Genomic DNA, 44,730 nt, shown 5'->3' with positions numbered 1-44,730 from the left:
GTTTATTTTCGCTTTTCTCTGTCAGGATTTCCTGAGAAACCCTTCTGACCCGGCGGCTAGCGTGCCGTTGTTCCGTGTCAGTGGAGGCGCATTATAGGGAGTTCTGACGAGACGGCAAGTATAAATTCGAAAAAATTATTCAACCGCTCAATATTCATACAAACCATGTGCCAGATGGTAATATTCGCCTGGTTTTTAAACAAAAACGAGCCCCTGAGGGCCCGTTTTTGTTTTTATGTGACTTACTGCACAGCCACAATTCGGTCGTCTTTGACTTTCAGCTGGATAGTTTTCCCAGGAATCAGCTCCCCAGAAAGGATTTGCTGCGCCAATGGGTTTTCAATCTGCTGCTGAATAGCCCGTTTCAACGGCCGTGCACCGTAAACCGGGTCATAGCCGTTGGCACTCAGCAGCGCCAGCGCATCATCTTCTATATGTACATCGTATCCACGCTCTTCGAGACGCTGGTAAAGACGCTGCAGCTGGATCTTCGCAATCGAGGCGATGTGTTTTTCACCCAGAGGATGGAAGACCACCACTTCATCAATACGGTTGATGAACTCTGGACGGAAGCTGTGGCTAACCACATCCAGCACCAGATCTTTCATGTGACCATAATCCAGCTCGCCGAAACGTTCCTGAATCAAGTCCGAACCCAGGTTCGAAGTCATGATCACCACGGTATTGCGGAAATCGACCGTTCTCCCCTGCCCGTCCGTCAGTCGTCCATCGTCCAGCACCTGAAGGAGAATGTTGAACACATCAGGATGCGCTTTCTCTACTTCATCCAGCAGAATGACTGAATAAGGGCGACGGCGGACCGCTTCGGTCAGATAGCCACCTTCTTCATAGCCAACATATCCTGGAGGCGCACCGACCAGGCGCGAGACGGAGTGTTTCTCCATAAACTCGGACATATCGATACGAACCATCGCATCGTCGCTATCGAACATGAAGTTAGCCAGCGCTTTGCAAAGCTCGGTTTTACCGACACCCGTTGGCCCGAGGAACAGGAACGAACCAATCGGACGATTCGGATCGGATAAACCAGCCCGACTACGGCGAATAGCATTGGAAACGGCTTCTACCGCTTCGTTCTGGCCAATTACCCGGCTATGCAACTCCTGCTCCATGCGCAGCAGCTTGTCGCGCTCACCTTCCAGCATTCTCGCCACCGGGATTCCAGTCCAGCGCGCCAGCACATCGGCAATCTCTACGTCGGTAACGCGGTTACGCAGCAGACGCATGGTTTTGCCTTCAGACTGCTCGGCAATCGTCAGTTGTTTTTCCAGCTCCGGAATTTTGCCGTACTGCAATTCAGACATCCGCGCTAAATCACCCACACGGCGAGCCTGTTCAATCGCAATCTTCGCCTGTTCAAGTTCAGACTTAATGGTCTGCGTTCCGGACAGAGACGCTTTTTCCGCTTTCCACTCTTCTTCCAGTTCTGAATACTGACGTTCTTTATCGTCTAGTTCTTCATTGAGCATATCCAGACGTTTCAGGCTGGCTTCGTCAGACTCTTTCTTCAAGGCCTGCTGTTCCAGCTTGAGCTGGATGATGCGGCGTTCAAGTCGGTCAAGCTCTTCCGGTTTGGAGTCAATCTCCATACGGATGCTGGAAGCAGCTTCATCGATAAGGTCGATGGCTTTATCCGGCAACTGTCGGTCGGCAATATAGCGGTGCGACAATGTCGCCGCTGCCACAATCGCCGGGTCTGTGATTTGCACGTGGTGGTGCAATTCATAACGCTCTTTCAGGCCGCGTAAAATCGCGATAGTGTCTTCTACTGTCGGTTCAGCCACGAACACTTTCTGGAATCGACGCTCAAGCGCAGCGTCCTTCTCTATATATTGACGATATTCATCAAGCGTAGTGGCCCCGACGCAGTGCAGTTCACCACGCGCCAATGCGGGTTTCAGCATGTTCCCGGCATCCATTGCGCCGTCAGCTTTACCGGCACCAACCATGGTATGCAGCTCATCAATAAACAGGATGACGTTGCCTTCCTGTTTTGAGAGATCGTTCAGTACGCCTTTCAGACGCTCTTCGAACTCACCACGGTATTTCGCCCCGGCCACCAGCGCGCCCATATCCAGCGCCAGTACCCGGCGGCCTTTCAGCCCTTCCGGTACTTCGCCGTTAACAATACGCTGAGCCAGCCCTTCGACGATCGCGGTTTTACCCACGCCAGGCTCACCGATCAGAACCGGGTTGTTTTTGGTACGACGCTGCAATACCTGAATAGTACGGCGGATCTCTTCGTCACGGCCGATGACCGGATCAAGTTTGCCCTGTTCGGCTCGCTCGGTGAGATCAAGGGTATATTTCTTTAATGCCTGACGCTGATCTTCAGCCCCTTGGTCATTCACGTTTTCACCTCCACGCATTTGTGCAATCGCCTGCGTCACATTGGCGGTTGTTGCTCCGGCGGTTTTTAACAGGTCGGCAAGCGTGCCACGTGATTCAAGCGCCGCCAGAACAAACAGCTCTGACGAGATAAAGTTGTCATTTCGTTTTTGCGCCAGCTTATCGCAAAGATTCAGCACCCGGACCAGATCCTGAGACGGCTGAACGTCACCACCGGTGCCTTCCACCTGCGGTAAACGGCTCAATGCCTGATCGATGGCCGTGCGTAACTGCCCGGCATTAATGCCAGCTGAAGTTAATAAAGGACGTACCGAACCGCCTTCCTGACTCAGAAGTGCGCTCATAAGATGAAGAGGTTCGATGAATTGGTTGTCGTGCCCTAATGCAAGAGATTGGGCATCGGCGAGTGCAAGCTGGAATTTATTGGTAAGACGATCCAGACGCATAATTCCTCCCATAACAGGTCAATTTTGCTACTGGAGATTAAATGAGGTCATCCCTCAATTATTCAAGGTTAAAGACCTGGACTATGTGAAAAATATATCAGCCTTCTGGATCGTCTTGATTCTTTAGGTTATATCAGCCAAATGAAACTTGCCATACGACCGGTGGTCCGATCGCGTCGATAAGAGAAAAAATCATCCTTTTCGCTTAGCGTACAGCGTTCACCGCCGAACACCTGAGTCACGCCGAGATTTGCCAGACGCTGACGGGCTAACTGATAGATATCGGCGAAATATTTCTCGCCAGCAGGGCGGAAAGCGCTATCAGCTTTCGCATCTTTATCCATGAATGCTTCACGGACTTCCGGACCCACTTCAAATGCCTGCGGACCAATTGCAGGGCCAAGCCAGGCGAGAATGTTTTCCGGCTTATCCTGAAATTGTGCGACGGTTTGTTCAAGCACGCCATCACATAATCCACGCCATCCCGCATGGGCGGCAGCCACTTCAGTACCCGCCTGATTACAAAACAGCACCGGAAGACAGTCGGCAGTCATCACCGCACAGACCAGACCCGCCTTATTGCTGTATGACGCGTCGGCCCGTTTGGAACCGTACTCGCCGCCGGTCAGCGTTAGTACTGCATTACCGTGGACCTGCTCAAGCCAGACCGGACGCGAAGGAAACGCGGCCGCTTCGTAGAAGCGACGACGGTTCTCTTCAACGTGCTCCGGATTATCGCCACAGTGGGCACCGAGATTAAGAGAATCCCGGGGTGACGCACTCACGCCACCCACTCGCGTTGAGCTACATGCTCCGACGCCCGCAGGCATCGGCCACTGTGGAACAATAATCTTGGTCATAACCAGGCGACGTCGTCCTTGTGTTCTTCAAAATCAGCGCGCATAGCGGCAATGAGATCAACCATATCCTGTGGAATTGGCGCATGCCATTCCATCTCGATGCCAGTAATCGGGTGGTAGAGACGAAGCATGGTTGCGTGCAGCGCTTGACGATCGAATTTACGCAGTTCGGTGATGAAGGCTTCTGATGCCCCTTTAGGTGGACGCGGACGGCCGCCATAAAGCTGATCACCCACCAGCGGATGGGTGATGTGCGACATGTGCACACGAATCTGGTGCGTACGCCCCGTTTCCAGACGCAGACGCAGACGCGTGTGAATACGGAAATGCTCCATGATGCGGTAATGCGTCACCGCCGGTTTACCCATTGGGTGAACGGACATGTGGGTACGCTTGGTCGGATGGCGGCTAATCGGTTCTTCCACCGTTCCGCCCGACGTCATGTGGCCAATTGCGACGGCCTCATATTCACGGGTAATTTCACGCAGCTGCAGCGATTCTACCAGACGCGTTTGCGCCGGAACGGTTTTCGCAACGACCATCAGACCGGTGGTGTCCTTATCCAGACGATGGACAATACCCGCACGTGGAACGTCGACAATCGGCGGATAGTAGTACAGCAGCGCATTAAGGATAGTCCCATCTGGGTTACCCGCGCCCGGATGCACGACCAGACCGCGCGGCTTGTTGATAACAAGAATGTCGTCATCTTCATAGACAATGGTCAGCGGGATATCCTGTGGCTCGAACCGCGCTTCTTCTTCGATTTCAGCGTTGATGGCGACATGTTCCCCCCCCAACACTTTCTCCTTCGGCGTGCTACAAATGACGCCGTTAACCAGCACTCGTTGGTCAAGAATCCATTCTTTTATACGTGAACGTGAATAATCCGGGAACATTTCGGCCAAAGCCTGATCTAAGCGTTGACCGAGTTGTTTTTCGGATACCGTTGCGGTGAGTTGTACTTGTTGTGCCATAAACAGCTTCTTCGTTTAACGTTGGGTTTTACGGCTTCGCCGTATAATATAGTGTGCTATTGTAGCTGGTCTTAATCGGGAGCAGGAATGATAATCTCCCGCATAAACATTCTGAGGAAAGTCAAAACGTCATGACGCGCATGAAATACCTGGTGGCCCTTGCCACACTCAGCCTGGCTTTGGCGGGTTGTTCCGGTTCAAAGGAAGAGGTGCCTGATAGCCCGCCAAATGAAATCTACGCGACTGCTCAACAAAAGTTGCAGGACGGTAACTGGAAACAGGCGATAACGCAACTGGAAGCGTTGGATAACCGCTATCCATTCGGCCCGTATTCTCAGCAGGTTCAGCTCGACCTGATTTATGCGTACTACAAAAACGCCGATCTGCCGTTGGCTCAGGCTGCCATCGACCGCTTCATGCGTCTTAACCCGACTCACCCGAATATCGACTACGTCATCTATATGCGTGGCCTGACCAACATGGCTCTGGATGACAGCGCCCTGCAGGGCTTCTTTGGCGTTGACCGCTCTGACCGCGATCCGCAGCACGCCCGTGACGCATTCAATGACTTCTCCAAGCTGGTCCGGGGTTATCCGCAGAGCCAGTACGTGTCCGACGGCTACAAGCGCATGGTATTCCTGAAAGACCGTCTGGCGAAGTATGAACTGTCGGTTGTTGATTACTATACCGATCGTGGTGCATGGGTCGCCGTTGTGAACCGCGTTCAAGGCATGCTCCGCGATTTCCCGGACACGCAGGCTACTCGCGATGCGCTGCCGAAGATGGAAAAAGCCTACCGCGAAATGCAGATGAACGCGCAGGCCGACAAAGTGGCTAAAATCATTGCCGCCAATGGCGACAAGACCAGCAGCTGATTGCCCTGATAACGAAAAAGGCAGCCCAGAAGGCTGCCTTTTTTTTATGCAATTCGCGAGAACGCTGAACCGGTTTAGCTCGCAGTCATCCCATCAACTATGGCCCTCTTTTCCTCATTCCTCAAGTATTAAATCCCCTGTTCCTGTCCTGTCTCACAAATTACGCTGACTGACAAAAAGTGACAAAATAACGTGATACACATCACACATTTTGACATTGAGAACGGTATGCTGGAATCACCAAGACGGGAAAGACAAGAGGTAAAATTTATGACAATGAACATTACCAGTAAACAAATGGATATTACTCCGGCCATCCGCCAGCACGTCGCAGACCGTCTCACCAAACTTGAAAAATGGCAAACTCATCTAATTAACCCCCATATTGTTCTGTCTAAGGAACCGCAGGGCTTTGTTGCCGATGCAACCATGAACACGCCGAATGGCCACTTGGTTGCCAGCGCACGTCATGAAGATATGTACACTGCCATTAATGAATTGATCAACAAGCTGGAAAGGCAGCTCAATAAAGTGCAACACAAAGGGGAAGCACGTCGCGCCAACGCATCGGTGAAAGACGTCAACTTCGTTGAACAAGAGTAATCCTTATCAACTGTGTTAATCCAACGCGCCTCCGGGCGCGTTTTTTGTGCCCGGTTGTTTTAGCGGTTGACAGCATGAAAACAGTACGGTTACTTTAACTGAGTGCTTCTAAGGAAACCCTGATGAAAATTGTCCCGTTCTTCTTCGCATTCTTTTTTACCTTCCCCTGATTGGGAGGCGTTTCGTCGTGTGATAAAGAATGCGAAGACGAACAATAAGGCCTCCCACAATGGGGGGCCTTTTTTATTGATAACAAGAAAGGCGACATTATGACTGCGGAAAACCCGTTACTGGCTCTGCGCGATAAGATAAGCGCACTGGATGAAAAGTTGCTCTCGCTGCTGGCCGAGCGTCGTGGGCTGGCTGTTGAAGTAGGTAAAGCGAAACTGTTATCTCATCGCCCGGTACGCGACATCGACCGAGAGCGCGATCTGCTCGAACGCCTGATTACTCTGGGCCAGACCCATCATCTCGATGCGCACTACATCACACGTCTGTTCCAGCTGATTATCGAGGATTCAGTCCTGACTCAGCAGGCGCTGCTTCAACAACATTTGAACAAAATTAACCCACACTCAGCGCGCATCGCATTCCTCGGACCGAAAGGATCGTATTCCCACCTCGCTGCACGTCAGTACGCTGCCCGTCATTTTGAGGAATTTATCGAAAGCGGCTGCGCGAAATTCTCCGACATCTTCAATCAGGTCGAAACCGGACAAGCTGACTACGCTGTGGTACCGATTGAAAACACTAGCTCAGGTGCGATCAACGACGTCTACGATCTGCTGCAACACACCAGCCTGTCGATTGTGGGCGAGATGACTATCCCTATCGATCATTGCGTGCTGGTTTCCGGCTCGACCAGTCTCGACCAAATCGAAACCGTATACAGCCATCCACAGCCTTTCCAGCAGTGCAGCCAGTTCCTGAATCGCTATCCTCACTGGAAAATTGAGTACACCGAAAGCACGTCAGCAGCGATGGAAAAAGTGGTCGAAGCCAATTCTCCACACGTGGCCGCGCTCGGCAGCGAGGCGGGTGGCGGTCTTTATGGATTACAGGTGCTGGAACGCAACCTGGCAAACCAGACACAGAACATTACCCGCTTCGTGGTCCTGGCCCGTAAAGCCATCAACGTCTCCGATCAAGTGCCAGCCAAAACAACGCTGCTGATAGCCACCGGGCAACAGGCCGGTGCACTCGTCGAAGCGCTGCTGGTATTACGTAATCATAATGTGATCATGACCAAGCTGGAGTCGCGTCCGATTTATGGCAATCCGTGGGAAGAGATGTTTTATCTGGATGTGCAGGCCAACCTGGAAGCCAATGCAATGCAACGCGCGTTGAAGGAGCTGGGTGAAATCACCCGCTCCATGAAAGTGCTGGGCTGTTATCCGAGCGAAACGGTAGTGCCGGTTGACCCTGCTTAACCTTCGATAAACGGCAATTTCTTCATCCCTGCGACGGCAACCGGCAGGGTGAAGATTGCGCCAGAGAGCGGATATTGACGAACCTCTTCGGCGCTCATGTTTTCTCGGGTGGTGGTGATAAACAACGTTTTCATCTCCGGGCCACCAAAGCACACCATCGTTGGGCAACGAACCGGCAAGCGATACTCTTCCAGTTTCTGTCCATCGGGTGAAAAACGCGCCACCCGCCAGCCATCGAACAGCGCACTCCAGTAGCCCCCTTCTTCATCTATCGCGGCGCCATCCGGAATGCCCTCGCCCGCACTGAAATGATGGAAAGGCTCACGCTTGCCAGGCTCTCCTTGCTCATCCAAAGGCGTACGATAGATAATGCTATTCGGGGTATCCGAGGTGTACATCCATTTTTTATCCGCGCTAAAAGCCAGCCCGTTGGCACCGTGAATATCACACTGAATAACTTTCGGTTTGAGTTTATTGTCTATCCGCACCAGCAGAGCGCCGTTGTAATCACCCGGTCCCCAGAACGTGCCTGCGTAAAAACGGCCATCACGATCGGTTCCGCCGTCGTTAAAACGAGCCAACTGTGGATTGCTCGGGTTATCGCAAATTTTATGCACCAGTAGCCCACGGCTGTCGCTTAACCAGATAGCGCTTCGCAGGGCGACGATAAACCCGCCCTTTTCCCGAAGTGAAAAACACCCCACCTCTTCTGGAAACTGCAATACCTGATGTTCGCCACTCTTGATATCGTAACGATGAATTTCATACTCCAGGATGTCGGCCCAATAGAGTGCCTGCTCGGCCTCGCTCCAGGTTGGGCATTCCGGCAAATGGCCGGTGTAATCAAACAGTACATCAGGTTGAGCCATGTTCGTTTCCCTATAAAAAAAGCCAGCGGGTTTCCCCTCTGGCTTTTGAGTATAAACCCAAAATTAATCGAGTTGCAGGAAGGCGGCAAGCCTGCGAATCTCCAAGAGCTTACTCAGGTAAGTAACTGGGGTGAGCAGATGCAGCCAACGCACATACAGCATGAAGTATGATGGGTTTAAACCGTTTTTTATTGCCGACTGTCGTTCGCCTGCCGTAACAGCGTCCGGCTTTCGCTCTGGAAGCGCTGAGCGTAATCGCCGAACCAGTGTTCAACCTTACGGAAGCTGTCGATAAAGGCTTGTTTGTTACCTTGATCCAGCAGTTCAATCGCCTCGCCAAATCGTTTGTAGTAACGTTTGATCAACGCAATATTGCTCTGCGAAGACATGATGATGTCCGCATATAACTGAGGATCCTGAGCAAACAGACGCCCGACCATCGCCAGTTCCAGGCGGTAAATCGGTGACGACAGCGCCAGCAACTGTTCCAGCTGGACATTCTCTTCCGCCAGATGCAGCCCGTATGCAAAGGTCGCGAAGTGGCGCAGTGCCTGGATGAACGCCATATTCTGGTCGTGTTCCACCGCGCTGATGCGGTGCAAACGTGCGCCCCAGACCTGAATCTGTTCCAGGAACCATTGGTACGCTTCCGGCTGACGACCATCGCAGTACACCACAACCTGTTTCGCCAGGCTACCGCTGTCCGGGCCGAACATCGGGTGTAATCCCAGTACCGGACCATTGTGTGCCGCCAGCATTGCCTGCAGCGGAACGGCTTTCACCGACGCCAGATCGACCAGAATACAGTCCGCAGGTAAGGCTGGCAGCTTCTCGATTATCTCCGCCGTGGAGTGAATCGGTACACTGACGATAACCATTCCCGCATCGGAGAGCATCTCTTGCGCGCGCGCCCAGTCGTTCTTTTCGAGGATCCGCACCTGATAACCTGACAAGGTCAGCATTTTCTCAAACAAACGCCCCATCTGACCGCCACCGCCGACGATAACCACCGGACGCAGTTGCGGACAAAGCGTTTTAAAGCCTTTGTCATTTTCGCTGGAATAGGATTCGCGCATCACCCGACGCAGAACATCTTCGATAAGATCGGGCGGAACCCCTAACGTAGCGGCCTCCTGACGGCGCGATGCCAGCATCGACGCCTCGCGCTCAGGAACGTAAATCGGCAAGCCGTACTTACTTTTGACTTCGCCGACTTCAGCCACCAACTCCAGACGGCGCGCCAGTAATTCCAGCAGCGCCTTATCTACTTCATCTATTTGATCGCGTAGCGCGGTCAGTTCAGCAACCATAAATTCCTCTTACGCCAGACGAGCCGCCAGCTGGCCACGTAAATCTTTATCAAGCTCGCGCAGCAGCGCATCCGTCGCTTCCCAGCTGATGCAGGCATCGGTCACCGACACGCCGTATTTCATATCGCAACGCGGCTGCTCGGAAGACTGATTACCTTCATGAATGTTACTTTCAATCATCAGACCAATAATGGAACGGTTACCATCTTTAATCTGTGCAACCACGGATTCTGCCACGGCAGGCTGACGGCGGTAGTCTTTGTTGGAGTTACCATGACTGCAATCTACCATCAGCGCAGGCTTCAGTCCCGCCTGTTCCATCTCTTTTTCACACTGAGCGACGTCTGCCGGGCTGTAGTTTGGTGCTTTACCGCCACGCAGGATCACATGCCCATCCGGGTTGCCCTGAGTTTGCAGCAGGCAAACCTGTCCAGCCTGGTTGATACCGACAAAGCGGTGTGGCATCGCCGCCGCACGCATGGCGTTGATTGCCGTCGCGAGGCTGCCGTCGGTGCCGTTTTTAAAGCCAACCGGCATTGACAGACCGGATGCCATTTCGCGGTGAGTCTGTGATTCTGTAGTACGCGCACCGATAGCGGACCAGCTGAACAGATCGCCAAGGTACTGCGGGCTATTCGGGTCGAGCGCTTCAGTTGCCAGCGGCAGGCCCATGCTAACCAGTTCCACCAGCAGACGCCGCGCAATTTTCAAACCGCCTTCAACATCAAACGAGCCATCCATGTGCGGATCGTTGATCAACCCTTTCCAGCCGACGGTGGTACGAGGTTTTTCAAAGTAGACACGCATCACCAGGTAGAGGCTATCGCTGACCTCTGCGGCAAGGGTTTTAAATCGACGAGCATATTCAATCGCAGCTTCCGGATCGTGGATAGAGCATGGCCCACAAACCACCAGCAGACGCGGATCGCGCCCGGCAATGATATCGGAAATGGTCTGACGGGACTGGGCTATCTGGCCTTCCTGTTCAACGGTCAGCGGGAATTCCGCTTTCAGGACTTCAGGAGTGATCAGAACGTGTTCGTCGGCGATATGTACGTTGTTCAGCGCGTCTTTTTGCATGATGGCGATCCTGTATAGCTCGTTTGCGATAAAAGGGTTTCCTCAGCGAGGTTGAGCTTACGATACCACACACGGTAAAGATTTCAATCCACAATCCGTAAATTTTACTTTACACTAGGCATATTTGGCGCATTTATTCTGCCTTTTACTGTAAATAAATTATTCCACTCGCGATATGCAGTGACTCCGCTATGCTGAAAGCACTGATATGGAGGAGCCTATGAAGCCAGTCTTGTGTGCGCTTTTGCTTTTATTATTGAACGGATGCCAGATTGATCCCTACACCCATTCCCCTCAATGGACCAGCACCGATTGGTACGGCGAAGGTATTGATGATGGCCGAAGCGGCGTGACCGCCCGAAGTGATAGTCAGCTGGCGAGCGATCAGAACGATCCCAAAGTCGATCGTAAAGCGTACCTGAAGGGTTATGCTCTGGGTCTGAAAGATATCTGCACGCCACATCTGCTTTTTGGCTGGGGTGTTTCCGGCAAGATTTACCCTGAAGGATGCGATAGCCTGGATAACGCCGCGGCGCTACGGGAAGCCTGGCAAAAAGGAATGAATGAAGGAGCGCAATCCAACAGGTTAAATTGATGTTTGTGTGTAGCTGGCACAGCGCTTTATTCCGGTAACGGACACAGATCCAGACTATGGCCGCGCACCTGGTCGCCACTGGCTTAACACCTCCCCGCATGGATGGTCACGCGGATAATTATGGCGAAGAGGATTACAGCGAAGCGCTGATGACGCACCGCGTAACGATCGTCATCAGCGCGCCCTGACTGTTAGTCTGCTGACTGAACCATCGTACCTGTGCTGGCCATGCGCCAGCGCAATACATCCACAGCAACAAACAGCAGTAAACTCACGCCTAATACAGGCATCGCCACGCCCAACAACACGGCCAGCGCAGATACCATCAACTGCCCTACTCGTGGCAAATCAAACCAGCTTTGGGTAAGTGTGCTCAGCGGATTGTATTTCGCAGGCGTTGGACGGCGAGACCACCACAACCGATAACCCACTACGATCATCACACACAGCGCCACGCCAAAGGCGATCAGCAGGATCTGATTCAGCACACCAAACAGCAGTCCCATGTGGAAATCCACGCCCCAGCGCGTTAGCTTTGCCATCAGCGGAAAATCAGCAAAACGTATGCGATCGACGACCTGCATTTTTGCAGCGTCGATCGCCACAGCATCGACCTGAGTCGGCCAGCCACGATCGATCTCGGTCACCGTCCACGCCTTGTCTTCGCTTTTCGCCGGACGGATTTCGACTTTGCTAGCATCAATACCCGATTGCTGTGCCAGATGGAGTACGTCATCAAACAGCACAGCGTCTGGGGCCATCATTGCCATCGTCATTCCGCCATGATGCTCAGCGTGCGAGTCTGGCATCATCATTTGGCCATTCAAGTGGGTATTCACCTGCGGCGTTAGCCAGTTAAACGCCGAGCGCAGCTTATCGACGTTACCACCCGCCCACTGTGACCAGGTTAAGCCTGTCGCTGAGAACAGCAACATACCACCAAGCAGGATCCAGCCCAACATGACATGCACCCGACGATTACTCTGCACGCGGTTACGGATGCGTCTTTTCGGACGGGTAAAAAACCACAGCGCAATTCCGCCGCAGGACGCCAGCCACATCCACGATGCTGCCAACTCGCTGTAAAGCCGTCCGACGTCACCCAGCAGCAGCGAGCGATGAGCGTAATCAATCCACTGACGCAGGGGCAAAATGCCGCTGGTGCCGTAAACCGTCATATCACCTTTCACCGCCAGCGTTACGGGGTCGATAAACATCGCCCGGCTTTCAGATTCCCCCAAAGATGGATCGCTAAACATCACGCGAGTGGTTTCACCGGGCGTCAGCGACGGACGCACGGCATACAGCACCAGGTCCTGGCCCATCGCTTTTTCTGCCACGGCGATTTGTTCGGCCAGAGAGTGCGGCGCTCCACCTTTTTCTGCGGTCAGGGCGTCGCGATACAGCACGTTTTCGAGCTGCGGTGTCGCAACGTACAGCGTGCCGGTCAGTGCCGCCACGAAGATGAACGGTCCAACAAACAAACCGATAGAGAAATGAAGGCGACGCAGCAGGTTGACCCATGCGGCGCGCGGGGTGCAGGTTGTCATACTTTTCCTTTTAAAAAGCAAATAAAGAGTGTGGCGTTTGGCGCCCATTCTTATGTTGTTAGCAGGTAAAAGCAGACAGACTCGGCGGCGCGCGGGTAGGAGGGTAAAGCCACGGGGAAAAATGCCAGACCTGCGCACGGAGTCGCGGCAGTCGTAAACGTAGGCGTAACAATAATGCACAGACCAGCAGCACCAGGGCCAGGATAAGCCCCGGCACGTGCGCCAACAACACACAGTAGCCGCAGGCCTCAGCGTGATCGACCGGCATCGTGCCCGAATGGTGTCCATCATGATACTCGCTCAGCATCGACATCTCGTGATGCATCCCGGGCATCGCACTCATCGGGTCTTTTTGCAGTGAAACGGAAATTAGCGGCGCCACAATAATCAACGCAATAGCAAACAGCGCGAACCAGGCCGCGACGCATTTACCGTTACTGCGATGAAATGTGTTATCTACCATCTGTCCTCCGACGCGGGGACATTGTAAATGATTTGCAGCGGGAAGGTTAACATTCGAGAGGAATGACCATAAAAAAGGGCCAGCCTTGCGGCCAGCCCTTTTTAACTTGGATGTCGCTTAAACGAATCTTAGTTAAGACGCTCTTTGATACGAGCAGACTTACCAGTACGCTCACGCAGGTAGTACAGTTTAGCTTTACGAACGGCACCACGACGTTTAACAGCAATGCTGTCAACAACTGGAGAGTGAGTCTGGAAGACACGCTCAACGCCTTCGCCGTTGGAAATTTTGCGAACAGTGAATGCAGAGTGCAGACCGCGGTTACGGATAGCGATAACCACGCCCTCGAATGCCTGCAGACGTTTTTTGGAACCTTCAACAACCCATACTTTCACTTCCACGGAATCACCCGGACGGAAAGAAGGTACGTCCTGCTTCATCTGCTCTTGTTCAATTTGCTTAATAATGTTGCTCATAATTTAATCTCTTATCCTGGGTAAACTGATATTTGGGGGCTTACGCCTCACCATCATGTTTATGCTGCTGTTGTGCATGTTCCCGTTGGAACTCTGCCAGCAACCTTGCTTGCTCTTCAGTCAGAGCCAGGTTTTCCAGAAGTTCAGGTCTTCTAAGCCAGGTCCGGCCCAGCGACTGCTTCAGACGCCAGCGACGTATCTCGGCATGGTTGCCTGACAGTAAAACTGCCGGGACCTCCATCCCTTCCAACACTTCAGGTCGAGTATAGTGTGGACAGTCCAACAAACCGTCAGCAAAGGAATCTTCCGTTGCTGATGCTTCATGGCCCAGAACACCCGGAATAAACCGGGAGACCGAGTCAATCAGCGTCATTGCTGGTAACTCACCACCGCTGAGAACGTAATCGCCGATAGACCATTCTTCGTCAATCTCGGTTTGGATTACGCGCTCATCTACCCCTTCATAGCGACCGCATACCAGAATCAATTTCTGACTCGCTGCCAGTTCGCTGACGCCTGCTTGATCAAGCTTGCGTCCCTGAGGTGAAAGATAAATCACCTTCGCGCCTTCACCTGCCGCGGCTTTTGCTGCATGAATAGCATCCCGCAAAGGTTGCACCATCATTAGCATCCCCGGTCCGCCGCCGTAAGGACGTTCGTCCACGGTACGGTGCCGGTCATGAGCGAAATCACGAGGACTCCAGCTCTGGATGCTCAGCAGGCCATTTTTTACTGCCCGGCCAGTTACCCCGTAGTCGGTAATCGCGCGAAACATCTCTGGAAACAGGCTAACTACACCAATAAACACAAGCCAATCCCCATAGTGCCGTCTTTTACCGGTAATCCGGAGGTTTTAAAAACCAGGATCCCAATCTACTTCAATGGTTTGAGTAGTGAGATCGACTTTCTTGATAACCTGCCCATCGAGGAACGGAACCAACCGCTCCTTGATACCAAACGCATCTTTCAGGTTTGCCTTAATGACGAGAACGTCATTGGACCCGGTTTCCATCATGTCGATGACTTTACCGAGGTCATAGCCTTCAGTGGTCACTACCTGGCAGCCCATAAGGTCTTTCCAGTAGAAGTCACCCTCTCCGAGCTGAGGCAACTGCGAGGAATCCACGAAAATTTCACAATTCGTCATGAGATTCGCTGCATCCCGGTCTTCAACGCCTTTCAGCTTGATAACCAGATCCTGATTGTGGTGACGCCAGCTTTCCAGCTCGACGATTTGCCACTGACCCGCCTTCTGGATATACCAGGGCTGATAGTCAAAAATGCTTTCGGTGTCTTCGGTGGAAGAAAACACTCTGAGCCAACCACGAATACCGTAGGAAGAGCCCAATTTGCCGACCACGATAGGTTCAGCAGGGACTTTCGCGGCGAGTTGCTTGCTCATCATGACCACCGTGACAGATTAAGCTGCTTTGTTTGCTGCTTTGATCAGCGTAGCTACGCGATCAGAAACAGTTGCGCCCTGGCCAACCCAGTGAGCGATACGATCCAGATCCAGGCGAGTGCCTTCTTCTGAAGCGGAAGCGATTGGGTTAAAGAAACCAACGCGCTCAATGAAGCGGCCGTTGCGTGCATTACGGCTGTCAGCAACGACAACCTGGTAGAACGGACGCTTTTTTGCGCCGTGACGTGCTAAACGAATAGTTACCATAACATCCTCTTGTGTGAATAAAACACAGGGCCCCATCGAGGAACGGGGCCCAGTGTCATATTAAAAGCCCGAAAATTTTACTGATTTCTGGGGAAATTGCAATCAACAGTTATAAACTCTGCTGCCGAAGGCCGTCGGCGGTGCGGCCAGTTTAGTTACGGCGTGCCCGCAAAAGCGAAGCGTACACGAAGTACGTGAGCATTTTGAGCACACCCCGGGACTAAAATGGCAAACAAGCCGGCCCTAGCGGCCCGGGAATCCAGGGGGCATCATCCCTTTCATCCCGCGCATCATCTTCGCCATACCGCCTTTCTTCATTTTCTTCATCATGCGCTGCATGTCGTCGAACTGTTTCAGAAGGCGGTTAACGTCCTGTACCTGCATACCGCAGCCCGCTGCGATACGGCGTTTACGGGAACCTTTGATGATTTCCGGGTGGGCGCGTTCTTTGAAGGTCATCGAGTTGATAATTGCCTCCATACGCACCAGCACTTTGTCATCCATCTGCGCTTTCACGTTGTCAGGAATCTGGCCCATGCCCGGCAGTTTGCCCATCAGGCTTGCCATGCCACCCATGTTTTTCATCTGGCGCAGCTGCTCAAGGAAATCGGTGAGGTCAAAGCCGTCGCCTTTCTTGAGTTTATTCGCCAGCTTTTCAGCCTGCGCGCGGTCAACTTTGCTTTCGATATCTTCGATAAGCGAAAGCACGTCACCCATGCCGAGAATACGAGACGCGATACGATCTGGATGGAACGGCTCCAGCGCTTCAGTTTTCTCGCCGACGCCGAGGAATTTAACCGGCTTACCGGTAATGTGACGAATCGAGAGCGCCGCACCACCGCGGGCGTCACCATCGACTTTGGTCAGAATAACACCGGTCAGCGGCAGCGCTTCGTTAAACGCCTTCGCCGTATTCGCGGCATCCTGACCGGTCATTGCATCGACCACAAACAGCGTTTCTACCGGGTTAATCGCAGCATGAACCTGCTTAATTTCGTCCATCATCGCTTCGTCGACATGCAAACGACCGGCGGTATCCACCAGTAGCACGTCGTAGAATTTCAGCTTCGCTTCTTTCAGCGCCGCATTAACGATATCGACAGGCTTTTGAGCCACATCTGACGGGAAGAAATCGACCCCGACCTGCTCGGCCAGGGTTTCCAGCTGTTTAATCGCCGCAGGGCGATAAACGTCCGCCGACACGACCAGCACTTTCTTCTTATGCTTCTCGCGCAGGAACTTACCGAGCTTACCGACGCTGGTAGTTTTACCGGCCCCCTGCAGGCCCGCCATCAGTACGACAGCCGGTGGCTGAGCGGCCAGATTCAGAACCTGGTTTTCTTCGCCCATCGCCGCAACCAATTCTTTACGAACGATTTTGACGAATTCCTGGCCTGGCGTCAGGCTCTTGTTAACTTCATGCCCAACCGCGCTTTCTTTTACGCGGTTAATGAAATCACGAACGACAGGCAGCGCGACGTCAGCTTCCAGCAGCGCCATGCGCACTTCGCGCAGCGTGTCTTTGATGTTGTCTTCAGTAAGGCGTCCGCGACCGCTGATGTTACGCAGCGTACTCGACAAACGATCGGTTAAATTATCAAACATTGTCTCTCGCCTGAGGTGGAAACGTACGGTCGCCACAGCGACACATTCACAGAATTTTGCCGCAGTATAACACGACACAGCACGAGTTGTGATGCAACGGTTGGAGCCTGAGCCCCGTAACGTTATACTGCTTCTCTTTCACCACACGCCAATGTCGACATCTCTATGCCTGTTTTTTCCCTGCTCGCGCTTGTTGCCTACTCCATCAGCCTTGCGCTGATCATTCCTGGCCTGCTGCAAAAAAACAGCGGCTGGCGGCGCATGGCAATTCTTTCGGCGGTCATTGCCCTCATCTGTCACGCATTTGCGCTCGAAGCGCGAATTTTGCCCGGCGGCGATAACGGACAAAACCTGAGCCTGTTGAACGTCGGTTCGCTGGTCAGCCTGATGATTTGTACGGTGATGACCATCGTAGCTTCGCGCAACCGGGGCTGGTTGTTGCTGCCGATTGTGTATGCGTTTGCCTTGATTAACCTTGCCTTCGCCACCTTCATGCCTAATGAGTTTATTACGCATCTGGAAACAACGCCGGGAATGATGGTGCACATTGGCCTCTCGCTGTTTGCCTACGCAACGCTGATTATCGCCGCGCTGTATGCCTTCCAGCTGGCGTGGATCGACTATCAGCTCAAGAATAAAAAACTCGCTTTTAGCAGCGAAATGCCACCGCTAATGAGTATCGAACGTAAAATGTTTCACATCACTCAGGTGGGTGTTGTGCTGCTCACTCTGACCCTGTGCACTGGTTTGTTTTATCTGCACAACCTGTTCAGCGTTGAAAATATCGACAAAGCAGTGCTGTCTATTATCGCGTGGTTTGTCTATATCGTGTTGTTATGGGGTCACTATCATGAAGGCTGGCGCGGACGTCGCGTGGTCTGGTTTAACGTGGCTGGCGCAGGACTTCTGACGCTGGCCTATTTTGGCAGCCGTGTGCTGCAACAGTTTGTGAGCTAAGACTTAAAGGAAACCCGGTTTGGAACATATCTCAACCACGACGCTTATCATTACGCTTGCCGTCATGGTTATTATCTCTGCCTATTTCTCCGGTTCAGAAACCGGGATGATGACCCTTAATCGCTATCGATTACGTCATATGGCAAAACAGGGCAACAAGGCCGCAAGACGTGTCGAAAAGCTGCTGCGTAAGCCTGACCGCCTGATTAGCCTGGTGCTGATCGGCAACAACCTCGTCAATATTCTCGCCTCTGCGTTAGGCACAATCGTCGGTATGCGCCTGTACGGGGATGCGGGCGTGGCGATTGCCACCGGTATTTTGACCTTCGTGGTGCTAATTTTTGCCGAAGTGCTGCCAAAAACCATCGCCGCCTTGTATCCCGAAAAAGTTGCCTACCCAAGCAGCGTCCTGCTGGCCCCGCTGCAAATTCTGATGATGCCGCTGGTGTGGCTGCTGAACACCATCACCCGCATTCTGATGCGCATGATGGGCATCAAAACCGATACCATCATCAGTGGCGCAGTCAGCAAAGACGAACTGCGCACTATCGTGAACGAATCGCACTCGCAAATTTCCCGTCGTAATCAGGACATGCTGCTGTCGGTGCTGGATCTGGAAAAGATCAGCGTCAACGACATCATGGTGCCGCGCAATGAAATCGTGGGGATCGATATCAACGACGACTGGAAATCTATCGTCCGCCAGCTCACGCACTCTCCACACGGGCGCATTGTGCTTTACCGCGAGTCGCTGGATGACGCTATCAGCATGCTGCGCGTACGCGAAGCCTATCGCCTGATGACGGAGAAACAAGAGTTCACCAAAGAAGTGCTACTGCGCGCCTCCGATGAAATTTACTACGTGCCGGAAGGTACGCCGCTCAGCACCCAGTTGGTGAAGTTTCAGCGGAACAAGAAAAAAGCGGGCCTGGTGGTCGATGAATACGGCGATATTCAGGGCCTGGTGACAGTGGAAGATATCCTGGAAGAGATCGTCGGCGATTTCACGACGTCTATGTCGCCATCGCTGGCAGAAGAAGTCACTCCGCAAAATGACGGTTCGGTGATTATCGACGGCACCGCCAACGTGCGTGAGCTGAACAAAGCCTTCAACTGGCATTTTCCGGAAGATGAGGCCCGCACCATCAATGGCGTGATTCTGGAAGCACTGGAAGAGATCCCGGCGATTGGTACGCGGGTGCGCATCAACCATTACGACATCGATATTCTCGACGTACAGGACAACATGATTAAGCAGGTGAAAGTAGTGCCGGTGAAATCACTGCGGGAAAGTGTGGCGGAATAAGAGGTTTTCTCTCCCCGGACGGGGAGAGAATTTTAGCCAGGCTTACGCCTTCGCTTTAGCGACCGAGACCATTGCCGCGCGAATGGTACGACCGTTCAGGGTATACCCCTTCTGCATCACCATCAGCACGTTGCCTGCCGCCACTTCTTCTGACTCAACCATCGCAATAGCCTGATGCACGTTCGGGTCCATCGGTACGTTGGTATCACCCACGACTTCCACGCCGTACTTGCGTACAACGTCGAGCATGGATTTCAGGGTCAGTTCAATCCCTTCAATCATCGGAGCCATGTCCGGATTGGCTTTATCAGCCACTTCCAGCGCACGATCCAGACTGTCGATAACCGGCAGAAGATCGTTTACGAACTTCTCCAGCGCAAATTTATGCGCCTTCTCGACGTCCAGTTCGGTACGACGACGCAGGTTTTCCATCTCGGCTTTCACACGCAGAACACCATCGCGTTCGCGGGTCTGAGCTTCGTTAAGCTGTGCTTCCAGATTCGCAATTTTCTCATCGCGCGGATCCACCTGCTCAGCTGAAGTCTCAGGCTCCACGGCCTCTACCTCATCGTGCTGGTCCTTGATAATTTCTTCCGGGGCTTGCCCCTCAGGCGTTTTCTGTTCTTTACTACTCATGAATTTCTCCGCGTTTTTTCGTATTCATCTCGCTGACTTCGCTTATTATGGGGATCGTGCTGCGGGTTTCAAGGGAAGCAGGCACATTGTCATCATTCATTCGCCACAAGGACCTCCAGAAAATGAACAATCATTTCAAGTGTATCGGTATTGTCGGTCATCCCCGCCATCCTACCGCGCTAACCACACATGAAATGTTGTACCGCTGGCTGTGTACCAAAGGCTACAATGTTATTGTTGAACAACAGATTGCCCGCGAGCTGCAATTAAAGAACGTTGCCACTGGCACCCTGGCTGAAATTGGCCAACAGGCCGACCTGGCGGTAGTGGTCGGCGGTGATGGCAATATGCTTGGCGCCGCGCGGACGCTGGCTCGCTACGACATTAAAGTTATCGGCATTAACCGTGGCAACCTGGGCTTCCTGACCGATCTCGACCCCGATAACGCGCATCAGCAACTGGCTGACGTGCTAGAAGGCCACTATATCACCGAGAAACGCTTTCTGCTTGAGGCACAAGTGTGCCAGAAAGAGTGCCAGAAACGCATCAGCACAGCCATTAACGAAGTGGTGCTGCATCCCGGTAAAGTGGCACATATGATTGAATTCGAAGTGTATATTGATGAAGTTTTTGCCTTTTCCCAGCGCTCAGACGGCCTGATCATCTCGACACCGACCGGTTCAACCGCCTACTCACTTTCAGCAGGCGGCCCAATTCTGACCCCTTCCCTCGACGCTATCACGCTGGTGCCGATGTTCCCACACACGCTGTCCGCCCGCCCGCTGGTTATCAATAGTAGCAGTACCATTCGCCTGCGCTTTGCCCATCCTCGCAGCGACCTGGAAATCAGCTGTGATAGCCAGATTGCGCTGCCGATTCAGGAAGGCGAAGACGTGCTGATCCGCCGCTGCGATTACCATCTCAACCTGATTCACCCCAAAGATTACAACTATTTCAACACATTGAGCTCAAAACTCGGCTGGTCAAAAAAATTGTTCTGATTTTTCTTTTCGGCTCTTTACTGTATAAAAAACCAGTCTATACTGTATTAAAACACAGTTATGGTTTTTCATACAGGAAGACAACGATGCTGGCACAACTGACCATCAGCAATTTTGCAATCGTACGTGAGCTTGAAATCGATTTTCACAGCGGAATGACGGCCATCACCGGCGAAACCGGTGCCGGTAAATCTATTGCGATTGATGCCCTTGGGTTGTGCCTGGGTGGCCGCGCCGAGGGCGATATCGTCCGCACGGGTGCGACCCGTGCCGATCTCTGCGCCCGCTTCGTCCTGAAAGATACGCCTGCGGCTCAACGCTGGCTGGAGCAAAACCAGCTGGAAGACGGACGTGAGTGTCTACTTCGTCGGGTAATCAGCAGCGACGGCCGTTCCCGCGGCTTTATTAACGGCACCGCAGTCCCTCTTTCTCAGCTCCGCGAACTCGGCCAGCTGCTTATTCAAATTCACGGTCAGCACGCGCACCAGCTTCTGGTGAAATCCGAACATCAAAAATCCCTGCTCGACGGCTACGCCGGGGAGTCAGTGCTCACCCTGCGTATGGCGGAACAATACCGTCAATGGCATCAGAGCTGTCGTGACCTCGCGCAGCATCAGCAGCTTAGCCACGAACGCATCGCGCGTGCGGAATTACTTCAGTATCAATTGAAAGAGCTGAACGAGTTCCAGCCGCTGGCGGGTGAGTTTGAGCAAATTGATGAAGAATACAAACGCCTCGCCAACAGCGGGCAGCTGATCAGCACCAGCCAACATGCCATGTCGATTCTGGCCGATGGCGAAGACGCGAACCTGTTAAGCCTGCTGTACAGCACGCGCCAGCTGGTGACCGAACTGGTCACCATGGACAGCAAAGTTTCCGGCGTGCTCGAAATGCTGGAAGAAGCGTCCATTCAACTCAGCGAAGCCAGCGATGAACTGCGTCATTACTGTGACCGTCTCGATCTCGATCCGAACCGCCTGTTTGAACTTGAGCAGCGCATTTCACGCCAGATTGCGCTGGCACGTAAGCACAATGTGACCCCGGAAGAGCTCCCGGCGTTTTATCAGTCTCTGCTCGATGAACAGCAGCAGCTGGACGACCAGGCCGATTCTGCGGAAACCCTAAGCCTCGCAGTGAGCAAGCACCACCAGCAGGCGCTGGAAACCGCCGAACAGCTTCATGCATTACGACAGGCCAGCGCGATTGAATTAGCCGGGCTGATAACCGACAGCATGCACTCTCTTTCAATGCCGCACGGGCTGTTCGCGATTGATGTCAGTTTCGAAGCAAATCACCTGACCGCCGAAGGTGCCGACCGCATTGAGTTTCGCGTCACAACCAACCCGGGTCAACCGTTGCAGCCGATTGCGAAAGTCGCGTCCGGCGGTGAGCTTTCTCGTATCGCACTCTCCATCCAGGTGATCACCGCCCGTAAAATGGAAACCCCGGCGCTGATTTTCGATGAAGTTGATGTGGGTATCAGCGGCCCAACCGCTGCGGTCGTCGGCAAACTGCTGCGCCAGCTGGGGGAATCGACTCAGGTAATGTGCGTCACGCACCTGCCACAGGTGGCGGGCTGTGGTCACCACCATTTCTACGTCAGCAAAGAAACCGACGGTGCAATGACCGAAACGCATATGCAGCCGCTCGATAAACGCGCGCGTTTGCAGGAACTGGCCCGTCTACTCGGTGGCAGCGAGGTGACTCGCAACACGCTGGCGAACGCCAAAGAGTTGCTGGCGGCATAAACTTTTTCGGTAACTCAGGGTCATAGACAACAACAAAACGCCGTAAGACCAGTTTCAATGTAAGGCAAGGTCTATTATCATCGGCATATGACAATTGAGCCGTGAACTGCTCGGGCCCGAAAAGGAATCAAATCACTATGCGCTGTAAAATGCTGACTGCTGCCGCAGCGGTTGCTCTGATGTTGACCGCAGGCTGTTCCACTCTGGAGCGAGTGGTTTACCGTCCTGACATCAACCAGGGCAACTATCTGGCACCTAACGACGTCGCAAAAATTCGTGTCGGCATGACACAACAGCAGGTTGCCTACGCTCTGGGTACTCCGATGATGTCCGATCCGTTCGGAACAAATACCTGGTTCTACGTGTTCCGTCAGGAACCTGGCCACGAGAAAGTGACTCAGCAAACGCTGACCCTGACCTTCAACACCAGCGGTGTACTGACCAACATCGACAACAAACCGGCTCTGACTTCAGGCAACTAAGCCTGTCGCAGAGGTAAAAAAAGCGCTCATTGAGCGCTTTTTTATTTTCCGGCCTTCTCCGCTCGCTGACGTCGCAGAGCTTTCGGGTCGGCAATCAGCGGGCGATAAATTTCTACCCGGTCGCCATCATGTACCGCGTCCTGCAATTTAACGGCCCGGCTCCAGATCCCCACCTTGTTGCTGGTGAGGTCGATTTCCGGGCGCAAACGCATTAAGCCGCTGGCAACAATTGCCTGTTCAACGGTCGCGCCCTCTTCCAGCGAGACCTTATGCAGGTACTGTTTTTCCGGCAGAGCGTAAACCACTTCTACCGTAATATTAGCCGACACTGTAAACCTCTTTGGCGCGTAGCGTGAAAGCCTGCACCATATTGGAGGCCAGCTCTTTAAAGATGCGGCCAAACGCCATTTCAATCAGCTTATTGGTGAACTCAAAATCCAGGTGAAACTCGATTTTGCACGCCTCCTGGCTGAGCGGTGTGAATTTCCAACCGCCGATCAATTTCTTGAACGGGCCATCCACCAGATGCATCAAAATGCTTTGGTTATCGGTCAGCGTATTTCGGGTGGTGAAGGTTTTACTGATACCCGCTTTCGATACGTCAACCGCCGCCGTCATTTGCGACGGCCCGGCCTCCAGCACACGACTCCCGGTGCAACCGGGGATAAAATCAGGATACGCATCTACATCATTCACGAGTTGGTACATCTGTTCCGCGCTGTAAGGCACGAGCGCAGTACGACTAATCTGGGGCATGGCTATTTCCACTCACTGTCATCGCGCAAATAATATCATTTATCCCCTGTTAAAAAAAACGCTGTGCCGTAACTCGTGCTAAGATACGCCATTGCGCCTCGCGGGAGGATTGAGGCAATGTACAGAAAAGATGACTTCAGGACACTATGACTAAGAAAAAATCTAACAAACCTGGATCAGCCACTATCGCGCTGAATAAACGCGCCCGCCACGAATATTTTATCGAAGATGAGTATGAAGCGGGACTGGCCCTACAGGGCTGGGAAGTCAAATCTCTGCGTGCAGGTAAAGCCAACATTAGCGACAGTTACGTTATCCTGCGTGACGGTGAAGCCTATCTGTTTGGGGCTAACTTCCAGTCGCTGGCTGTCGCGTCAAGCCACTACGTCTGCGATCCTACCCGTACCCGTAAACTGCTGCTGAACCAGCGCGAGCTGGATTCCCTCATCGGCCAGATTAACCGCGACGGTTACACCGTGCTTGCGCTCTCCCTTTACTGGAAGAATGCCTGGTGTAAAGTCAAAATCGGCGTAGCGAAAGGCAAGAAACAGCACGACAAACGCTCCGACCTGAAAGATCAGGAATGGGCGCGTGATAAAGCGCGCATTATGAAACACGCCGGCCGCTAACACCTTTCATCTGAAACTGTCCTGAAAGCGTGGATAACGCTAACGGGACTTTTTTACGTCTGGCACCACCATTCCTTTCCCGCTAACAATTAATTAAAGCCAAAATACAATTACTCACCGGAGATAATTCACCAGGTCATTAGAACCTTCATGATATATCATGTAGTCCTTAGGCAGCTTAATTAGCACTATTATTCACGGCCTGACGTAAAGGGACCGGGATCGCATATGAAGGGAATATTTAAAACAAAAAATGAGCATTTCTCTCGCAAACTATCCGTTCAACACATAAGAACCGGTAACGAGTACCCCTCTTCGCCTCTCAGAAACGATTTTCTTTTCTGCAGCACTATTCTCAATATTTCAACAGATTAAACCGAAACCACTCCGTATCGCACGCATTCGCCCACCTCAGACATCCCTGGCAACTTGACGACTAAGGTACTAAAAGTTCATTTTTGCTAAAGCAAAGTTAACCGTTGCTTAATTTGCGCATTCTTTCGTTCCTGTCTATATCATGATCAGTACACACAGCAATATTAAGCCGATAAAAAACAGGGGTTTTCTTCTCAGGACAATTCACGTCGGACCTGCCGCACAATTTAATCATTCACTGCTTTTAATAGCAACGGACTTGCTCGCTCAAAATTTAGGATAAGGGCTAATTCATTTAAGGCATTAACTGCGGGAATACGTTTTATCGTGCGGCGTCGAAACCTTGTTTGTAAAAACGGTACCACCACTATCGTTGAATGGAGTGATAACCATGCGTCCTGTTTCTATTATTTCCGAATTAACTGGCGTATCCAGCACTGTTCAAGCCTCTGAAGTAACCCTCACGGCGCCATCCATTGTGAAGCTTCAGCTCGAGCGCTCGGATATCGCCTCTATCACTCGCTCTGGCCAGGATATGGTCATCAAGCTCAACACGGGCGAGACCTTCACCGTCCGCAATTTTTACGTTGAGAACGCGCAAGCCGCAAACCACCTTGTTCTGGAAGACAGCCACGGTGCGCTCTGGTGGGTTCAGGACACCGGTGACAGTTTGAATTTCCAGCAAATCGATAACGTTGACGCCTTTATGGTGGCCGAGGGCGATTCCGACGGTGGTGCCATTTGGCCCTGGGTTCTGGGCGGCGTCGCTGTTGCTGCGGGGATTGGTATTGCAGCAGGGGGTGGTGGTGGTGGTGGTGGTGGTGGTGGCGGTGGTGGCGGTGGTGGTGGTAGCGATTCCGACGACAATTCTGGCAGTGGAAACGGCGGCAATGGCAACAATAGCAACGGGAATGGCAATAACGGAAATGGAAACGGAGGTGGAGATGGAGATGGAAACGGGAACAATGGCAATGGGAATGGGAATGGGAACGGGGATCCAGACACCACACCGCCTGCAGCGCCTACCAATCTGGGTGTGTCACCAGACGGTACAACACTAACCGGTAACGCCGAGCCGGGCAGCTCCGTTGAAGTTAAAGATGCGGATGGAAAGGTCATCGGCAACGGCACCGCTGGCAGCGACGGGCATTTCAGCATTACGCTTGATAATCCGCAGATCAGCGGTGAACAGCTGACCGTTAACGCCACCGATAAGGCAGGCAACGCCGGTCCGGGCGCAAGTGTCACGGCCCCTAACATCGATCTGCCTGAAACGCCGGTTATCCTCAGCGCCGTTGACGATCACAGTTCAACGCCAACCAGCATCAGCAATAATCAGGTAACCAACGACAACACACCGTTGTTGAAAGGTACAGGTACTGCAGGCAGCACGGTGCATATTTTCCAGGACCGCCATGAGATTGGCACCGCTGTGGTGGGCAGTGACGGCACATGGAGTTATCCCATCACGACCGCTTTGGTCGACGGCCAACATTCCTTCACCGCGATTGCCTTTAATCTGAAGGGTCACAGCCTGGAGTCCTCGCACTTTACGCTGACCATCGATACCCAGGCGCCGGATGCGCCACAGCTTTCTGCCGTCACCGATGATGTCCAGACGATTGTCGGCCCGCTGCAAAGTGGGTCCGTGACCGATGACGCCAGACCCACGCTCAACGGCAAGGGCGAAGTGGGCGACACCATCACGGTCTACGATGGTCAAACCAAACTGGGCACCACCACCGTGGATTCCAGCGGCAACTGGAGCTTTACCCCTTCGCAGCCACTGTCTGACGGGCCGCACACGCTAATCATTACCCAAACCGACCTGGCTGGGAACATCAGCGCTAATACGCTCTCGCCAACGTTTACCGTGGATACTTCACCGCCGGATCCGGTCAACATTACCGACGTAGCAGAAAACGGCGCGACCGTCACCGGCACTGCCGAAGCGGGCAGCACAGTATCGATTTATGATGGTAACAACGTCCTGCTGGGCACCACGATTGTGGGCAGCAACGGCGAGTTCATCGTCACGCTCAATCCGGCACAAACGCAGGGCCAGTCGCTGGAAGCTCGCATTCAGGATGCCGCCGGTAATGTCGGCCAACCAACTGATTTCACCGCCTCAGACTCCGGCTTCCCGGTGCAGCCTATTATCGTCAGCGTCACCGATGATTTCGCGCCGTCCACCGGGAACGTCGCCAGCGGCGGAGACACCAACGACAATACACCGACCCTCAAAGGGACGGCAGAACCAAACACTATCATCAACATCAGCGATAACGGCATTATGTTACTCCCACCAGTGACCGCCGACGGCAGCGGCAACTGGACCTTTACCCCCCTGCTGCCGCTGGCAGATGGCGATCACGTCTTTACCGCCACCGCCAATAACGGCCTGGGAACCAGTGGCCCGTCGACCTCGTTCACGATTGATGTCGATACCGTGCCGCCAACGCTGAGCGATCTGGAAGTGGTCGATCAGGGTCAGACACTGACCGGGATCACCGAAGCGGGCAGCACGGTGGTAGTGAAAGACAGCCTGGGCAACCAGCTCGGGACCGTCACCGCCGGTCAGGACGGTAAATTCTCCATCACGCTGAGTACGCCAAAAACCAATGGCGAATCGCTGACGGTCAGCGTGACCGACAAAGCCGCTAACATCGGCACGTCTGAAATATTCAAGGCACCGGATACCACCGCACCGAACCCACCGACCGGTCTGCTGGTAACGCCGGACGGCCTGCACGTAACCGGTCAGGCAGAGCCGAACAGCACCATCACCATAACCGACGGGAACGGCAACATTATCGGCACCGGAATCACCAACGACGCCGGAAACTTTGTGGCAACGCTGGACACACCGCAGCTCAATGGTCAGGGCTTACTGGCCATAGCCACCGACGCCGCACAAAACCCAAGCCAGCCTGCGAGCGTAGTGGCCCCGGATACCACCGCACCGGATGCGCCAAATGGCCTGGTGGTGAACGAGACCGGGACCCAGTTAACAGGGAATGCCGAGGCGGGCAGCACGGTGATTGTGAAAGATCCGGAGGGTAACGTGGTGGGCAGCGTGAAAGCAGACCCGACGGGCCACTTCACCCTGCCGCTTTCACCGGCGCAGGATAACGGCGAAACGCTGACGGTGACCGCCACCGATATGGCGAACAACACCAGCCTACCTGGATTTGCTCACGCACCCGATATCACCGCGCCAGACCAGCCGGTTATCTTGCAGGTGACGGATGATATCCCAGGGATAGTCGGCGCACTGAATAGCGGAGACACCACCAACGATTCGCAGCCGACGCTCTCAGGTAAAGCCGAAACAGGCTCGACGGTCACCGTCTATGAGAACGGCAATCTGCTTGGCACCGCCATCATCGACGGCAGCGGCAACTGGAGCTTTACCCCTGACAGCCCACTGTCTGAAGGCAGCCATCAATTTATCGTTAAATCCACCGACGCAGCCGGTAACGCCAGCAGCTCAGCGCCATTTAACATTCTGGTCGATACCGTGGCACCACAGGTTCCGGCCATCACGCTGGTGAATGACGATGCACCCGGTATTCTCGGCCCTATTGCAAATACCGGCCTGACCAACGACAGCACCCCAACCATCAGCGGCACCGGCCAACCAGGATCGATTGTCCATCTGTTTGATAATGGTCTTTTGCTCGCCAGTGTCACCGTGACCCCATCCGGAACCTGGAGCTACACCGTCCCGGATACGACACCGCTGACGGGCACCGATCATTCACTGACTGTCAACGCCAGCGACGACTACGGCAATACTTCCAACGATTCAACAGCCTGGACCTTCAAACTGGATACCCTGGCACCCGCTGAGCCTGACTTTACCGGCCTGACCACCTCAGGTGGTGCGGGAATTGATCCGGGTGCGCTCACCAGCGAGACCAAACCGCATATCACCGGTACTGGCGACGTGGGTTCCATCATCACCATTTACGACAACGGCAAAGAGATCGGTCAGACCACCGTCGATGGGGACGGTAACTGGAGCTTCACGCCGACGCTGGCACTGGGCGATACCACTCATCTTCTGACCGCCACCGCCACCGATGACGCGGGAAATGAGAGCAACCCGGCCAGCTTTACCATCAAGGTCGATGCCACCGCCCCGGATGCACCGCTGATTATTTCAGCCACCGTCGACGACGGCGCTGTGGTGCTGGCAAACGGCAGCATAACCAATGAGACCGAACCGTTACTGAGCGGGAACAGCGAACCCAACGCCTTCATCACGCTGTATAACAACGGGGTCGAACTGGCTACGGTGCAGGCTGACGCCAGCGGCGCCTGGAGCTATATACCGGACAGCGACCTGTCCGAAGGACTGCACGTCATCACCGCTACCGCCACCGACGAGGCGGGGAACATCAGCCCTATTTCCAATGGCTTCTCGGTGCAAATTGATATCACCGCACCTGACACCCCGGCAGCCCCGCTGGTCACGGACAACGTTCTGCCGGTGGTGGGTAACGTCGCCAACAATGGGTCAACCAACGACACCACCCCAACCTTTAGCGGCACCGGGGAAGTGGGCAGTACCATTTCGATTTACAACGGTAACGACCCTACCCCGCTCGGCACCGCAGTTGTCGATGAAAGCGGCAACTGGAGCTGGACACCTGGTTCCCCTCTACCGCTCCCAAGTTACTCCATTAGCACCACCGCCACCGATATTGCGGGTAATACCAGTGCGCATTCTCCGTCGGTCAGCTTCACCATTGATACGTCAACTCCGGACACGCCGGTTATCAGCTATGCCCAGGATGACGTAGGTTTTCCTACCCAAGTGAATAACGGCGATACCACCGACGACAGCACGCCGCAACTGACTGGCACCGCAGACGCCAACAGTACCATCACCGTTTCTTATGGCAGCACCGTGCTGGGTATGGTTACCGCTGATGAGTCAGGTCACTGGACGCTGCCGCTGACCACCAGCCTGCCGGACGGCACCTACACCTTCACCGCGGTTGCCACCGATAAAGCCGGTAACATCAGCGCTACCTCAAACGCTTTCACCGTGATCATCGACACAACTGTACTGCAGCCACCTGTCGTTGAGCACATTGCCGATGACAAGGGCGTTATTCAGGGCGATTTGACCAACGGAATGTTCACTGACGACCAGACGCTGGTGATGTCCGGGACCGGCCAGGAGGGTACGACGGTCGTCATCTACGATAACGACCTGGAGCTCGGTACGGCGGTGGTTACCGACGGCCAATGGACATTTACCACACCACCGCTTTCAGTCATTCCGCTGACCGATACACCGCACAGCTTCACCTTCACCACCCGGGACGGTGGCGAGGAAACGGCTCAAACAACACCGATTGTCATTACTGTGGATATCAATCCACCAGCTGACCCAATCATCCTGACCGTCGCCCCGGACGGCACCACAGTGACCGGTACGGCAGAGGGAAACTCGACGGTCATCATCAAAGATGCGGGCGGGAATCCCGTTGGCCAGGCGGTCGCAGATGCGCTCGGTAACTTCAGCGTCACCCTCTCCCCGGCGCAAACCGGCGGACAAACGCTGACCGCTATCGATCAGGATCTGGCGGGTAATCAGAGCGAGGGCGTCGATTTCACCGCCTCCAACTCCGGCCTGCCTGACGTGCCTGTGATCACCCAGATCCTTGATAACGTTAACCCAGTCGTCGGCCCGGTCGCCCCTGGCGGCAGCACTGACGACACCACGCCAACCCTGAGCGGCACCGCCGATGCCAACGCTACCGTGCATATTTACATCGACGGCAATCCAATTGAAGCAGGCAATGTGGTCGCAGACGACAGCGGCAACTGGAGCTTCGCCATCTCTTCCGACTTGCTGGAAGGGCCGCACAGCTTCACCGTCTCCGCCACCAACGGCGTGGGTACTGGCGGGCTTTCCGCGCCAACCACCATCACCGTCGATTTAACCGCGCCGTTGGCACCAACCATCAGCAACGCAACGGACGACGTCCCTGCCAACGTGGGCACCATCGATAGCGGTCAGTTGACCAACGATGTGCGCCCAACATTGAACGGTATCGGCGAACCAAACGCCACCATCACCGTGTATGACAATGGATTGAAAATGGGTACCGCCACCGTCAACGACACCGGGACCTGGAGCTTTACCCCGCTGGCCGATCTCACCAGCGAATCACATGATTTCACGGTCACCGCAACGGATGCCGCCGGCAATACCGGGCCAGCGTCCGGGAGTTTCACGCTCAATATTGATGCGATTGCCCCGAATATCCCGGCGATCGGCTCGGTGACGAACGACAACGGCACGCTGCCGGTGGCGATACCTCAGGGAGGCGCGACTAACGATACCCAACCGTTGCTCGGAGGCACCGGGGAAATCGGCAGCACCATTACCGTGTATGACAACGGTAATCTGCTGGGCACCGCCGTAGTTGACGGAACAGGTAACTGGAACCTGCCATCGCCGACCGCGCTGACCGAGGGCAATCACAGCCTGACCGTCACCGCCACCGATCCGGCGGGCAACACCAGCGTACCTTCTGCCGCGTATCCAATTGTTATCGACACCGCTCCACCGGCCATACCGACATTACTGACCGTCACCGACGATCAGCCGGGCGTCACCGGGCCGCTGGTAAACGGACAACTCACTAACGACACCACGCCAACCCTCAATGGTCGTGGTGAAGTCGGCGCGACGATTAAAGTCTTCTCCGACGGCGTGCTGGTCGGCAGCACCACGGTGGATGACTCCGGGGCCTGGAGCGTCACCCCGACCACAGCGCTGACCAATGGTCCACACATACTGACCGTCAACCAGACCGATCCGGCGGGCAACATCAGCGCCAGTACCGGGGGCTTCACCGTTAACGTTGATGCCAGCGCGCCTGTCGCCCCGGTTATCACTTCGGTGGCGGATAACACTGCCCCAGTGATTGGCGTCGTCCCGAACGGCGGCAGCACCAACGAAACCCATCCGGCCATCAGTGGGACCGGGGAAGCAGGCTCGACCATTACGCTGTACAACGGTGCAGCGGTGCTCGGCACCACGACCGTTAATGCAGGGGGGAACTGGACCTTTACCCCAACCACCGCGCTGACCAGCGGAACCTGGAATATCACCGCCACCGCTACCGATGCCGCGGGCAATACCGGGCTTGCGTCTGACGTTCGCAGTTTTACCATCGATACCGTTGCCCCTGGCACACCGGCCATTACGACGGTGTTTGACGATCAGGGCCCGGTCACCGGAAATCTGGGCGCCGGAGCCGTAACCGACGATACACAACCTGCAATTTCCGGGACCAGCGAAGCCAATGCCAGCGTCAAAATTTTTGATGGTGGTAACCTGGTGACCACCGTCACCGCCGACGGTAACGGCGCGTGGACCTGGACCCCGGGCAGCGCGCTGGCACAGGGTAGCCACACCTTAACGGTCACCGCCACTGATGCGGCGGGCAACATCAGCCAGACCTCCAACAGCGTGACTTTTGTGGTCGATTCACTGGCACCGCTGGCGCCGGTTATCACCTCTCTGGCCGATGACGTTACGCCGGGAATTGGCGCGATTGTGGTCGGTCAGACCACCAACGACAACACGCCAACCGTGAGTGGCACGGCGGAAATCGGTGCCACGGTCAACATCTATGATGGCACTACGCTTATCGGAACCACCACGGCGGATGCGCTCGGCAACTGGATTGTCACCACCTCAGCGCTGGGTGATGGGCCGCACACTCTGACCGCCAAATCCACGGACGCGGCGGGCAACGTCAGTCCATCTTCCTCAGGCTTCGGCATCACCATTGATACATCAGCCCCGATCGCGCCAGTCTTGCAGTCGGTGACTGACGACGTCACCGGCGGTGCGGTGGGTGCACTGACCAACGGCCAGCTCACCAATGACAACAAACCGACGCTGGCTGGCACTGCCGAAGCGGGCAGCACGGTCAGTGTTTATGACGGTGCAACCCTGCTCGGCACCACTGTTGCAACGGGAGGCGCATGGAGCTTCACGCCGGGTACCGCGCTGTCTGATGGCTCGCATACGCTGACCGTCACCGCCACTGATGCAGGCGGCAACATCAGCCCCGCCACCAGCGGCTTTGTGATAGTGGTCGATGCCACCGCGCCTGTGACGCCGGTTATCACCACCATCGTGGATGATGTGCCGAATATTGTTGGCACAGTGGGCAACGGCCAGCCCACCAACGACGCGCAGCCAACGCTGAACGGTACAGCGGAAGCTAACAGCACGGTGCGTATTTACGATAACGGCACGCTGGTCACTACCATCACCGCAACGCCAGCAGGCACCTGGGCCTGGACACCGCCAGCAGCCCTCACGCAGGGGAATCACAGCTACACCGTGACCTCCACCGATGCGGCGGGCAACCTTAGCGTAACCTCTACGGCGGCAGCTATCGTGGTCGATACTATCGCCCCAGGCGCACCGTCTAATCTGGCGGCGAACAGCACCGGGACGCGGATCACCGGCACCGCCGAAGCCAACAGCACCGTAACTATCACCAGCAGCACCGGCACGGTGTTAGGAACGGCAACCGCTGACGGTATCGGCGCGTTTACCGTCACCCTTTCGCCAGCCCAAACCAGCGGCCAAACACTGCTGGCTTTCGCCCAGGATAAAGCGGGGAACACAGGGATCTCCACGTCATTCACCGCGCCGGACACCCGCGTGCCGGATGCGCCTACCATCACCAGCGTGGTGGACGACGTCGCCAGCTACACCGGGACCATTGCTAACGGTCAGTTGACCAACGACGCAAGGCCAACCTTGAACGGGACCGCGCAGGCCAATGCGACGGTCAATATCTACAACAACGGGACCCTGCTCGGCACCACTAGCGCCAATGCCAGCGGCGCATGGAGCTTCACCCCAACCGCCAACATGACGGAGGGCAGCCACGCCTTTACGGCCACGGCCACCAACGCCAACGGGACGGGGGGCCCCTCGTCAACCACCAGCATTAACATTGATACCACTGCCCCATCGGCGCCGGGCATCAACATCAGCGCCGACGGCAGCACCCTTAGCGGGACGGCGGAAGCCAACAGCACCATAACCATCACCCTGCCGAATAACGCAGGCACGTTGACCGCCACCGCTGGCAGCGATGGCAACTGGACACTCAACCTGCCGGTTCGCCAGATTGAAGGCCAGCATCTAACCGCCACCGCCACCGATGTCGCCGGGAACACCTCCGGTCAGAACTCAGTCAACGCACCAACCCTGCCGCTGTCGGCGGGGGATAACATCACTAACCTGGCGCTGACCTCCACGGCCACTACGACCACCGAGCACCTGACCGACTACGGCCTGTTGCTGGTGGGGGCGCTAGGGAACGTGGCGTCGGTACTGGGGAATGACACCGCGCAGGTGACCTTCAACATCGCCGACGGCGGTTCCGGGGATGTCATCATCGATGCCGCCGCCACCGGGATCGTGCTGTCGCTGCTCTCCACCCAGGAAATCGTGGTGCAGAGATTCGATACTGCCAGCGGCTCGTGGACCACCTTCATCAACACCAGCAATCCTGATTTCGCCAACCTACTGACCCTGACCGGCAGCGGCGTCACGCTGAGTCTGACCGGCCTCACCGGCGGGCAATATCGCGTCCTGACCTACAATTCCAGCCTGCTGGCGACCGGGTCTTACACCAGCCTTGATGTGGACGTGCATAAAACCAGCGCCGGATCGGTCAGCGGCCCAACCACCGAGTCGGGCAACGTGATCACCGACCGTGATACCACCGGTGGACTGGATAACGCTCCAACCGGCACCACGGTCACGCAGATCACCGACGCCAACGGCGTAGTGACCACGGTCGGTGCAGGCGGGGCGAATATCACCGGGCTGTACGGCACGCTGCATATCAATCAGGACGGCAGCTACACCTACACCCTGACTAACACCTCAGCGGCGGTGCTGGGACACAAGGAGAGTTTCACCTACACCATCACTCACAACGGCGTCAGCGATTCGGCGCAGTTGGTGGTCACCCTCGGCCCGGTTCCGGCGGCCAGTTCCGTGGTAACCGCCGATGACACTGCCTCGCTGGTGTTCAACACCAACGTGGAAGCGGTCAACAACGGCGCGTCGTCGCAGTCGGGCTTTACGGTGGTTGGAGTCGGTCTGGGCAACGTGCTGAACCTCGACGTGCTCGCCAACATGAGCAATCCGATCAAGTTTGATGTGGAAGACGGCAGCACCCGCACCATGACGCTGCAATCGTCGGTCGGCGGCGTGGCGCTGGCATCGACCTTTGACCTCTACATCTACCGCTTTAACGATCTGACGCAGCAGTACGAACAGTATCAGGTGCAAAAAGGCTGGCTGAACGCTCCGCTGCTGGGCGGCCAGTCGAGCCAGCTGACCCTGACGCTGCCGGGCGGCGAATACTTGTTCCTGTTGAATACCGCAAGCGGCGTAACGGCGCTGACCGGTTACACCCTCAACATATTGCAGGATCATTCCTACGCCGTAGACAGCCTCGCCGCCAGCACCACCGGTAACGTGCTGAACAACGATGTACTGCCAGCCGGGGCGCTGCTGACCGAAGTCAATGGCGTGGCAGTATCGTCCACCAGTACCACCACCATCAACGGGCTGTACGGCACGCTGACCATTGATGCCAAAGGGAATTACACCTACGCCCTGAAAAGCGGCGTCGGGGCCGACAGCATCAAAACGCCGGATAGCTTCGTCTACACCGTGAAAGCGGCGAATGGCGATACTGACCGCGCGTCGCTGAATATCACACCAACGCCACATGCGCTGGATGCGGTGAACGACGCCAGCGCCGTGATGGCGGTGACGGCCGTGCAGGATATGATTGCCTACAACAGCGGAGCACTCGGCTCAGCAACCATCTTTACGCTGGGTAGTAAAGGCTCCGGCAATGGCAGCTTTGATATCACCGGCCATAACGCGCTGCTGAACTCTTCGCTGACCTTCAACGTCACGTCGCTGGTCTCACTCGGGGCGCTGAATGTCACCTGGTCAATCGCTGAGAATGGCACCGTGCTGGCATCTGGCACCACCCCGATTAACTCGCTCGGCCTGCTAGCGGCGAGCGTGACCGTGCCGCTGAGCGGGCTGGAGCTGGATGCGGGGCACTACACCATTTCCTTCACCGGTAATCTCGGGGGGCTGGCGGTCGGAAATGTCACCATCACCCCGACCGTGACCGGCACCACCTCGCATCTGGATATCTTTGAAACCAGCGGCAGCAGTTCGGTGCATGGCAATATCTTTGACGGCAGCGAGGCCGCCGGGGCCGCCGACCAGCTGGCGAGTGTGCATACCACCCTGAGTATTACCGGCGCAGGCAGCAGCACCGCCACGCTGGATCCGGCAGCCAGTGCAAGCACTGCCACGGTGCTGGGTAAATACGGCACACTGCAATTTAATCTCGACGGCTCGTACACCTACACCCTCAACAACGGCGTGGCGCTGTCGTCGATGAACAGCAAGGAGACCTTCAGCTACACCCTGAATGATAAAAATGGCCATACCGATACCGCGACCCTGACCATCAACATGAATCCGCAGATGGCCAGCACCGATCAGCATGACGTCGTCACCGGCTCCGCCTACGGCGATACGTTGATTTACCACCTGCTGAACGGCGCCAGCGCGACCGGGGGCAACGGCAACGATGAATGGACCAACTTTAACCTCGCTCAGGGCGACAAAATCGATCTGCGCGAATTGCTGACCGGCTGGGATCACCAGGCGTCAACGCTCGGTAATTACGTGCAGGTCAGCACCAGCGGTGCTAACACGTTGATTTCAGTCGACCGCGACGGCACAGGTTCCACCTATAACTCCCCCCCTTTAATTACCCTGGACGGCGTTCACACCACACTCGCGGAGCTGATGCAGCAGAACCACATTGTTACCGGCTAGACGACAACAGCCCCGGCGGTCACGGCTTCCGGGGCAAAAAACAAAAAAATGCTGTGTTTTTGAAAGGGATACAATATGGGAAGAAGAGCGCCTGTCGCATTATTGCTGGCATTCCACCTCTGTTCCATTCAGGTGTATGCCGAGGATGAGCCACAATCCATCAGTTCTGAAGGACTGGCCAACGAGCAGGGATTACCTTCGCTCGATGGCTCTGCCGCTGAACTTCCCTTGAGTTCCGCCGCGCCCGGCACGCTGACGCTCAATCACGCCGTAAGTCGCGCCGTTAACTGGCACCCGGCCATCCGGGAGGCTATCGGGAAACTGCTGTCGCAAAACGACCAGATTAACGTCGCTAAATCGAAATATTACCCGCAGGTGACCGCGGGCATGAACAACGGTTACAGCAACACCTACACCAACAACGGCTACAGCCCGTCGCTGGTGCTTTCCCTGTCGCAGATGCTGTACGACTTTGGCAAAGTGTCGAGCCAGGTTCGGGCAGAAACGGCGGGAGCCGCGCAGGAACAGGCTAACGTACTGGTGAGCATTGATACCGTGGCGCACGATACCGCGTTAGCGATGGTACAGGTGCAGTCCTGGCGACAAATGGTCGACGCTGCCAAAGAGCAGTTGGATGCGCTCAACGGCATTGGGAATTTAACTCAGCAGCGTAACGATGAAGGGGCCACATCCCTTTCGGACGTCGTGCAAACCAACGCCCGTATCGAATCGGCGCGTTCGCAAATGGTGCAGTATCAGGCCAACCTCGACAGCGCGCAGGCCACGTTAATGACCATGCTCGGCTGGAATACGCTTAATGGGATCAGCACGGAATTTCCGGCCAAGCTTGAACAAAGCTGCATGATGGCCAAACCGGAAGACCGTCTGGTGCCGTCAGTGCTGGCGGCCTGGGCGCAGGCCAGCGCCGCGCAGGCCAACCTGGATTACGCTAACGCGCAAATGACGCCGACCATCTCGCTGGAGCCGTCGGTTCAGCATTATCTCAATGACAAATACCCCAGCAGTGAAGTGCTCGATAAAACGCAATATTCGACGTGGGTAAAAGTCGAAATGCCGATTTATCAAGGCGGAGGCCTCACGGCGCGGAGCGATGCTGCCAGCCATGCGGTCCAGTCTGCGCAATCGACCATTCAGCGCACGCGGCTCGACGTGCGCCAGAAACTGCTGCAAGCACGCAGCCAGTCGCTCAACCTTGCCAGCGCACTGCAAATCCTGGGCCGCCAACAGCAGCTCAGCGAACGCACCCGCGAACTCTATCAACAGCAATATCTCGACCTCGGTTCTCGCCCATTATTGGATGTGCTCAACGCCGAACAGGAAGTCTATCAGGCACGCTTTGCAGAGCTGCAAACGCAAAGCCAGCTCCATCAGCTTCAGCTTGACTGCCTCTACAATACCGGCACGATACGCCAGGCTTTTGGCTTAAATAATCGCAGCATCCAGTCCGTGGAGATCCAGCCATGACCCGTGCCGCTCCTCCTGTTGAAGAACTCATAAGTGACCGCGCCCTCAGCAACTGGGCGCTGGCCATCGGTCACGTTGCAGCCCACTATCGGGTGGTTTGTTCGCCTGGTGCGATTCAGGCCAACGCCCCGTGGTTTAAAGGAAAAACGCACACCCCAGCCCTGACGCAGCTCTCGCGTCAGGCCGGGCTGTCGTTCCATCAGCTCACCCTCAACGAACACGCATTCAGCCAATGGCGACTACCGGTGGTGGCAGAGCTTGAAGACGGTCAGCTGGCGGTAATAGAGCACTTCAACGGCGAGGATGCGGTCGACGTATTCATGATTGACGACGACGGGGAAAGCAACCGCGTGGTCGCCAGTGAATTGTTATCGTCGGTAAAATACGTCGCCGCCCTGCGCCCGCTGTCGGCGCTCAAGGACAGCCGCGTCGACGCCTACGTTTCCCGCTTCAGCCCCGACTGGATGAAAGGGTTAGTGTTGCAGGATCTTCGCCCCTACATCCCGGTGATGGTCGCCGCGTTTCTGGTTAACGTACTGTCACTCGCCGGGATCGTCTTTTCAATGCAGGTGTATGACCGGGTGATCCCGGCGCAGTCTTACCCGACGCTGTACGTGCTGGCGACCGGGGTACTGATTTCCGTGATCTTTGGCTTCCTGCTGCGTGAAGCGCGCACGCATATCATGGACGTGCTCGGCAAACGCGCCGACATGCGTATCTCCGACCGGGTGTTCAGCCACGCCCTGCGACTGCGCAACAGCGCGGTGCCCCGCTCCACGGGCAGTTTCATTTCTCAGCTGCGCGAGCTGGAGCAAATCCGCGAAATGATCACCTCGTCCACGCTCTCGACGCTGGTCGATCTGCCCTTCTTTTTCCTGTTCGTCATTGTGCTCGGGATAATCGCCCCACAGCTATCATGGATTGCGCCGATTGCCGCGGTATTGATGGTGCTGCCCGGCCTGCTACTACAGAAAAAACTCGCCATCCTCGCCAACCAGGCGGCGCACGAATCGACCCTGCGCAACGCAGTACTGGTGGAAAGCGTGCAGGGGCTGGAAGACATCAAACTGATGCAGGCGGAGAACCGTTTTTTGCAGCAGTGGAACAGCTACATTCGTATCACCGGTGAATCCGGGCTGCGTACCCGCAAAGTGACGCAGGGCCTGATTGGCTGGGGAATGTCGGTGCAAAGTCTGGTCTACGCGGCAGTGATCCTGTTCGGCGCGCCGCTGGTGATTGAAGGCACGCTGACCACCGGTTCGGTGGTTGCCGCATCCATGCTGGCCTCGCGCATGATTGCGCCCATGGCCGGGCTGTGTGGCGTGCTGGCCCGCTGGCAGCAGGTAAAAGCCGCGAAAACCGGCCTCGACAGCATCATGCAGCTACCAACTGAAACTCAGCGCGACGAAACGCTGGTGCATCAGGAAATTTTCCACGGACACTACGTGTTTGAGAATGCGCATTTCCGCTATCACCATGAAGATCAGCGCGTACCGCTGCGGATTTCACGCCTGGAAATCTTACCGGGCGAGCGGGTGGCCCTGCTTGGGCGCAACGGCGCGGGGAAATCCACGCTGTTGCAAGCGCTGGCGGGCGGCGTCGATATCGTCAACGGCGATCTGCGACTCGACAATCTCAGTATCTCGCAAATCGACATGGCCGACCTGCGGCGCAACATCGGTTTTCTTAGCCAAAACGCGCGGCTGTTTTTCGGCACGCTGCGCGAAAACCTGACCCTTGGCGCACCACACGCCAGCGATGAAGCGGTGTTTGAAGTACTGGAAATTTGCGGTGCCGACAGCTTCGTCAAACGCCTGCCGAAGGGGCTGGACCATCCGATTATGGAAGGTGGCAACGGCCTTTCCGGCGGTCAGCGCCAGGCGATTTTGCTGGCGCGCATGTTGCTGCGCTCGCCAAATATCGTCCTGCTCGACGAGCCGAGCGCGTCGCTCGATGAACACACCGAACGCGAATTTATCCAGCGCCTCGGTAACTGGCTCGGCAACCGGACACTGATCGTCGCCACTCACCGTGTGCCGATGCTGGAACTGGTGGAACGCGTGGTGGTACTGAAAGAAGGCCAGTTGGTGATGGACGCGCCAAAAGCGCAGGCGATGAACAATAGCCGTTCGCCGGTTCCGGCGGCGGCCAGCGGACGGGGGTGGAACAATGAAAACCAATCAGCGTGACATCGCCATGGACGACCTGGATATCCGCCGGGAGAACGCATTTTCCGGTGCCAGCAAAATCATCCTGCTCTCCGCCGTGCTATTTCTGATCCTCGGCGTATGGGCGTGGTTTGGCCAACTGGATGAAGTCTCGACCGGCACCGGAAAGGTGATCCCCAGCTCGCGCGAACAGGTCTTACAGTCGCTCGACGGCGGGATCCTCACCGAACTGATGGTTCACGAAGGCGATAAAGTGCAGGCGGGCCAGGTGGTGGCGCGGCTGGACCCGACGCGCTCGGAATCTAACGTCGGCGAAAGTGCCGCCCGCTACCGCGCATCGCTGGCCTCCAGCGTGCGGCTGAATGCCGAAGTGAATGACCTGCCACTCAAGTTTCCCGATTCGTTGAAAGCCTGGCCGGACCTTATCGCCTCCGAAACACGGCTGTATAAATCCCGCCGTGCGCAGCTCACCGATTCTCAGGCGGATTTGCAGGATGCGTTAAATTCCGTCAACAAAGAACTCGCGATCACCCAACGCCTTGAACGGAGCGGTGCCGCGAGCCATGTGGAAGTGCTGCGGTTGCAACGGGAGAAAAGCGATCTCGGCCTGAAAATCACCGACCTGCGCTCGCAATATTACGTACAGGCGCGAGAGGCGTTGTCCAAAGCCAATGCCGAAGTGGACATGCTCTCGTCGATCATTAAAGGGCGCGAAGATTCCGTGACCCGCATGACGGTGCGATCGCCGATGCGCGGGATCGTGAAAAATATCCAGGTGACGACGATCGGCGGCGTTATCCCGCCTAACGGTGAAATGATGGAAATAGTCCCCATAGACGATCACCTGCTGATCGAGGCCCGACTTTCGCCGCGCGACATCGCGTTTATCCACCCCGGACAACGGGCGCTGGTCAAAATCACCGCCTACGATTACGCCATTTACGGCGGTATCGAAGGCGTAGTGGAGACCATCTCGCCGGACACCATTCAGGATAAAGTAAAGCCAGAAATCGTGTATTACCGGGTATTTATCCGCACCCACCAGGACTATTTGGTGAACAAGCGTGGCCGCAAATTTTCGATATCACCGGGCATGGTCGCCAGCGTCGACATCAAAACCGGCGAGAAAACCGTCATGGATTATCTGATCAAACCGTTCAACCGCGCGAAAGAGGCGCTACGTGAGCGATAAGTGAGCGTTTACGCGGGTTATAGCGGTGGTATTTAGTCTGGCAGGTCTGTTATACTGACTGGAACACATTGGGGCTGATTCTGGATTCGACGGGATTTGCGAAACCCAAGGTGCATGCCGAGGGGCGGTTTGCCTCGTAAAAAGCCGCAAAAAAATAGTCGCAAACGACGAAAACTACGCTTTAGCAGCTTAATAACCTGCTAAGAGCCCTCTCTCCCTAGCTTCCGCTCTTAAGACGGGGATCAAGAGAGGTCAAAACCAAAAGAGATCGCGTGGACATCCTGCCTGGGGTGAAATCGCTAAAACTAATCAGGCTAGTCTGGTAGTAGCGTGTCTGTCCGCAGCTGCCCGGCGAATGTAAAGACTGACTAAGCATGTAGTACCGAGGATGTAGTAATTTCGGACGGGGGTTCAAATCCCCCCAGCTCCACCAAAATTCTCCATCAATGGTTACCAGAGCCACTTGATGAAGTCGAAAGCCCGCATAGCGAAAGTTATGCGGGCTTTTTTGTGCCTGGAAAATTCTCCGAAAACATCCGGGTCGTTCCCGCGAACATTGGTGTGCTTACACCAGGATTTCTGGCCACTTCGTTCTGTCACCGGTGCAATACCTGCATAGTTTTAAATTTCTTCAGCGTTGTTAAACCAGTCAGGGTTATCCCACCAATGCTGCAAGAATTCGCGGGCCATGATCGTCAATGCTCGATAATCATCCCGGCGGCAATGATCGTTAACACGCACACCGTAATGGCGACGTACAGGTAATCTCTGTCGCGCAAAAAGAATATCGCCATCATCGCCACCCGGGTCACCGGCAGCAGAATGAAGACAGCCACGCCAGCTTTTACCAGACGGTACCCACTAAGCAGAGGGAACAACGCAACGGAAGGTTCAAGCGCAGTAATGATCATTCCCGCTGCAATTAATGTACACGCTAGCCATGTCCCATATTCCAGCAGTACCGCAAGCAGGGGTTCTTGCGGCTTCCTGTTTTCGATTGTCGGTTTCATATTGTCCCGCTGAATAAATGAACGTCAACCGTACTCATGAGCATCTGAATGGCCAACAGCGCAAGGACGATGGCGAAAAAGACGCGCAGCTTATCTGCGGGCAGACCTGTCAGTAAATGTGCCCCTACCCGCGCACCTACCACCGATCCCAGCGCTATCGGCCCCGCGAGAGTAATATCGATATCGCCACGCACGAAGTACGCGCCAGCACTGGCTGCCGCCGTGACGCCAATCATAAAGTTTGATGTCGCCGAAGACACTTTAATCGGCAATCGCAAGGCAGTATCCATTGCCGGAATTTTCAACACTCCGGAACCGATACCCAGTAAGGCCGAGATCAAACCCGCACCGAACATCAGGCACATACCCAGCGGTATACGACCAACCCGATAAGGCACCGGCAGTCCTGTTACTGCATCCGGGACGCTGGCATGCAGACGCAAAACCGACGCCCAGCTCTTCATCACTGGCGTGCTCACATCGACAAACTCACGCCGTCGACCCAGCATCTGTAGCGCTGACACAGCCAAAATAACGGCAAAAAGAACGTACAACAGCGTGGTGGATACGACACCAATCAGCATCACGCCGACGAGTGCTCCCAGCGTGGTTGCAATTTCCAGCACCACCGCCAGGCGAATATTGGTCAGCTGTACTTTCAGGAAGCGCATAGCACTGCCACACGAGCAGGCAATCACTGACACAATACTCGCGCCAATTGCAGCATGAAGGTTCATGCCGAAAAGCTGGGTCAGGATCGGCACAATAAAAATACCGCTCGCCATCCCAAGCGTACCACCGAGTGCACTGGCGCCAAAGGCGGCGACAAAAAGCCACAAGGTTTCCATTGAAACTATGACGAATGAGGACGCGGAGAACGCGCCAGGTGAGTCACGAAGCTAATCATGTCACCACGGTAGAAAAGATTTTCGTAATCGATGGGCTGGCTATCGCGGGTGTATGACGTACGCTCGATTAAGAAGATAGCGCTGCCAGGATCGACCATAAGGGCGGCGGCCACATCAGGCCGGGCAATGACCGCTTCAAGCCGGTACTCCGCTCCGGTCAGCGGAAGATCGTATTTGTCTTCAAGCAGTGAGAATATCGGTTCAGCATCCAAATCATGAGTGACGACTTTGTCGCCAATATCAAGCGGCAGGTAAGTTTCATCAAATGAGATCGCAATGCCGTCTGCCAGCCTGATGCGCTGAATTCGCATCACATCACTGCCAACCGGTAAAGCGAGCTTACCGGCAACGCGAGCATCTGCCGTCACCACCGTCTTATCCAGCAATCGGGCGGTCGGAACACGGCCAGACTTCTGCATATCCTCAACAAAGCCGGTTAGCGAAGTCAGTTCCTGAACTATCTTAGGCTGGGTAACGAAAGTGCCTTTGCCGCGCCGAATTTCAACCAGCCCACGGGCGACCAAATTTTCGATCGCTTTACGTAACGTTGTGCGACTGACGTTAAAGCGCTCGATTAAACGCCCCTCGGAGGGGAGTTGGCTACCCGGAGGAAGCTTTGCTTCCGCAATGTCGGCTGCCAGTGCGATTTCAACTATCGCGTACAGTGGGCTGTGTTCATTCATCTTCAATACTCACGTTCAATACTGAACCCGGTTGCAGGTTCAATGAATAAAGAGATCATGACATCATGATGTCACTATGTCAAAACCCTCCTTCAGGTTAAGGTGCCTGTGTAAGTATCCCGCTTAACCGGCCCATTCACTAAAAAGCGGCTTTGTTGAATAAATCGAACTTTTGCTGAGTTAAAGGATCAGATCACGCATCATCCGGCAACACGGGTCGTCCCATGGCAAAACAGAAGTTTAAAGTCACTAACTGGCGCAATTACAACAAA

The 44,730-nt window shown here is 55.1% G+C and carries 34 protein-coding genes, 1 other RNA gene, 2 pseudogenes and 1 other annotated feature; of the genes and pseudogenes, 18 read left to right on the top strand and 19 right to left on the bottom strand.

Features of this window, described 5'->3' with window-relative positions:
• Positions 1 to 242: 242 nt before the first annotated feature.
• The 3 genes from clpB to rluD all read right to left on the bottom strand — a co-directional run bounded on the left by clpB (position 243) and on the right by rluD (position 4,653).
• A complete protein-coding gene (gene clpB, locus MUU46_RS00880) occupies positions 243 to 2,816 on the bottom strand; it encodes an ATP-dependent chaperone ClpB (RefSeq protein ID WP_258964503.1) in 2,574 nt (857 codons plus the stop codon).
• 128 nt (positions 2,817 to 2,944) lie between these two features.
• Positions 2,945 to 3,676 (bottom strand): purine nucleoside phosphorylase YfiH, encoded by a 732-nt coding sequence (gene yfiH / locus MUU46_RS00875; protein WP_258964502.1) that lies wholly within the window; start codon positions 3,674 to 3,676, stop codon positions 2,945 to 2,947.
• Entirely contained in the window at positions 3,673 to 4,653 is a 981-nt protein-coding gene (rluD, locus tag MUU46_RS00870; RefSeq protein WP_159757787.1) for a 23S rRNA pseudouridine(1911/1915/1917) synthase RluD, read from the bottom strand. The genes yfiH and rluD overlap by 4 nt, the downstream gene beginning before the upstream one ends.
• Before the next feature lie 131 nt (positions 4,654 to 4,784).
• On the opposite strand from rluD, the gene bamD reads away from it, so the two are divergent.
• From bamD to pheA, 4 genes are all read left to right on the top strand, one after another.
• Positions 4,785 to 5,528 carry an outer membrane protein assembly factor BamD gene (gene bamD / locus MUU46_RS00865; RefSeq protein ID WP_159757790.1) on the top strand — a complete coding sequence of 248 codons (744 nt, stop codon included), beginning with the start codon at positions 4,785 to 4,787 and terminating at the stop codon, positions 5,526 to 5,528.
• A gap of 270 nt (positions 5,529 to 5,798) precedes the next feature.
• On the top strand, positions 5,799 to 6,131 hold the full coding sequence (gene raiA / locus MUU46_RS00860) for a ribosome-associated translation inhibitor RaiA (protein WP_159757793.1): 333 nt from the start codon (positions 5,799 to 5,801) through the stop codon (positions 6,129 to 6,131).
• A 121-nt stretch (positions 6,132 to 6,252) separates the two neighbouring features.
• Positions 6,253 to 6,378: a sequence feature (Phe leader region), on the top strand.
• A complete protein-coding gene (gene pheL, locus MUU46_RS00855) occupies positions 6,254 to 6,301 on the top strand; it encodes a pheA operon leader peptide PheL (protein WP_110512077.1) in 48 nt (15 codons plus the stop codon). Its footprint overlaps the feature before it by 48 nt.
• Positions 6,379 to 6,400: 22 nt before the next feature.
• A complete protein-coding gene (gene pheA / locus MUU46_RS00850; RefSeq protein WP_258964501.1) occupies positions 6,401 to 7,561 on the top strand; it encodes a bifunctional chorismate mutase/prephenate dehydratase in 1,161 nt (386 codons plus the stop codon).
• On the opposite strand, the gene MUU46_RS00845 is transcribed toward pheA, so the two are convergent.
• From MUU46_RS00845 to aroF, 3 genes are all read right to left on the bottom strand, one after another.
• Positions 7,558 to 8,430: an SMP-30/gluconolactonase/LRE family protein gene (locus MUU46_RS00845; RefSeq protein ID WP_258964500.1), complete on the bottom strand. Its 873-nt coding sequence runs from the start codon at positions 8,428 to 8,430 to the stop codon at positions 7,558 to 7,560. The genes pheA and MUU46_RS00845 overlap by 4 nt on opposite strands.
• 188 nt (positions 8,431 to 8,618) lie before the next feature.
• On the bottom strand, positions 8,619 to 9,740 hold the full coding sequence (gene tyrA / locus MUU46_RS00840) for a bifunctional chorismate mutase/prephenate dehydrogenase (protein ID WP_159757802.1): 1,122 nt from the start codon (positions 9,738 to 9,740) through the stop codon (positions 8,619 to 8,621).
• A 9-nt stretch (positions 9,741 to 9,749) separates the two neighbouring features.
• A complete protein-coding gene (gene aroF, locus MUU46_RS00835) occupies positions 9,750 to 10,820 on the bottom strand; it encodes a 3-deoxy-7-phosphoheptulonate synthase AroF (protein ID WP_159757805.1) in 1,071 nt (356 codons plus the stop codon).
• Positions 10,821 to 11,040: 220 nt separating this feature from the next.
• Between aroF and MUU46_RS00830 the strand changes: the two genes are divergently transcribed.
• Positions 11,041 to 11,415 carry a DUF2799 domain-containing protein gene (locus MUU46_RS00830; protein WP_258964499.1) on the top strand — a complete coding sequence of 125 codons (375 nt, stop codon included), beginning with the start codon at positions 11,041 to 11,043 and terminating at the stop codon, positions 11,413 to 11,415.
• 41 nt (positions 11,416 to 11,456) lie between these two features.
• Positions 11,457 to 11,597, top strand: a pseudogene (locus tag MUU46_RS00825) (OmpA family protein); the annotation flags it as partial.
• Positions 11,598 to 11,606: 9 nt separating this feature from the next.
• On the opposite strand, the gene MUU46_RS00820 reads toward MUU46_RS00825, so the two are convergent.
• The 7 genes from MUU46_RS00820 to ffh all read right to left on the bottom strand — a co-directional run bounded on the left by MUU46_RS00820 (position 11,607) and on the right by ffh (position 17,178).
• The gene (locus tag MUU46_RS00820; protein WP_258964498.1) at positions 11,607 to 12,965 is read right to left on the bottom strand and encodes a PepSY-associated TM helix domain-containing protein; all 1,359 of its coding nucleotides are present in this window, start codon (positions 12,963 to 12,965) and stop codon (positions 11,607 to 11,609) included.
• 58 nt (positions 12,966 to 13,023) lie between these two features.
• Positions 13,024 to 13,428: a DUF2946 domain-containing protein gene (locus tag MUU46_RS00815; protein ID WP_258964497.1), complete on the bottom strand. Its 405-nt coding sequence runs from the start codon at positions 13,426 to 13,428 to the stop codon at positions 13,024 to 13,026.
• Between the two features lie 128 nt (positions 13,429 to 13,556).
• Entirely contained in the window at positions 13,557 to 13,904 is a 348-nt protein-coding gene (gene rplS, locus MUU46_RS00810; protein ID WP_041146788.1) for a 50S ribosomal protein L19, read from the bottom strand.
• Positions 13,905 to 13,944: 40 nt separating this feature from the next.
• Positions 13,945 to 14,712: a tRNA (guanosine(37)-N1)-methyltransferase TrmD gene (trmD, locus tag MUU46_RS00805; protein WP_110512057.1), complete on the bottom strand. Its 768-nt coding sequence runs from the start codon at positions 14,710 to 14,712 to the stop codon at positions 13,945 to 13,947.
• A gap of 45 nt (positions 14,713 to 14,757) precedes the next feature.
• Positions 14,758 to 15,306 (bottom strand): ribosome maturation factor RimM, encoded by a 549-nt coding sequence (gene rimM, locus MUU46_RS00800; RefSeq protein WP_159758595.1) that lies wholly within the window; start codon positions 15,304 to 15,306, stop codon positions 14,758 to 14,760.
• A gap of 18 nt (positions 15,307 to 15,324) precedes the next feature.
• Positions 15,325 to 15,573 (bottom strand): 30S ribosomal protein S16, encoded by a 249-nt coding sequence (rpsP, locus tag MUU46_RS00795; RefSeq protein ID WP_159757921.1) that lies wholly within the window; start codon positions 15,571 to 15,573, stop codon positions 15,325 to 15,327.
• A 243-nt stretch (positions 15,574 to 15,816) separates the two neighbouring features.
• Complete coding sequence (ffh, locus tag MUU46_RS00790) at positions 15,817 to 17,178, bottom strand: signal recognition particle protein (RefSeq protein WP_125352746.1); 1,362 nt, start codon at positions 17,176 to 17,178, stop codon at positions 15,817 to 15,819.
• Between the two features lie 165 nt (positions 17,179 to 17,343).
• Here ffh and MUU46_RS00785 point away from each other — a divergent pair, with 165 nt between their 5' ends.
• Both MUU46_RS00785 and MUU46_RS00780 read left to right on the top strand, forming a co-directional pair.
• Positions 17,344 to 18,135, top strand: a complete 792-nt coding sequence (locus MUU46_RS00785) for a cytochrome C assembly family protein (RefSeq protein ID WP_159757924.1) — start codon at positions 17,344 to 17,346, stop codon at positions 18,133 to 18,135.
• A 19-nt stretch (positions 18,136 to 18,154) separates the two neighbouring features.
• On the top strand, positions 18,155 to 19,441 hold the full coding sequence (locus tag MUU46_RS00780; RefSeq protein WP_159757927.1) for an HlyC/CorC family transporter: 1,287 nt from the start codon (positions 18,155 to 18,157) through the stop codon (positions 19,439 to 19,441).
• A 42-nt stretch (positions 19,442 to 19,483) separates the two neighbouring features.
• On the opposite strand, the gene grpE is transcribed toward MUU46_RS00780, so the two are convergent.
• The gene (gene grpE, locus MUU46_RS00775) at positions 19,484 to 20,077 is read right to left on the bottom strand and encodes a nucleotide exchange factor GrpE (RefSeq protein ID WP_159757930.1); all 594 of its coding nucleotides are present in this window, start codon (positions 20,075 to 20,077) and stop codon (positions 19,484 to 19,486) included.
• Between the two features lie 122 nt (positions 20,078 to 20,199).
• Here grpE and nadK point away from each other — a divergent pair, with 122 nt between their 5' ends.
• The 3 genes from nadK (at position 20,200) to bamE (ending at position 23,308) form a co-directional block, all read left to right on the top strand.
• Positions 20,200 to 21,078, top strand: a complete 879-nt coding sequence (gene nadK / locus MUU46_RS00770) for an NAD(+) kinase (RefSeq protein WP_258964496.1) — start codon at positions 20,200 to 20,202, stop codon at positions 21,076 to 21,078.
• An 86-nt stretch (positions 21,079 to 21,164) separates the two neighbouring features.
• Complete coding sequence (gene recN, locus MUU46_RS00765; RefSeq protein ID WP_258964495.1) at positions 21,165 to 22,826, top strand: DNA repair protein RecN; 1,662 nt, start codon at positions 21,165 to 21,167, stop codon at positions 22,824 to 22,826.
• Positions 22,827 to 22,963: 137 nt separating this feature from the next.
• A complete protein-coding gene (bamE, locus tag MUU46_RS00760) occupies positions 22,964 to 23,308 on the top strand; it encodes an outer membrane protein assembly factor BamE (RefSeq protein WP_125352754.1) in 345 nt (114 codons plus the stop codon).
• A 41-nt stretch (positions 23,309 to 23,349) separates the two neighbouring features.
• Here bamE and MUU46_RS00755 read toward each other — a convergent pair whose 3' ends face one another.
• Both MUU46_RS00755 and MUU46_RS00750 read right to left on the bottom strand, forming a co-directional pair.
• On the bottom strand, positions 23,350 to 23,637 hold the full coding sequence (locus MUU46_RS00755; RefSeq protein WP_159757936.1) for an RnfH family protein: 288 nt from the start codon (positions 23,635 to 23,637) through the stop codon (positions 23,350 to 23,352).
• Positions 23,627 to 24,064, bottom strand: coding sequence for a type II toxin-antitoxin system RatA family toxin (locus tag MUU46_RS00750; protein WP_159757939.1), 438 nt, complete (start codon positions 24,062 to 24,064; stop codon positions 23,627 to 23,629). Before MUU46_RS00750 ends, MUU46_RS00755 begins: the two co-directional genes overlap by 11 nt.
• A gap of 146 nt (positions 24,065 to 24,210) precedes the next feature.
• Between MUU46_RS00750 and smpB the strand changes: the two genes are divergently transcribed.
• From smpB to ssrA, 6 genes are all read left to right on the top strand, one after another.
• Positions 24,211 to 24,693, top strand: coding sequence for an SsrA-binding protein SmpB (gene smpB / locus MUU46_RS00745; RefSeq protein ID WP_258964494.1), 483 nt, complete (start codon positions 24,211 to 24,213; stop codon positions 24,691 to 24,693).
• 766 nt (positions 24,694 to 25,459) lie between these two features.
• The gene (locus MUU46_RS00740; protein WP_258964493.1) at positions 25,460 to 37,012 is read left to right on the top strand and encodes a BapA/Bap/LapF family large adhesin; all 11,553 of its coding nucleotides are present in this window, start codon (positions 25,460 to 25,462) and stop codon (positions 37,010 to 37,012) included.
• Between the two features lie 75 nt (positions 37,013 to 37,087).
• Positions 37,088 to 38,497, top strand: coding sequence for a TolC family outer membrane protein (locus MUU46_RS00735; RefSeq protein ID WP_258964492.1), 1,410 nt, complete (start codon positions 37,088 to 37,090; stop codon positions 38,495 to 38,497).
• Positions 38,494 to 40,686: a type I secretion system permease/ATPase gene (locus MUU46_RS00730; protein ID WP_258964491.1), complete on the top strand. Its 2,193-nt coding sequence runs from the start codon at positions 38,494 to 38,496 to the stop codon at positions 40,684 to 40,686. Before MUU46_RS00735 ends, MUU46_RS00730 begins: the two co-directional genes overlap by 4 nt.
• A 7-nt stretch (positions 40,687 to 40,693) precedes the next feature.
• The gene (locus tag MUU46_RS00725) at positions 40,694 to 41,857 is read left to right on the top strand and encodes a beta-barrel domain-containing protein (protein WP_159758597.1); all 1,164 of its coding nucleotides are present in this window, start codon (positions 40,694 to 40,696) and stop codon (positions 41,855 to 41,857) included.
• A gap of 70 nt (positions 41,858 to 41,927) precedes the next feature.
• Positions 41,928 to 42,290: a transfer-messenger RNA gene (ssrA, locus tag MUU46_RS00720) on the top strand.
• Between the two features lie 262 nt (positions 42,291 to 42,552).
• Here the strand turns inward: ssrA and MUU46_RS00710 are convergent.
• From MUU46_RS00710 to MUU46_RS00700, 3 genes are read right to left on the bottom strand one after another with little or no spacing between them, the layout of a single operon-like run.
• Positions 42,553 to 42,867 carry a DUF1634 domain-containing protein gene (locus MUU46_RS00710; protein WP_258964490.1) on the bottom strand — a complete coding sequence of 105 codons (315 nt, stop codon included), beginning with the start codon at positions 42,865 to 42,867 and terminating at the stop codon, positions 42,553 to 42,555.
• Positions 42,864 to 43,715: a sulfite exporter TauE/SafE family protein gene (locus MUU46_RS00705; protein ID WP_159758102.1), complete on the bottom strand. Its 852-nt coding sequence runs from the start codon at positions 43,713 to 43,715 to the stop codon at positions 42,864 to 42,866. The genes MUU46_RS00710 and MUU46_RS00705 overlap by 4 nt, the downstream gene beginning before the upstream one ends.
• Positions 43,716 to 43,720: 5 nt before the next feature.
• Positions 43,721 to 44,458, bottom strand: coding sequence for a GntR family transcriptional regulator (locus MUU46_RS00700; RefSeq protein ID WP_159758104.1), 738 nt, complete (start codon positions 44,456 to 44,458; stop codon positions 43,721 to 43,723).
• A 159-nt stretch (positions 44,459 to 44,617) separates the two neighbouring features.
• Here MUU46_RS00700 and MUU46_RS23075 point away from each other — a divergent pair.
• Positions 44,618 to 44,730, top strand: a pseudogene (locus MUU46_RS23075) (hypothetical protein); the annotation flags it as partial.

The sequence above is a fragment of the Scandinavium tedordense genome (assembly GCF_024764965.1).
In the GTDB taxonomy this organism is placed as follows: domain Bacteria; phylum Pseudomonadota; class Gammaproteobacteria; order Enterobacterales; family Enterobacteriaceae; genus Scandinavium; species Scandinavium tedordense.
The sequence above is the reverse complement of the archived record's forward strand: the minus strand, read 5'-3'. Positions and strand labels throughout refer to the sequence as shown.

Excerpts from the sequence above, each read along its gene's own strand:
- clpB (WP_258964503.1), bottom strand. The coding sequence starts at position 2,816 with ATGCGTCTGGATCGTCTTACCAATAAATTCCAGCTTGCACTCGCCGAT.
- yfiH (WP_258964502.1), bottom strand. The coding sequence starts at position 3,676 with ATGACCAAGATTATTGTTCCACAGTGGCCGATGCCTGCGGGCGTCGGA.
- rluD (WP_159757787.1), bottom strand. The coding sequence starts at position 4,653 with ATGGCACAACAAGTACAACTCACCGCAACGGTATCCGAAAAACAACTC.
- bamD (WP_159757790.1), top strand. The coding sequence starts at position 4,785 with ATGACGCGCATGAAATACCTGGTGGCCCTTGCCACACTCAGCCTGGCT.
- raiA (WP_159757793.1), top strand. The coding sequence starts at position 5,799 with ATGACAATGAACATTACCAGTAAACAAATGGATATTACTCCGGCCATC.
- pheA (WP_258964501.1), top strand. The coding sequence starts at position 6,401 with ATGACTGCGGAAAACCCGTTACTGGCTCTGCGCGATAAGATAAGCGCA.
- MUU46_RS00845 (WP_258964500.1), bottom strand. The coding sequence starts at position 8,430 with ATGGCTCAACCTGATGTACTGTTTGATTACACCGGCCATTTGCCGGAA.
- tyrA (WP_159757802.1), bottom strand. The coding sequence starts at position 9,740 with ATGGTTGCTGAACTGACCGCGCTACGCGATCAAATAGATGAAGTAGAT.
- aroF (WP_159757805.1), bottom strand. The coding sequence starts at position 10,820 with ATGCAAAAAGACGCGCTGAACAACGTACATATCGCCGACGAACACGTT.
- MUU46_RS00830 (WP_258964499.1), top strand. The coding sequence starts at position 11,041 with ATGAAGCCAGTCTTGTGTGCGCTTTTGCTTTTATTATTGAACGGATGC.
- MUU46_RS00820 (WP_258964498.1), bottom strand. The coding sequence starts at position 12,965 with ATGACAACCTGCACCCCGCGCGCCGCATGGGTCAACCTGCTGCGTCGC.
- MUU46_RS00815 (WP_258964497.1), bottom strand. The coding sequence starts at position 13,428 with ATGGTAGATAACACATTTCATCGCAGTAACGGTAAATGCGTCGCGGCC.
- rplS (WP_041146788.1), bottom strand. The coding sequence starts at position 13,904 with ATGAGCAACATTATTAAGCAAATTGAACAAGAGCAGATGAAGCAGGAC.
- rimM (WP_159758595.1), bottom strand. The coding sequence starts at position 15,306 with ATGAGCAAGCAACTCGCCGCGAAAGTCCCTGCTGAACCTATCGTGGTC.
- rpsP (WP_159757921.1), bottom strand. The coding sequence starts at position 15,573 with ATGGTAACTATTCGTTTAGCACGTCACGGCGCAAAAAAGCGTCCGTTC.
- ffh (WP_125352746.1), bottom strand. The coding sequence starts at position 17,178 with ATGTTTGATAATTTAACCGATCGTTTGTCGAGTACGCTGCGTAACATC.
- MUU46_RS00785 (WP_159757924.1), top strand. The coding sequence starts at position 17,344 with ATGCCTGTTTTTTCCCTGCTCGCGCTTGTTGCCTACTCCATCAGCCTT.
- grpE (WP_159757930.1), bottom strand. The coding sequence starts at position 20,077 with ATGAGTAGTAAAGAACAGAAAACGCCTGAGGGGCAAGCCCCGGAAGAA.
- nadK (WP_258964496.1), top strand. The coding sequence starts at position 20,200 with ATGAACAATCATTTCAAGTGTATCGGTATTGTCGGTCATCCCCGCCAT.
- recN (WP_258964495.1), top strand. The coding sequence starts at position 21,165 with ATGCTGGCACAACTGACCATCAGCAATTTTGCAATCGTACGTGAGCTT.
- bamE (WP_125352754.1), top strand. The coding sequence starts at position 22,964 with ATGCGCTGTAAAATGCTGACTGCTGCCGCAGCGGTTGCTCTGATGTTG.
- MUU46_RS00750 (WP_159757939.1), bottom strand. The coding sequence starts at position 24,064 with ATGCCCCAGATTAGTCGTACTGCGCTCGTGCCTTACAGCGCGGAACAG.
- smpB (WP_258964494.1), top strand. The coding sequence starts at position 24,211 with ATGACTAAGAAAAAATCTAACAAACCTGGATCAGCCACTATCGCGCTG.
- MUU46_RS00740 (WP_258964493.1), top strand. The coding sequence starts at position 25,460 with ATGCGTCCTGTTTCTATTATTTCCGAATTAACTGGCGTATCCAGCACT.
- MUU46_RS00735 (WP_258964492.1), top strand. The coding sequence starts at position 37,088 with ATGGGAAGAAGAGCGCCTGTCGCATTATTGCTGGCATTCCACCTCTGT.
- MUU46_RS00730 (WP_258964491.1), top strand. The coding sequence starts at position 38,494 with ATGACCCGTGCCGCTCCTCCTGTTGAAGAACTCATAAGTGACCGCGCC.
- MUU46_RS00725 (WP_159758597.1), top strand. The coding sequence starts at position 40,694 with ATGGACGACCTGGATATCCGCCGGGAGAACGCATTTTCCGGTGCCAGC.
- MUU46_RS00710 (WP_258964490.1), bottom strand. The coding sequence starts at position 42,867 with ATGAAACCGACAATCGAAAACAGGAAGCCGCAAGAACCCCTGCTTGCG.
- MUU46_RS00705 (WP_159758102.1), bottom strand. The coding sequence starts at position 43,715 with ATGGAAACCTTGTGGCTTTTTGTCGCCGCCTTTGGCGCCAGTGCACTC.
- MUU46_RS00700 (WP_159758104.1), bottom strand. The coding sequence starts at position 44,458 with ATGAATGAACACAGCCCACTGTACGCGATAGTTGAAATCGCACTGGCA.